Annotated in this window: 53 protein-coding genes and 3 pseudogenes (1 of these 56 cut by a window edge); 33 read left to right on the top strand and 23 right to left on the bottom strand. The window is 57.9% G+C overall.

What is annotated here, in order from left to right; genetic code table 11:
• Both ACWKV5_RS27810 and ACWKV5_RS27815 read left to right on the top strand, forming a co-directional pair.
• Positions 1–1104, top strand: a 1104-nt coding sequence (locus tag ACWKV5_RS27810) for a Gfo/Idh/MocA family protein (protein WP_483843856.1), incomplete at its 5' end; no start/stop codon positions are given.
• A gap of 67 nt (positions 1105–1171) precedes the next feature.
• Positions 1172–1657 (top strand): hypothetical protein, encoded by a 486-nt coding sequence (locus ACWKV5_RS27815; RefSeq protein WP_483843857.1) that lies wholly within the window; start codon positions 1172–1174, stop codon positions 1655–1657.
• A 13-nt stretch (positions 1658–1670) separates the two neighbouring features.
• Here the strand turns inward: ACWKV5_RS27815 and ACWKV5_RS27820 are convergent, their stop codons facing one another.
• Positions 1671–2798: a GGDEF domain-containing protein gene (locus ACWKV5_RS27820; RefSeq protein ID WP_483843858.1), complete on the bottom strand. Its 1128-nt coding sequence runs from the start codon at positions 2796–2798 to the stop codon at positions 1671–1673.
• 275 nt (positions 2799–3073) lie between these two features.
• Between ACWKV5_RS27820 and ACWKV5_RS27825 the strand changes: the two genes are divergently transcribed.
• Positions 3074–3850: an alpha/beta fold hydrolase gene (locus ACWKV5_RS27825; protein ID WP_483843859.1), complete on the top strand. Its 777-nt coding sequence runs from the start codon at positions 3074–3076 to the stop codon at positions 3848–3850.
• Between the two features lie 112 nt (positions 3851–3962).
• Here ACWKV5_RS27825 and ACWKV5_RS27830 read toward each other — a convergent pair whose 3' ends face one another.
• A complete protein-coding gene (locus ACWKV5_RS27830) occupies positions 3963–4532 on the bottom strand; it encodes a YceI family protein (RefSeq protein WP_483843860.1) in 570 nt (189 codons plus the stop codon).
• Between the two features lie 206 nt (positions 4533–4738).
• Here ACWKV5_RS27830 and ACWKV5_RS27835 point away from each other — a divergent pair, with 206 nt between their 5' ends.
• Positions 4739–5485 (top strand): SDR family oxidoreductase, encoded by a 747-nt coding sequence (locus tag ACWKV5_RS27835; RefSeq protein ID WP_483843861.1) that lies wholly within the window; start codon positions 4739–4741, stop codon positions 5483–5485.
• A 6-nt stretch (positions 5486–5491) separates the two neighbouring features.
• On the opposite strand, the gene ACWKV5_RS27840 is transcribed toward ACWKV5_RS27835, so the two are convergent.
• The 5 genes from ACWKV5_RS27840 to ACWKV5_RS27860 form a co-directional block, all read right to left on the bottom strand.
• On the bottom strand, positions 5492–6166 hold the full coding sequence (locus ACWKV5_RS27840) for a phosphoribosyltransferase (protein ID WP_483843862.1): 675 nt from the start codon (positions 6164–6166) through the stop codon (positions 5492–5494).
• Between the two features lie 94 nt (positions 6167–6260).
• Positions 6261–7619 (bottom strand): MATE family efflux transporter, encoded by a 1359-nt coding sequence (locus ACWKV5_RS27845; RefSeq protein ID WP_483843863.1) that lies wholly within the window; start codon positions 7617–7619, stop codon positions 6261–6263.
• 640 nt (positions 7620–8259) lie between these two features.
• Positions 8260–9009, bottom strand: coding sequence for a hypothetical protein (locus tag ACWKV5_RS27850; protein WP_483843864.1), 750 nt, complete (start codon positions 9007–9009; stop codon positions 8260–8262).
• The gene (locus tag ACWKV5_RS27855; protein WP_483843865.1) at positions 9002–9985 is read right to left on the bottom strand and encodes a HipA domain-containing protein; all 984 of its coding nucleotides are present in this window, start codon (positions 9983–9985) and stop codon (positions 9002–9004) included. The genes ACWKV5_RS27850 and ACWKV5_RS27855 overlap by 8 nt, the downstream gene beginning before the upstream one ends.
• Positions 9986–10479: 494 nt before the next feature.
• On the bottom strand, positions 10480–11139 hold the full coding sequence (locus ACWKV5_RS27860) for a MarC family protein (protein ID WP_483843866.1): 660 nt from the start codon (positions 11137–11139) through the stop codon (positions 10480–10482).
• 446 nt (positions 11140–11585) lie between these two features.
• On the opposite strand from ACWKV5_RS27860, the gene ACWKV5_RS27865 reads away from it, so the two are divergent.
• The 12 genes and pseudogenes from ACWKV5_RS27865 (at position 11586) to ACWKV5_RS27920 (ending at position 18085) form a co-directional block, all read left to right on the top strand.
• On the top strand, positions 11586–11858 hold the full coding sequence (locus ACWKV5_RS27865) for a hypothetical protein (protein ID WP_483843867.1): 273 nt from the start codon (positions 11586–11588) through the stop codon (positions 11856–11858).
• A 282-nt stretch (positions 11859–12140) separates the two neighbouring features.
• Positions 12141–12488: a metalloregulator ArsR/SmtB family transcription factor gene (locus ACWKV5_RS27870; protein ID WP_483843868.1), complete on the top strand. Its 348-nt coding sequence runs from the start codon at positions 12141–12143 to the stop codon at positions 12486–12488.
• 25 nt (positions 12489–12513) lie between these two features.
• Positions 12514–12984, top strand: a complete 471-nt coding sequence (locus ACWKV5_RS27875; RefSeq protein WP_483843869.1) for an arsenate reductase ArsC — start codon at positions 12514–12516, stop codon at positions 12982–12984.
• Between the two features lie 11 nt (positions 12985–12995).
• On the top strand, positions 12996–13691 hold the full coding sequence (gene arsH, locus ACWKV5_RS27880; protein WP_483843870.1) for an arsenical resistance protein ArsH: 696 nt from the start codon (positions 12996–12998) through the stop codon (positions 13689–13691).
• Between the two features lie 87 nt (positions 13692–13778).
• Complete coding sequence (locus tag ACWKV5_RS27885) at positions 13779–14183, top strand: antitoxin Xre-like helix-turn-helix domain-containing protein (protein WP_027924615.1); 405 nt, start codon at positions 13779–13781, stop codon at positions 14181–14183.
• Positions 14177–14869 carry an RES family NAD+ phosphorylase gene (locus ACWKV5_RS27890; RefSeq protein WP_483843871.1) on the top strand — a complete coding sequence of 231 codons (693 nt, stop codon included), beginning with the start codon at positions 14177–14179 and terminating at the stop codon, positions 14867–14869. The genes ACWKV5_RS27885 and ACWKV5_RS27890 overlap by 7 nt, the downstream gene beginning before the upstream one ends.
• Before the next feature lie 136 nt (positions 14870–15005).
• Positions 15006–15485 carry a phage infection protein gene (locus ACWKV5_RS27895; RefSeq protein WP_483843872.1) on the top strand — a complete coding sequence of 160 codons (480 nt, stop codon included), beginning with the start codon at positions 15006–15008 and terminating at the stop codon, positions 15483–15485.
• 205 nt (positions 15486–15690) lie between these two features.
• Complete coding sequence (locus ACWKV5_RS27900; RefSeq protein ID WP_483843873.1) at positions 15691–16023, top strand: SGNH/GDSL hydrolase family protein; 333 nt, start codon at positions 15691–15693, stop codon at positions 16021–16023.
• Between the two features lie 17 nt (positions 16024–16040).
• Positions 16041–16469: a nuclear transport factor 2 family protein gene (locus ACWKV5_RS27905; protein ID WP_483843874.1), complete on the top strand. Its 429-nt coding sequence runs from the start codon at positions 16041–16043 to the stop codon at positions 16467–16469.
• 162 nt (positions 16470–16631) lie between these two features.
• Positions 16632–16913: pseudogene (locus ACWKV5_RS27910) on the top strand (phage infection protein); the annotation flags it as partial.
• Between the two features lie 156 nt (positions 16914–17069).
• A complete protein-coding gene (locus ACWKV5_RS27915) occupies positions 17070–17642 on the top strand; it encodes a chorismate mutase (protein ID WP_483843875.1) in 573 nt (190 codons plus the stop codon).
• Positions 17643–17761: 119 nt separating this feature from the next.
• Positions 17762–18085 carry a hypothetical protein gene (locus ACWKV5_RS27920; RefSeq protein WP_483843876.1) on the top strand — a complete coding sequence of 108 codons (324 nt, stop codon included), beginning with the start codon at positions 17762–17764 and terminating at the stop codon, positions 18083–18085.
• A gap of 80 nt (positions 18086–18165) precedes the next feature.
• Here the strand turns inward: ACWKV5_RS27920 and ACWKV5_RS27925 are convergent, their stop codons facing one another.
• From ACWKV5_RS27925 to ACWKV5_RS27935, 3 genes are all read right to left on the bottom strand, one after another.
• Positions 18166–19302, bottom strand: coding sequence for a nickel/cobalt efflux protein RcnA (locus ACWKV5_RS27925; protein ID WP_483843877.1), 1137 nt, complete (start codon positions 19300–19302; stop codon positions 18166–18168).
• 8 nt (positions 19303–19310) lie between these two features.
• A complete protein-coding gene (locus tag ACWKV5_RS27930) occupies positions 19311–19586 on the bottom strand; it encodes a metal/formaldehyde-sensitive transcriptional repressor (RefSeq protein ID WP_483843878.1) in 276 nt (91 codons plus the stop codon).
• 101 nt (positions 19587–19687) lie between these two features.
• A complete protein-coding gene (locus ACWKV5_RS27935) occupies positions 19688–20614 on the bottom strand; it encodes a Gfo/Idh/MocA family protein (RefSeq protein ID WP_483843879.1) in 927 nt (308 codons plus the stop codon).
• Positions 20615–20861: 247 nt separating this feature from the next.
• Between ACWKV5_RS27935 and ACWKV5_RS27940 the strand changes: the two genes are divergently transcribed.
• A complete protein-coding gene (locus tag ACWKV5_RS27940) occupies positions 20862–21800 on the top strand; it encodes an AraC family transcriptional regulator (protein ID WP_483843880.1) in 939 nt (312 codons plus the stop codon).
• A 48-nt stretch (positions 21801–21848) separates the two neighbouring features.
• On the opposite strand, the gene ACWKV5_RS27945 is transcribed toward ACWKV5_RS27940, so the two are convergent.
• From ACWKV5_RS27945 to ACWKV5_RS27960, 4 genes are all read right to left on the bottom strand, one after another.
• Positions 21849–23768, bottom strand: a complete 1920-nt coding sequence (locus ACWKV5_RS27945; RefSeq protein ID WP_483843881.1) for a tyrosine-protein phosphatase — start codon at positions 23766–23768, stop codon at positions 21849–21851.
• A 137-nt stretch (positions 23769–23905) separates the two neighbouring features.
• Positions 23906–26491 (bottom strand): bifunctional diguanylate cyclase/phosphodiesterase, encoded by a 2586-nt coding sequence (locus ACWKV5_RS27950; RefSeq protein WP_483843882.1) that lies wholly within the window; start codon positions 26489–26491, stop codon positions 23906–23908.
• Between the two features lie 265 nt (positions 26492–26756).
• Positions 26757–27263 (bottom strand): hypothetical protein, encoded by a 507-nt coding sequence (locus ACWKV5_RS27955; RefSeq protein ID WP_483843908.1) that lies wholly within the window; start codon positions 27261–27263, stop codon positions 26757–26759.
• A 115-nt stretch (positions 27264–27378) separates the two neighbouring features.
• The gene (locus tag ACWKV5_RS27960) at positions 27379–27822 is read right to left on the bottom strand and encodes an anti-virulence regulator CigR family protein (RefSeq protein ID WP_483843883.1); all 444 of its coding nucleotides are present in this window, start codon (positions 27820–27822) and stop codon (positions 27379–27381) included.
• A gap of 153 nt (positions 27823–27975) precedes the next feature.
• Here ACWKV5_RS27960 and ACWKV5_RS27965 point away from each other — a divergent pair, with 153 nt between their 5' ends.
• Together ACWKV5_RS27965 and ACWKV5_RS27970 are read left to right on the top strand one after the other, a co-directional pair.
• Entirely contained in the window at positions 27976–28428 is a 453-nt protein-coding gene (locus ACWKV5_RS27965) for a hypothetical protein (protein ID WP_483843884.1), read from the top strand.
• A 65-nt stretch (positions 28429–28493) separates the two neighbouring features.
• Entirely contained in the window at positions 28494–28955 is a 462-nt protein-coding gene (locus tag ACWKV5_RS27970) for a GyrI-like domain-containing protein (protein ID WP_483843885.1), read from the top strand.
• A 143-nt stretch (positions 28956–29098) separates the two neighbouring features.
• Here the strand turns inward: ACWKV5_RS27970 and ACWKV5_RS27975 are convergent, their stop codons facing one another.
• Together ACWKV5_RS27975 and ACWKV5_RS27980 are read right to left on the bottom strand one after the other, a co-directional pair.
• Positions 29099–29491, bottom strand: a complete 393-nt coding sequence (locus ACWKV5_RS27975) for a GFA family protein (RefSeq protein ID WP_483843886.1) — start codon at positions 29489–29491, stop codon at positions 29099–29101.
• Between the two features lie 198 nt (positions 29492–29689).
• Positions 29690–30031, bottom strand: a complete 342-nt coding sequence (locus ACWKV5_RS27980; protein WP_483843887.1) for a hypothetical protein — start codon at positions 30029–30031, stop codon at positions 29690–29692.
• Positions 30032–30234: 203 nt separating this feature from the next.
• On the opposite strand from ACWKV5_RS27980, the gene ACWKV5_RS27985 reads away from it, so the two are divergent.
• From ACWKV5_RS27985 to ACWKV5_RS28010, 6 genes are all read left to right on the top strand, one after another.
• A complete protein-coding gene (locus tag ACWKV5_RS27985) occupies positions 30235–30471 on the top strand; it encodes a hypothetical protein (RefSeq protein WP_483843888.1) in 237 nt (78 codons plus the stop codon).
• Between the two features lie 153 nt (positions 30472–30624).
• Entirely contained in the window at positions 30625–34374 is a 3750-nt protein-coding gene (locus tag ACWKV5_RS27990) for a response regulator (RefSeq protein ID WP_483843889.1), read from the top strand.
• Positions 34375–34564: 190 nt separating this feature from the next.
• On the top strand, positions 34565–35689 hold the full coding sequence (locus ACWKV5_RS27995) for a response regulator (protein ID WP_483843890.1): 1125 nt from the start codon (positions 34565–34567) through the stop codon (positions 35687–35689).
• Positions 35690–35741: 52 nt separating this feature from the next.
• Positions 35742–37142 carry a GGDEF domain-containing protein gene (locus ACWKV5_RS28000; RefSeq protein ID WP_483843891.1) on the top strand — a complete coding sequence of 467 codons (1401 nt, stop codon included), beginning with the start codon at positions 35742–35744 and terminating at the stop codon, positions 37140–37142.
• A 131-nt stretch (positions 37143–37273) separates the two neighbouring features.
• Positions 37274–38143, top strand: a complete 870-nt coding sequence (locus ACWKV5_RS28005; protein ID WP_483843892.1) for a winged helix-turn-helix domain-containing protein — start codon at positions 37274–37276, stop codon at positions 38141–38143.
• Complete coding sequence (locus ACWKV5_RS28010) at positions 38136–38651, top strand: hypothetical protein (protein WP_483843893.1); 516 nt, start codon at positions 38136–38138, stop codon at positions 38649–38651. Before ACWKV5_RS28005 ends, ACWKV5_RS28010 begins: the two co-directional genes overlap by 8 nt.
• A gap of 17 nt (positions 38652–38668) precedes the next feature.
• Here ACWKV5_RS28010 and ACWKV5_RS28015 read toward each other — a convergent pair whose 3' ends face one another.
• Both ACWKV5_RS28015 and ACWKV5_RS28020 read right to left on the bottom strand, forming a co-directional pair.
• Positions 38669–39541 carry a DNA/RNA non-specific endonuclease gene (locus ACWKV5_RS28015; RefSeq protein WP_483843894.1) on the bottom strand — a complete coding sequence of 291 codons (873 nt, stop codon included), beginning with the start codon at positions 39539–39541 and terminating at the stop codon, positions 38669–38671.
• Between the two features lie 94 nt (positions 39542–39635).
• Positions 39636–40544, bottom strand: coding sequence for a LysR family transcriptional regulator (locus ACWKV5_RS28020; protein WP_483843895.1), 909 nt, complete (start codon positions 40542–40544; stop codon positions 39636–39638).
• A gap of 179 nt (positions 40545–40723) precedes the next feature.
• Here ACWKV5_RS28020 and ACWKV5_RS28025 point away from each other — a divergent pair, with 179 nt between their 5' ends.
• The 4 genes from ACWKV5_RS28025 (at position 40724) to umoC (ending at position 45965) form a co-directional block, all read left to right on the top strand.
• Positions 40724–42046 (top strand): MFS transporter, encoded by a 1323-nt coding sequence (locus ACWKV5_RS28025; RefSeq protein ID WP_483843909.1) that lies wholly within the window; start codon positions 40724–40726, stop codon positions 42044–42046.
• Positions 42043–43545, top strand: a complete 1503-nt coding sequence (locus ACWKV5_RS28030; protein WP_483843896.1) for a M81 family metallopeptidase — start codon at positions 42043–42045, stop codon at positions 43543–43545. Before ACWKV5_RS28025 ends, ACWKV5_RS28030 begins: the two co-directional genes overlap by 4 nt.
• Before the next feature lie 242 nt (positions 43546–43787).
• Complete coding sequence (locus tag ACWKV5_RS28035) at positions 43788–45470, top strand: peptidoglycan D,D-transpeptidase FtsI family protein (RefSeq protein ID WP_483843897.1); 1683 nt, start codon at positions 43788–43790, stop codon at positions 45468–45470.
• A 60-nt stretch (positions 45471–45530) separates the two neighbouring features.
• A complete protein-coding gene (gene umoC, locus ACWKV5_RS28040) occupies positions 45531–45965 on the top strand; it encodes a UmoC family flagellar biogenesis regulator (RefSeq protein WP_483843898.1) in 435 nt (144 codons plus the stop codon).
• A 45-nt stretch (positions 45966–46010) separates the two neighbouring features.
• Here umoC and ACWKV5_RS28045 read toward each other — a convergent pair whose 3' ends face one another.
• From ACWKV5_RS28045 to ACWKV5_RS28060, 4 genes are all read right to left on the bottom strand, one after another.
• Positions 46011–50402 (bottom strand): response regulator, encoded by a 4392-nt coding sequence (locus tag ACWKV5_RS28045; protein ID WP_483843899.1) that lies wholly within the window; start codon positions 50400–50402, stop codon positions 46011–46013.
• A 57-nt stretch (positions 50403–50459) separates the two neighbouring features.
• The gene (locus tag ACWKV5_RS28050) at positions 50460–51617 is read right to left on the bottom strand and encodes an HD-GYP domain-containing protein (RefSeq protein WP_483843900.1); all 1158 of its coding nucleotides are present in this window, start codon (positions 51615–51617) and stop codon (positions 50460–50462) included.
• A 166-nt stretch (positions 51618–51783) separates the two neighbouring features.
• Positions 51784–52047, bottom strand: coding sequence for a hypothetical protein (locus ACWKV5_RS28055; protein ID WP_483843901.1), 264 nt, complete (start codon positions 52045–52047; stop codon positions 51784–51786).
• 160 nt (positions 52048–52207) lie between these two features.
• On the bottom strand, positions 52208–53755 hold the full coding sequence (locus tag ACWKV5_RS28060; protein WP_483843910.1) for a phospholipase D family protein: 1548 nt from the start codon (positions 53753–53755) through the stop codon (positions 52208–52210).
• 161 nt (positions 53756–53916) lie between these two features.
• On the opposite strand from ACWKV5_RS28060, the gene ACWKV5_RS28065 reads away from it, so the two are divergent.
• Both ACWKV5_RS28065 and ACWKV5_RS28070 read left to right on the top strand, forming a co-directional pair.
• Positions 53917–54414 carry a hypothetical protein gene (locus ACWKV5_RS28065; RefSeq protein ID WP_483843902.1) on the top strand — a complete coding sequence of 166 codons (498 nt, stop codon included), beginning with the start codon at positions 53917–53919 and terminating at the stop codon, positions 54412–54414.
• Positions 54415–54492: 78 nt separating this feature from the next.
• Positions 54493–54795, top strand: coding sequence for a hypothetical protein (locus tag ACWKV5_RS28070; protein WP_483843903.1), 303 nt, complete (start codon positions 54493–54495; stop codon positions 54793–54795).
• Between the two features lie 49 nt (positions 54796–54844).
• Here the strand turns inward: ACWKV5_RS28070 and ACWKV5_RS28075 are convergent, their stop codons facing one another.
• Positions 54845–55189: a cupin domain-containing protein gene (locus ACWKV5_RS28075; protein ID WP_483843904.1), complete on the bottom strand. Its 345-nt coding sequence runs from the start codon at positions 55187–55189 to the stop codon at positions 54845–54847.
• Between the two features lie 246 nt (positions 55190–55435).
• Between ACWKV5_RS28075 and ACWKV5_RS28080 the strand changes: the two are divergent.
• Positions 55436–55717 (top strand): annotated as a pseudogene (locus ACWKV5_RS28080) (PAS domain-containing protein); the annotation flags it as partial.
• A gap of 309 nt (positions 55718–56026) precedes the next feature.
• Positions 56027–56890, top strand: a pseudogene (locus ACWKV5_RS28085) (methyl-accepting chemotaxis protein) (its annotated part continues 111 nt past the right edge of the window); the annotation flags it as partial.

Consider the following 56890-nt stretch of genomic DNA (forward strand, 5'->3'; position numbering starts at 1 on the left):
GACATTCCCATGACAACTGCACACTCCCCTATTCGCGTCGGCATCATCGGCGTTGGCAACTGGGCTCGCCACGGCCATCTGCGCGTGCTGAACCTGCTGCCGCAATATCACCTGCAAGCGGTGTACAGCGAACGCCGTGAACGCGCCGAAGCCGCGGCCAGCGAATACGCTATCAGCCAGGTCGCCGACTCGGTCGACGCGTTGGTCAACAACCCTGAAGTCGACCTGGTCGTGGTGCTCAACACCGCCCCGCAACACGAAAAAACCGTGCGTGCCGCCATCACCGCCGGCAAAGACGTCTACTGCGAATGGCCGCTGACCACCACCACCGCAGACTCCGAACAACTGCTGCACCTGGCCAAGGACGCCGGCGTGCGCCACATCGTCGGCCTGCAACGCCGCCACGCGCCGCATAACCGCTACCTGCAAGACCTGCTGCAACAAGGCTATGTCGGCAAGGTGCGCTCCGTGCGGATGCACGTCAGCATGAATTACTTCCAGGCCCTGCGCCCCAACGCCCTGCGCTGGACTGCCCCCGAGGAAAACTTCTCCAGCGTCATTGCCATCTACGCCGGACACTTCCTCGACATGCTCTTCACCGCCACCGGCTGGCCAGTAAGCGTCTCGGGTTTGATGGTCAACCAGTTCCCGAAAGTGACGATCAAGGAAACCGGCGAAGTGCTCGATAGCACCGCCCCCGACCAGCTCGTCCTCAGCGGCATGCTCGAAGACGGCGGTGTCATTTCGATCCACATCGAAGGCGGCAAACGCAACGGCTCAGGCGTGCAGATCGACATCACCGGCGACCAGGGCGACCTGAAAATCAGCAACCGCTCGGCATTCGGCGACGTGGGCGATGACTACGTGATCGAGGGTGCTCACGGCGACAATCTGCCGATGCAATCACTGCCGCTGCCTGCCAGCTATCAGCGCCTGCCCGAATCGACATTGCCTTCGGCGGTGCTTGAACTGGCAGAGCTGTATTACGTGTATGCGCAGGACGTGATCGACGGCAGCCATGGCGCGGCGACGTTTGACGATGCGGTGCGCTTGCATCGGTTGCTGGACGCGGCCCGGGACGGGCGCCGGACAGCCCTGAAATAATACGTGCCTAAAGTTGTCACGCCGCTCGCCGACTCCTTCTGTGAATTAATCAACGAAGGACCGTGAGATGTATTACCCCCGCGAAGCTGAAAAAGATCACCTGTTCAACCGGGTGATCCTGCTCACCGTGGCCTGCTGTGTGGTGCTGATCCTGGCCGGCATGGCCCGGCATGAAGGCATCCGCTATGCCGCCATCCAGTTGGGCCCTGTCGAGACTGTCGGCACAGTGACGCAACTCGACGACATCCGGATGAACCGCGACGGCAAAGTGATCCATTACCGCTACACCGATCGCGACGGCCAGGTGCACGACAACCAATACGTCGACGAACGTTATGCTACAAAAACCGCCTATGAAACCGGCGGCAGCATTCCCCTGATCTACTCCCGCTGGCTGCCGGCGCAAAGCAGCATCGCGCGCGAGCTGAACGGCAACCGCCCGGGGTTTTACATCATGATGGGGGGCGTATTGCTGACGTTGTTGTTCCTGGGGATCTCGGCCCGGACGCTGGGCCGGATTTATGCGATGAAAGAGGAAGACCGGTTTTATTAACTCGTCCCCACCGTTACTCCGAAACCGCCACTTGATTACGCCCACGCGCCTTGGCCCGATACAGCGCTTTGTCCGCATTGTTCATCAGACTTTGCAGATCAGGGTCGTGGATTTCCATTGCCGCGACACCAAGGCTGGCCGAAACGCGATAAACCGGACCGGTCATTAGCCCACCGATGGACTGGATCAGGTGCTCGGCAATATCGAGGGCGACCTCAATGGACGTGTCCGGCAGCAGGACGGCGAACTCCTCGCCGCCCAGCCGGCCATAAACGTCCGTTTCGCGAAAACAGGTACTGATGACGACACCCATCTGACGCAACACTTGATCACCGACCTGATGGCCGTAAGTGTCATTGATGTGCTTGAAGTGATCCATATCCAGCATGACCGCGCACAGCGGCAACCGATGGTACTGGCAGTTGTTGAACAACTGCTGCGCGTGTTCAAAAAAAGCCCGGCGGTTTTTCAGCCCCGTGAGCTCATCGGTTTGCGCAGCATGCGTGGCGATGCGGTGCGCCAGTTCCATTTCACGGGTCAGGCGAAACGCAGTCTCCAGGGCTTCGGACAGTTTGCGGGTTGCCCTGGCAACAAATGACGCGAACACCACGACGGCCAGGGCCATACCGACTTGCAAGGTCGAGTGCTGAAACAACAGCCACGTGGTACACGGCAACAACACCAGGCCAATCGACACCAGCGTCATGGACCGATAGGACGAGTAACACGACACCGCGCTGACCGACATGCCAACGGCAAACAGCATGACCAGCGCCTGGGCCAGCGGGTCATCTGCCGGCATGACGGCTAATGCGCCAGCGCCCCAAATACCGGCAGACAACACCAGCGTCACCCAATAGATCCGCTCCCAGCGTTGCGGCGTGCGCTCACTGTCCGGGCTGCGAAAATAGACCACAAACATCAGGATGCGCAGTAACGACGAGGCGCTCAGCAGGCCAATCCAGCCATACATGACGCTGTGATCCATGCGCTCCCAGCACAGCCCGCACAGCATCAGCGCGGCCAGGTAACTGCCGAACACAGCGGACACGGATTGGTTGAACAGCTGTCGCAATCGGTCACCGCGTACTTGGGCCGCGATGAACGTCTCCTGGTCGTACCGAAATCCTGGGCCATCCATGTGAACCGCCTGATCATGATGCTGCGACAAAAAAGCGATTGTGCCATCCGGCTAGCCAAGCAAACAAACGAATCGAACTGATGGGCGTTTGCAATAAACCATTGCGAAGTAATAGCACATGAACACAATCGTTTTGCGGTCGGCGTGCTCAATCTATGGAGCGCTTGGCGTGCCGAAGAGCTCTACGGGTCCATCACTGTCCGATCTTCACATTCATGCTCGGTGTTTTCCATAAACATCTCAATGCACTCAGTTGGAAGGAACCCTGTATGAACATGAATACTTTAGTCGCGGGACTGGCCCTCGCGGCGGCGCTTGCCACTCCGATTTCAGCCATGGCTGAAACCGCCAAACCAACCATTGTGCTGGTTCACGGCGCTTTCGCCGATTCAACCAGTTGGAACGGTGTGATCAAGATTCTGGAAAAGGATGGCTATACGGTGTTAGCGGCGGCGAACCCGCTGCGCAGCCTTAAAGGCGATGCGCAATCAGTGACCGACGTGCTCAAAGGTGTCGGCAGTCCGGTTGTACTGGTTGGGCACTCCTATGGCGGCCCGGTCATCAGCGAAGCCGCTTATGGCCAAGCCAACGTCAAAGCACTGGTGTACGTCGCGGCCTTCGCCCCGGAAAAAGGCGAAAGCGCCTTTGCACTGACCGGTAAATTCCCGGGCAGCACGCTGGGCCCTACCCTGGCAAAACCGGTCGACCTGGCTGACGGTGGCAAGGACTTTTACATCCAGCAAGACAAGTTCCACGACCAGTTCGCCGCTGACGTGCCCAACGCAGACGCGCGCCTGATGGCCGCGACGCAGCGCCCGGTGACTGAAGCGGCACTCAAGGAAGAGGCCACTGATCCGGCCTGGAAGACGATCCCGTCGTGGTGGGTGTATGGCGACAAAGACAAGAACATCCCGCCACAGGCGATGAAATTCATGGCTGAGCGGGCTAACGCCAAACAAACGGTGGTGGTCAAAGGCGCGTCTCACGTAGTGATGGTTTCTCACCCAAAAGCCGTTGCCGACCTGATCGAAACGGCGGCAAAGGCCCACTGACCTACGTTTGAACGCGTCACTGAGCATGAGGCTGACGCTCAGTCTCATCGCTCGTGTTCAACACTTTCCTGGCACTCATCTGAAATGGACACCCGTCAGGCAATCTCCGGGATTACTGCTGCGGCGCAACCATCTTGAACCGAATATTGATGTCATCGGACACCACGGTATCGGCATATTCACCTTCGCCGATCTTGAAATCGCTGCGTTTGAGCGTTAACTCGCCGTCGAAGATGCCGATGGTGTTCTCGGCTTTCAGCAGGACCGGAACCGCCACGTCACGGGTAACGCCCCTGAGCGTCAGTTTGCCGATGATCGTGTACTTGTTGTCGCCAAGCGCCTTCACATCGGTCGATTCAAAGGTCGCCACTGGATAGGCCGCCGAATCGAACCAGGCGGGCTTTTGCAGTTCCGTGTTGGCGTCACTGCTGCCGGCATCGATGCTGTCGAGCTGGATGGTGAGCGATGCATGGGCCGCTGCGGGGTTGGTCGTGTCGAAATCCAGCTTGGCCTCGAACACGCCAAACGTGCCGTACACCCGCGAGGTGAATTGGTTGTACGTGAAGGAGATCTTGCTCGCGGCTTGATTGACTTGTTTGTATTGCACCGCTTGCGCGCAGGGCAAGCAGCCAACAGTCAGCACGACGGCCAGAACAGCGAGCCGCGGGAATCGAACAGTCATGGGATTCTCCGGTGAGGGCTCCCGTTATGAAGCGAACTGCCCGCACACGTGGGCGGGCGATAGGAGGACTAAAGCAAACAACTCGCGTTTCTTCCACTGGCTGCCGGACTTTCGACCATCTGTCGGCCTTCCCGAGTCAGCGTCCGATATTGCCACCTTGGCGGGTGTTTAATAACCGCTGCACTCACCGCTTCGGGAGAAGGGTCATGAAAGTCGTCGTCATCGGAGGCACCGGACTGATCGGCAGCAAGGTCTGCAAAAACCTGCAGGAACTGGGCCATGAAGCCTTTGCGGCATCACCGAGTACCGGCGTCAATGTCATCAGCGGCGAAGGCCTCAAAGAGGCACTAAAAGGCGCCGACGTGGTGGTCGATGTGGCGAACTCACCTTCTTTCGAAGACCACGCCGCGTTGCACTTCTTTGAAACCGCCGGGCACAACCTGTTTGCGGCGGAGAAGCTCGACGGGGTCAAACACCATGTCGCCCTGTCCGTCGTTGGCACCGAGCGGATGCTCGACAGCGGTTATTTTCGGGCAAAAATGGCCCAGGAAGCACTGATCAAGAAGTCGGGCATCCCTTACACCATCCTGCGGGCTACGCAGTTCTTCGAGTTTATCCACGCCATCGCTCACTCCGGGCGTGAGGAAGGCGACACCCTTCACCTGACGTCCGCCGCGTTGCAACCGGTGGCCTCGGACGATGTCGCGGCGACGCTGACGGATATTGCGCTGAAAGCGCCGGTCAATCAGACCCTCGAAGTGGCCGGACCTGAGAACCGCCCTCTCGTCGAGTTCGCCAGCGATTACCTCACGCACACCCAGGACCCGCGCCAACCCATAGCGGACGACTCGGTTCCCTACTTTGGTGCGCCGATCAACGACCAGTCACTGACACCGGGCGCCAACCCGATTATTGGCGCGACGCGGTTCCAGGACTGGCTCAAGACCCACTAAGAAACCTCAATGAACGTCAGCCTCTTTCTGCCACGCCCGCTGTAACAGCCGGATGACCTCTGCATCCGACGTCTGGGAAAAATCCATGTACCAATGCCCGATCGACATCAGCCACTCCGGCATGATCGGGCACACCAGTTCATCGACTTCACTGCGCAACGCCTCGACCGTTTCGGGTGGCCCCACCGGCACTGCGACCACAATCCGGGATGGCCCGTGCACCCGCACCGCATGAATCGCCGCCAGCATCGAAGCGCCCGTCGCCAGCCCATCGTCGATCAGAATCACCACCTGATCCTTGAGCTGCACCTTCGCACGTGTTCCCCGGTAAACCTGCTCGCGCCGCAGCAACTCCCGCGTCTCCCGCGCCACCACCGTGTCGAACGCAGCCTTATCAATCGGGTGTGCCCTCAGCGCCTGTTGATTGAGAATCTGGATGCCGCCGCTGGCAATCGCGCCCATCGCGAACTCCTCGTGCGACGGCACGCCAAGCTTGCGCACCAGCATCAGGTCGAGACGAACATCCAGCGCCGTGGCCACTTCGTAAGCCACCGGCACGCCGCCTCGGGGCAAGGCTAGAACGATCACATCCGGGCGGTTGGCGTAAGCAAGCAACGGCGCCACCAGACGCCGCCCCGCCGCCGGCCGGTCCTGCAAAATCATGTGCGATGAGGGACTCATTAGAAAACCTCCTCAGGCGAGCACGCCTGCCGGTTTCATCACGCAGTCCCGAGGAATTGTCGGCCTGAGCGCGGCCGACAGCAAGCCGCTTGGCTCACACCAAGCGTTCGATCCGCTGATGCCGCCAGACAAACCGGTAATACGCCGTCTGCAACGCCAGCATCCCCAGATACGCCACCGGAAACGCCATCCACACGCCCTGCAAACCGAAGTGCCCATCCAGCACATACGCCACCGGCAACTGCACCAGCACCACGCAGAAAATCGACACCGCCATCGGCACCAACACCGTGCCGCTCGCGCGCATGATGCCGCCGACAATCGCCTGGAAGCCAAACACCAACAAGCTCCAGAGCATGATGTGCAACAGGTGCTCGGCCATCGCCCGCGTCGAGTCATCGGTGAGGAATAGCCCCAACAACCAGTGCGACAACAGATAACCCAGCACCACCAATCCACCGGTCAGGCACACGTTGATCAGCAGCCCCGTGCGCAAAATCGGCCCCATGCGCTCAAGGCGCCCTGCCCCGATTGCCTGAGCCCCGAGGATCGACGCGGTGATCGCAATCGACAGCGCCGGAAATTGCACGTAATTGACGATCTGCGTCACCGCCCCATACGCCGCCGTCGCCTGCGAACCGTGCTGGTTCACCAGCGCCAGAATCACCAGTTCCGACACCGACAACACCACCATCTGCAACCCGGTTGGCAACCCGATGCGCAACACCTTGCCGAGAATCTCCCGGTCCAGCTTCATCGCCGCAAACATCTCCCGATCCGGCGCCAGCGGATGCCCCTTGCGAATCAACCGCCACGCCAGCCACCCCATCGCCGACAAGTTACCCGCTAGCCCGGCATACGCCGCACTCTGAATCCCCATCATCGGCAACCCGAACCAACCCCGAATCAACGCCGGCGTCAGCGCCAAGCCGATACAGGTCGATACCACCAACGCAATCAGCGGCGACACCGTATCGCTGACCCCGCGCAGCAGCTGGGTGAACAGCACGTAGACCAGCAGCGACGGCATGATCCACATCATCACGTGGGCATAGGCCACCGCGTCGTCCAATACGTCGGCGGGTGTGCCCAAACCCTGCAAGGCCGGCCGCGCGAACACACTGCCGAGGGCGGCGGCAGTCAGGCCGATCATTGCGCCCAGCAGCAAGGTCGTACCGGCAATGGTTTTCACCAGATGCGGTTCACGCGCGCCCCACGCTTGGCCGATGAGCACACCCGCCCCCGCGCCGAGGCCGATGACCAGGGCGATGAAGAAGAAAACGATGGGGAACATGCCGGACACGGCGGCCAGGGCCTGGGTGCCGAGCATTTGGCCGATGTAGATGCTGTTGACCGTGCCAGACATGGACTGGAGGAAGTTCGACAGGACCATCGGGGCGAGGAAAAGCAGGTAGGTTTTCCAGAGGGGGATGGGGTGGGTGGGGGTTTGCATGCGTAGGTCTCAGGGTGCCAGTCGAGCTCGGATAGAGAAGTTTACGTCATTGGGAAATGTGTTCGCATCGTATAACGATGCGGTTATCAATTTATCACTCATTTAGAGGCCAACATCGCTTTTCGCGACTACTTTGATAGTGGCTAAGAGAGCGATGAAACAGAAAGATTTAACTATCGATAGAAGTGAGGGGACGCAAAATGACTGACAGAAGACCAATAAACAAGGATGTAAATGTTCCAAAACCAGGCGGCGGCGAGCAGTCTCGTTCAAGAAATGATGATGGTCAGATTCGAAAAAAGCGAGACGATGCGGGGAAACCAAAGGGGAAATAATCTAACGCTAGGCGGATCATCGTTCTTTTTACGAAGAATATTGATCTGTCCACCCTAACAATGGGAATGTTATCGTGATATTTAAAATCGAGATCAATACAGAAGGCACATGACAGCATACAAAACGAGGTTTAAACAGCCACAAATCGCACAGAACTATGGCAAGCCCTTTCACTCTCGATAGAGCCAAGCACCTCATATTTCAGGAGGGAAATTTTCAATTTCCAGCACGGCAAAACAGCCCAATGATAATGCACTTTGCAAGAGTAATCTTATGATAAATCAACATTATCATCAGCACACGGCTAATTATTTTCGGTAAGAAGCTTGTACTTTTCCGTTTGAAAAGGCTCAAACCCTTCTGGCCAAGGAGTAATAGATTCGCACAACAAGCGGTATTGCTCCGGAGCCGACGAGTTCACTTTAACAACCTCAATACGAGTTAACAGCTCTCCATCAATGGCTACGCCACACATCTGATTTAGCCTAAGCAAATCCTCATTAAGATAACGAGGATAATATCCAATGTTTCGCGCCCCTTCCGCTTTAACGATAGCTATAGCATTAGGGTCAGCCGGGTTATTAGCTTGGACAAAACAAGAAAGCTTCGTTCTGTTATCAAACGATAGAATCTCTACTTTCGCCTCAGCTGTTAAATATGCGACACCACTGACAAAAAACTTTAGTCTATACTCGCCACTAATGGTTTTTTCGGGAGTCTTTACGATCCTAAAATTATCAGTTTTTTTAGCGCCACCGGAAGCACTAAGAATTTCCAGCGGATCGTTGGTACCGGGTGTCATATCAAGCCAAGACATCATCGAATAATATTCTGGTCGCCTTTCCGGAATCAATCTATTCTGAAAAAAAGGAAACAATTCGCTGGAGGAATATTCTTTGTTTTTAAGTTCCATACGAGGAAACGCTACAAACCGCTTATTTAGAGCGCCATGCGTATACGCAAACTTAAACACACCAGCAGACACCTTTAATTTAGCGACCGGCTCCCACATTGTAGTTTCTGGATCCTGCCAGATAACAAACGCACTACTCATAATTTTTAATCTGCTGTCTTCTAAAAAATGGATCTAAGTTTCGCTCAAAGAAAGGCTCAAAGGCCAAGATATTCGACTTACTACAAGCAAGCATTTCAAAGGCAAACTTTTTAGAAACATCACTCATTATCCCTTCAGGCACAGAATCCAGAATAGCTCGCATCACCTCGGGAGTCAATAATTTCAGCTGTTCAAGCCAACCTAAGGAAGCACCAGGATTGAGGACACCAAAATACTCAAACGCCTTTAGAGTACGAAGCCGATTTCCCCTCAAATAAAAATAAGACTTAGCTCTTCTAACATAAGTTGCTACTTGTTGCCCTACATCTAAAGACACCAATCTCGCCTGTTTAGTTGCGTCTGATTCATTCCTCGCCAAGCTTGCCGCATGATCAAACGTCGGGGCTAGGTGAGATCGCCCCTTACCCGTGACTATCAGCCCCCAGTTTTCACTATGTCTATCTTGATTAGATATCAATGCATCAAGCATAAGGTATCCGGCAAAAAAATCAGCGGCGCTTTTTATTCCAGGCAAGCTATTAAAACCAGCAGGCTTACTACGTATAACTCGCCTAAGAACATTATATACATTCATAATATCCTGCCGTTCACTCCTGCCTCCACCCGCAACAGCTACGGGAGCGCTATAATTTTTCAGCACTTCATTTCCCGTAACAAGATACGCACCGCCCTTCGCAATAAAGTTTTTCGTAATTACTCCGCGAGAAACGCCATTATGAGCCAAGTCATATTCGGCGCAGGGTATGGATAGTAAAATTGCGATTTCACATGCAATTTTTTCCGACCAATCCTCTCCACCGCGGGACACAAGCTGATTGTTAGAATCATAAGTCTCTATGGACTTAAATAGATAATCCACACCATCCCCATCAGAATACCAGTACTTCGACTTAGTACCCAGCGGCTCAACCTGCTCACTTTGAAAGCCCGACACATCGTAAATCACATATTCCACTTTTTCACCATGTAAACCTGAGACAAACAATTATGAGCTTCAGCATGCAATCTAACCATAAAACCTACGCATCCGCCGCACCCTTCTGGAACTACATCAGCACCACGCCCCGAGCAACATAGTTGAAACACGAGACAACAAAAAAATCAAGGAGCTGCATGCATTTCATCAAGGTACAAATCAGCTCACCAACTCCATTTATTACAATACAACCAACGGAGGATTTTTCTTACAACTCAAAGACAATCTTCCGACGGCGACAAGCTAAAAACTGATCGACCACAAGATAAAATAGACGCGACCATTAGAGATCCACCTAATTGTTATTGTACAAATTCTTCATTGAGCCACCTTCTTTAAAAACATAGGGAAAGGACAAAGGAAACAGATGAATTTTTTTGCCAAAATAACTTCGTCACCGCTTATCCAGAGATACTTCACCAGCATATTGAGCAGTAATCCTACTGTTTAGGTCGAAGATCAACGATCTAACCCTACCCCACCCCGCCATGCAGCAACACCCCATACGATTGCAAAAACTCCACCGTGCCATGAAAGATCAAACCAACCCCCATGGCAGAGACAAAGAACCCGACAATTCGCGTGGCGGCATCGATACCTTGCGGGCCAATCGTCTTGAGGATGACTTGCGCGTAAGCCAGTGACAAATAGGTGGTGAACATCGTGGCGCAGATGGCCAGCGCCACGACGGCGAAAGACAGCACCGCATGACTGGCGTCCTTGATGGTGCTGGTCAGGCCGATCACGGTGGCAATCGCACCGGGGCCAAACATGATGGGCATGGCCAGGGGGATGAAAGACACGTCCTGATCGGTGTCGTGCCCAGTGGGAATCAGGCTGCTGTTGGGCGTGGGGGCGAACAGCTCGAAACCGATCCGCATCAGAATCACTCCACCGACCACTCGGATCATGCTCAATGGCACGTCGAACAGACGCAGCAGCAGGTTGCCGAAAATCAGGAAAAAGAACATCAGCAATAACGCAAAGAAACAGGCTCTGCGGGCTACCCGGCGGAGCTCGGCAGTGTCCTTGCCTTGCAACATGCCAAGGAACACGGGAATCGCCTCCAGTGGGTTGATGATGGCCAGTAACGTGGTAAACATGCCGACAAACAGCGTGACATAGGTGTTCATGGCGCACCTTCAAGGAGAGACCGCGTTACATCACCTTAGCGGATGTTGCGCAATGAGCCCGTTTGGAGCTCAATCTGGCGCTGCGGCACAGGTGACGCTGGCTCAGTAAAGGTCAGCCGTTTACTGACAAAGGATGCGGATCTGGTCCTACACTTATCTCGGAAACCCTCACCTTGCCCGTCGTTCCGATGAAGCTTATAGTCCGCCCCGTCGCCCATAATGGCGATTCAGGTTTGGCGACCTGATCACAGAGAATGCGAGGGCTATCCGCTTTATTGCAGGAGCTCACGCACCCGCAAAGCCGCCTTTAATGGCGGCTGTGCGCGGGAGACCTTCGGGTCTGCCGGTTTTCTCTGTGCCGGTTCGCCAACCTGCGCACAGCTGCCACCCAATCGTTTGGCGACGACTGAGTGACGGCATTGAGCCAATCAAACAGAGATCTTCAAATGAACAGATATATGCCCCTCACCGGAATCGACCTGATCCCGGCCTCCCTGCTCATCGACACCCACGCCCCGCTCGACGTCCTGCAAGCCATGGCTGACTACCGTATTCGCACCGTCACCCAAGTGCTGGAAAACATCGCCTTCCGCGCCGAGCTCGGTTGCGACACGGTGGTGCTGTCGGACTTTTCCAAACTGCTGGCCATTCCTTTGCGCGATGGCTGTGACTTGATGGACGTGATCGGTCGACGTTTGCGCGCACAGGTATCGGAGTAAAAAAACGGGCGCCTGAATGCTAATGCCGATCAGTTAAGACGCTGAATACCGCGATTTTTGTGGGAGTGAGCCTGCTCGCGATGGCGGACTGTCAGGCAATACAAGAGTTGACTGACCCGCCGTCATCGCGAGCAGGCTCGCTCCCACAGGTTTTTCGCTCCCTGACTGATTGGCATTAGGCCGTGATTTTTCAGGACATCAGCCCGCCCGTCAGCGTTGAGGCTTGCTCAATACATATGGATAACCGTATATTCGGATAACCATATGTATCGAGCCGTGTCCATGCTGACCCCTGCCGCCGTCTTCAAATGCCTTTCCGACGAGACCCGCGCGCGGGCCACGTTGCTCATCACCCGCGAGGGAGAGCTGTGCGTTTGCGAACTGGTCTGCGCTCTGGACGACAGTCAACCGAAAATCTCCCGCCATCTGGCGCAGCTCCGTGCGTGTGGGTTGCTGCTCGATCGGCGTCAGGGTCAGTGGGTCTATTACCGGCTCAATCCTGATTTGCCGGGTTGGGTGCGCACCGTTCTTGAGACCACGCTGGCGGCCAACACTGCCTGGCTTGAGCAAAACAGCGCTCGACTCGACGCGATGGGCGACCGCCCTCTCAACACCACTGCCTGCTGCTGATTCTGTTCATCACCCTGGAGCCCCCATGCGCGTCCTGTTTATGTGTACTGCCAATAGTTGCCGCAGCATCCTGTCCGAAGCGATGTTCAATCATCTTGCGCCGGACGGTTTCGAGGCTGTCAGCGCCGGCAGCTTTCCCAAAGGACGGGTGCTGCCGCGCAGCCTGACCACGCTGCAAGAAGCCGGGATTGCCATCGACGGGTTAAGCAGCAAAGGCAACGACGCCTTCGAGGTCAACCCGCCGGACATTGTGATCACCGTCTGTGACAAGGCTGCCGGCGAAGCGTGCCCGGTCTACTTCGGGCCGGCGTTGAAAGCCCATTGGGGACTGGAGGATCCCTCCGAGGTGAAGGGCGATGAGGCGGCCGTCTCCGCTGCCTTTCACTCGACACTGGCGTGCATCGAAACGCGCTGCCGGGCCTTCCTCGCCCTGCCCTTCGCCGAACTCGATCGCGACGCATTGAAGCGCGAACTCGACCGCATCAGCACCCTGTGACCGGAGCCCCCATGAGCCACCCTCTGCCTAATCTCGATGCGTCTTTGATTGAGCCCATCGCCAAAAATCACGACGGCCAGCACAAGCCACGAATCCTGTTGCTGTACGGATCGACCCGTCCACGGTCGTTCAGTCGGCTGCTGGTCGAAGAAGCCGCCCGCCTGCTTGAACACTTCGGTGCAGAAACGCGGGTCTTCAATCCTTCGGGCCTGCCGCTGCCGGACGATGCGCCGAACGATCACCCGAAAGTCCAGGAGCTGCTTGAGCTGATGCAGTGGTCTGAAGGACAGGTCTGGTGTTCCCCCGAGCGCCACGGTTCCATGTCAGCCGTGTTCAAGGCTCAGATTGACTGGGTGCCGCTGGTATTGGGCGCCGTTCGCCCGACCCAGGGGAAAACGCTCGCGGTGATGCAGGTCTGCGGTGGCTCCCAATCGTTCAACGTGGTCAACCAGTTGCGCGTGCTGGGGCGCTGGATGCGCATGTTCACGATCCCCAACCAGTCTTCCGTGCCGAAAGCCTTTCTGGAGTTTGATGAGGGGAATCGCATGAAACCCTCCGCGCTGTACGACCGGGTCGTCGATGTCATGGAAGAGCTGGTGAAGTTCACGTTGCTGTTGCGGGATCGCCCGGATCTGGTTGATCGTTATTCGGAGCGCAAGGAGTCCGCGCACGAGTTGAGTCAGCGGGTGAATCAACGGTCGATTTGAATTCTGGGTGCCACTGGTCGACGCGCTATTGCTCCACAGACTCAATCTATATAGTTTTGAGTCTACGGATCAAATGAGGTCTGACACATGGCAGTCCCCCTTCAGGAACCAGCATTCACCAAGAGCCAATGCGTCACGGGCTTGCGGGCAGCCGTGGGCATTCTCGAAAAATGGTCTGCTTCCAGCGAGCAGGCCTGTCGCATCCTGCGCATTTCCCGCAGCACCTACACCCGCGCCCGGCAGCAGGACCCCGAATGGGCGGTGGCGCTGGACGCGGACCAGATGCAGCGCATCAGTTTTGTCCTCAACATCCACGCGACGTTGCGCCTGGTTTTCGATAATCCGGAAAACGTCTACGGGTTTGTCTCGATGGCCAACGACAACGAATTTTTCAACGGGCGAACCCCGCTCGAGATCATGGCCCAGGGCGATATGATTTCGCTGTATGAAACCTTTCGGCGCATCGATGTGCTGCGGGGCGCGCAATGGTAAGGGTGAGTGAACTGGCGGAGTGTGCCGGTGAGCGGTTGAAAGCCTACCGACTGGTCAATTCGAAGTACCCGCCCATCGCGCTGTTTGATGACGTGGCGGACGCGGACGAATTTGATGTGCTGTACCAGATACAGGCACTGACCAATCCCCGGCTGCACAATGAAGTCGGTCGTCTTGAGTTGATTGCGCGGGATCAGATTCCGTTCGGCATTCCGGGCTGCTCTTATGCAATCGCGCCGTTTACCCACGTTAACCCGGCGGGTTCGCGGTTCAGCGATGGCAGCTTTGGGGTGTTGTACCTAGCGGACACCATGGAAACGGCGCTGGCTGAAGTGCGACATCACCAGAGTCTGTATTGGTCGAATGTCCGTAGCTTGAACTATGAGCGCTTTGTTTTTCGTGGGCTGTCATGCTCCTTCGTGGACGTGGCAATGAAAGATGCGACGTCCATTGCGCTGACTGACCCGGTCTACGCGCCCGACGACTACACGCATTCCCGCCAACTGGGCAGCTTGATCAAAAAAGCGCGATGCCCCGGTATTCGTTACCACTCGGTGCGCATGCCAAGCAGTTATTGCTGGGCTTTGATGACACCGCGACCGGTTGCATCGATTGTTCAGACGGCTCATTACGAGATGGTCTGGAACGGCCAGATCACCAGTGTCAGCAAGATCAGTGAAGCGTGAATGCGTCTAAAACGGGGGCCAGAGGCATCCATTGCTGGCATCGATAGTCACCATTGACCCAATGAAGTTCTCTTAAAAAATCCTCGGCGTAACATCCGCTCCATACCAACCAATAAACACCCCGGAGCACACCATCATGAAACGCCAAACCCTTCTCGCTATCGCTTTCTCGGTTTTCGCAGTTAATGCTTTTGCCGCTACCTCGGTTCAACCTGTGGTCGCTGAAGGCGGCTCGGATCGTCTGATTGAAAGCCGTGTGGCTGAAGGTGGTTCGGATCGTTTGATCGAGAATCGCGTTGCCGCTGATGGTTCTGACCATCTGATGGAAAACCGCGTAGCCGCTGACGGCTCTGACCATCTGATGGAAAACCGCGTAGCCGCTGATGGTTCGGATCATCTGATCGAAAACCGCGTAGCCGCTGATGGTTCTGACCATCTGATGGAAAACCGCGTAGCCGCTGATGGTTCGGATCATCTGATCGAAAACCGCGTAGCCGCTGATGGTTCTGACCATCTGATGGAAAACCGCGTAGCCGCTGATGGCTCCGATCGCCTGATGCAGAACCGCGTTGCCGAAGGTGGTTCCGACCGTTTGATCGAAAGCCGCGCTGCATAAATGCAGGGCTTTACCGCGGTACTCAATGAAAAGCCCGGCCTTATCCGCCGGGCTTTTTCGTGAACTGTTTTTAGTGCACTCGCCACGCGGGCGTTGTACATCTATCGCTGATAACCATTAGGTAAACTCGGGCTGGTAACATCGTTGACGCCGATAGACACCAGCGCCATTGGCGGCTGACGAGTGGGTCGCTCGACAACATCGATTGATTGGCCTGCTGCGCGAGAAGTACGCGGTAAAGCAGGTCGTGCTGTCCCCGCTTCCACCCATGCACCTGTTTCCCGCGCTGCCGCAACCGCTGCGTTGGTACCTGGGGCTCAGGGCCAGCGCGTTCAACACGGGCCTTGCCGAGCTGGCGGAACGTATTGATCACTGCACGTTGCTGACGACCCGGTTGGCCCCGGTGAACGGCTCGATGGCACGGGATGGCTTCCATCCGGGTCCTGCGATATACAGTCAGTGGGCGGACGATGTGGCGGCAGTCATCGACCAACGCTTTCGCAAAACAATGCCCTCGACATTGCACAACCCACAATAAAAATACAGGAGTAGAAAATGTCTGAACTGAACCTGCACCCCAACGCCGCGGCCTCCCTGAAGCAATGGCACGAGATGATTCGCACGGCGGACTTGAGCGCCCTGCCCGGTTTGCTGGACCCGCAAGCCGTGTTCCGCTCACCAATGGCCCACACGCCTTATCCGGGTGCGGCCGTGGTTTCGATGATTCTCAACACCGTTGTCAATGTGTTCGAGGACTTCGCCTACCACCGCGAGCTGGCGACCGCAGACGGCTTGAACGTGGTCCTGGAATTCAGCGCCCATGTCGGCGGGAAACAGTTGAAAGGCATCGACATGATCCGCTTCAACGAAGCCGGGAAAATCGTCGAGTTTGAGGTAATGGTCCGTCCGTTGAGCGGCTTGCAAGCCTTGGGCGAGCAAATGGGTCAGCGCCTTGGGGCTTATCTGGCGGCCAGTAAAGCCTGATTCTAAACGCCTGAAACTCACGTTCCGCGCGGTGATATCACCGCGCGCAATGATCCATTGCCGACATCGATAGTCACCATCAATTCAATGAAGTTCTCATAAAAAATCCCTGGCGTAACATCAGCTCCATACCAACCCATAAGCACCCCGGAGCACACCATCATGAAACGCCAAACCATCCTCGCTATCGCTTTCTCGGTTTTTGCAGTTAACGCTTTTGCCGCAACCTCTGCTCAACCTGTAGTTGCTGAAGGCGGCTCGGATCGCCTGATTGAAAGCCGTGTGGCTGAAGGTGGTTCTGATCGTTTGATCGAGAATCGTGTGGCCGCTGATGGTTCTGACCGTCTGATCGAGAACCGCGTCGCCGAAGGTGGCTCTGACCGTCTGAACGAAAAACGCGTCGCTGAAGGTGGCTCGGACCGTCTGATCGAAAGCCGCGCTGCATGAATGAATAGCCTTCACGCAACACTCAACAAAAAGCCCGGCCCTAACCGCCGGGTTTTTTCATGCACAAAATAAATCAGCCCCCACTTAAAGCCCCTGCCGCACCTGTGGTACATAAGACCTGATTGTGAATTCTGCGCTCAATGAGGTTTGCCCATGCTCCATTCGCCACGTCTGCCACAACTGCTGACCTGCGCCCTGTTCGGCTTATTCGCGTGCGGCGCCCAGGCCGGTACGCCCTCCCCGGCACCCGCCAGCTTGTTGCCGTTGCTGGTGACGATCAACGAGCGCTTGAACATTGCTGACCTGGTGGCGTTGACCAAATGGGACAGTGGCAAACCGATCCAGGATACGACCCGGGAAACCCAGGTCATCGACAACGCCAGGAAGATGGCGGCGAGCCGGAAACTGGATCCGGACGAAGTTGCCGATCTGACCGCCGCACAAATCGAAGCCAACAAGCTGGTGCAGTACGGCCTGCTGGCTCAATGGCGCGCAGCGTCCAAAGCGCCGGACACTCCACGGCCAGACCTCGTCAATCAAATCAGGCCACGGCTGGATGAACTGCAAAACCGCCTGCTGCAGCAATACGCCGACTTTGCGCCCTATCGCAATGATCCCAACTGCCAGGACTGGCTGGGGACCGAACGAGCGAGCCTGATCAAGGATCAACTGCATGGCCAGGCCCTGATCCGTGCTACTGGCGAATTGTGTATCACGGCGCAATGACCGGTTTGCAACCATTGACGGAGTCAATAGTCACCATCAATTCAATGAAGTTCTCTTAAAAAATCCGAGGCGTAACATCAGCTCCATACCAACCAATAAACACCCCGGAGCACACCACCATGAAACGCCAAACCCTCCTCGCTATCGCTTTCTCGGTCTTTGCAGTTAACGCTTTTGCCGCAACCTCTGCTCAACCTGTGGTCGCTGAAGGCGGCTCGGATCGTCTGATTGAAAGCCGTGTAGCTGAAGGTGGTTCGGATCGTTTGATCGAAAACCGTGTAGCCGCTGATGGTTCTGACCGTCTGATCGAAAACCGCGTAGCTGCTGATGGTTCTGACCATCTGATGGAAAACCGCGTAGCCGCTGATGGTTCCGACCATCTGATGCAGAACCGCGTTGCCGAAGGTGGTTCCGACCGTCTGATCGAAAGCCGCGCTGCATAAATGCAGGGCTTTACCGCAGTACTCAATGAAAAGCCCGGCCTTATCAGCCGGGCTTTTTTGCGCACGCCATTCAAAGCGACTTAAGCATTCAACCCGATCCAGCCATGAATGCCGACGTACAAGCCCACAGCGATAATCAACACCCCGGACAAATAAGGTGCCCGACGAGCCACCGCCCCCAGCCACGGCCAGCGGTTGCTGGCTTGCCGCGCACCGATGGCTGCGGCCGCGCCGACTGACACCAGCGTAATCGCCAAACCGATACTGAAACACAGGACGAGCATGCCGCCCAGGGCGATTTCCTTGACCTGAAGGCACAGCAGCAAAACAGTGATCGCCGCCGGACAAGGAATCAACCCTCCCGTCAAACCGAACACGATGATCTGGCCGGTGGTCACGTCACGGTTGGTGAAACGCTTGCGGATGTCATTGGCGTGGGCGCGCTCATGCGCATCCTGATAACCGTCAATCGACAACTCCAGGCCCTGCAGTTCCGCGTGCGAATGCCCGTGGTCATGCTCCGAGTATTCCAGGTCGTAGTCATGCGAGTGACCGGCATGCCCAAGACTCAGGCGAGCGCTGAATTCGTGGGGTTCGGGAATGTCGGCCGTCGACTGCAGAAAACCTTCCTGCTCGATAAACGTGAACGCCTGGGTGCTGCCATCCGGACGCGTAGTCACCACGCGGACATCCGCAGCCCCCCAGGCATGCCCGCTCAACGCTTTTAGGCGCCAGTGCGGCGGCATACCGGTTTCGAAAATCGACAGTTCGATGCGGCCATGACCGGTATCGATTCGCTGGGTTTCGTCGTGGTGAGCATGATCATGTTCGCCGTGGTGGTGGTCTTCACCTTGCTCGAACTTGAACATCTGTTCGCCACGCCAGGTGCGCCACAGCATCCAGAGCGCAATCAAGATAATCAGTGCCGCGGACGCGATCTGGAAATACGGCTCAGTGGTTTGCGCATCCAGCCCGTTGCCCAAGTACATGCCACCGATTGCGACCAGCCACACCACCGCCGTGTGCGACAGCGTTGCGGCCAGGCCCAGCAACACCGCTTGTTTGACCGAGCCACGAATGGCCACGATGAACGCCGCCATCATGGTTTTCGAATGCCCGGGCTCAAGCCCGTGCAAGGCCCCCAGCAGTATCGCGCTAGGGAAATAGAGCCACGCGTGGGCGCCGCCCTGTTGCAGCAGTTCTGCGAAATTTGGCATGACGGGGCCTATTTGGAATAGCGGCGGATGGCTTCGAGCAGTTCTTCAACACCCTTGGCCCGCTCCTCATCGCTCAACTCCGGGTTGGCAACGTGAGCGTGGGCGTGGGCCTCGATGATTTCATCCATCAAACCGTTGATTGCGCCGCGAGTGGCCGCGACGAGATGCAGGGTTTTGCCGCATTCAGCCTCTGATTCCAGTGCGCGTTCTATCGCCTGAACCTGCCCGGCGATGCGTCTTACCCGTTTTAACAGATCGTCTTTTTGCTCGTGAGTGTGCGACATACCATACCCCCCCTACCTATGCAGGCGCGCATGATCACCTGCCATGGGGAAATGCGCAATCCCCATGCGCAGGTCGTCATATCAGGTAGAAAGAATGGTCGTTAGTCGTAGAACGGCTCAACCGACACTCGACTGCCGACAAAAAAACTATCGGCCACCAATCGCAGCGGCTGGAGGTCGAGGTCACTGGCGTTATCGCCAATCAGCTGTTGGAAATGTCGATACACCGCCGCGTATTCACCCTCCTCCGATACAGCCTGGCGCACGCCGTCAATGCTCAACAGGGCGCCGCCGTTGTCCAGACGCAGGATGCCTTCGGCGCAGCGAATCTCGATGCTCCAGAGTTCGTCGTGACCGTGGTCGAAATCGAATTCCGCGCGGATATCGAGGTGGCGTGCATCAGACATTTTGATCGACGCGGCAATCGGCGATTGGCAGTTATCGGGGACGCGCAGTTCGGCAGACTCGACAAACAGCGGCAGCGCCAGCAGATGGGTGACGATCGACAAGGCATTGATGCCGGGATCGAACACGCCCAGGCCACCGGGCTGCCAGATCCAGGCCTGGCCGGGGTGCCACTTGCGCACGTCTTCCTTCCAGTCGATCTGAACGCTTTGCAAGGTGCGGGTGGCCAGCCAGTCACGAGCGGCCTCGATGCCAGGCGCGTAGCGTGAGTGCCAGGCGAACAAGCCGCTGACACCTTGCTCTGCGGCCTGACTCGCCAACGCCATGGCTTCACCCAACGTGGCGCACGGCGGTTTTTCGACCAGCACATGTTTGCCGGCGGCCAGCGCTTGTTGCACCAGTGCGAATCGACCTTGCGGCGGTGTGCAAAACGCAATCGCATCAACGTGCGGGCCATTGGCGAGCAGCTCGCTCAGGGACTGAAAATTCTCAACCCCGGCGCACGGCTGCCCTTGGGTGGCGACAGACATCAACTGGAACGCGGGGTTGGCGTTGATAGCGGGGACGTGTTGATCCTGGGCAATCTTGCCGTAGCCCACCAGGCCGAGACGAATCGGTTGCATCAATGACTCCTGTTTTTTTTGTCTTGTCATGGAACGCGAACCGGCAAGATTACGTTTGTCTAGCGTGGAAGTCATTGATGACATGCTGATGCCCACGCCGTCACAATCCTGTCACCCCCGCCTGCTAACGTCTTCGCGCTCCCCGCCTACCCCGTTCGCCCCTGTACCCAAGTTTCCCCGACCCAAGGTGCCACTCAAGGTGTACTCAGCCCCGACACGCCAGCAAATCATCCTCAGGTCCGATGGCATGCGTTGCGATGACTTCGGCGCGTTGTTCTCGACGATGTTCGGCAACCGCTATTCCGACACGCCACCCCCGCCGTCAAACATCATCATCGGCGGCGTCTACGGCCGGCATGAAGGCGTGAGTTTTCGCCGGATGCATTACCACGGAGACTTCACGGTCGTGTTTCCCGACCCCCATGACGAAATCACTTTTGTCATTCCTACTGCCGGCAAGATCGTCTTCAATCACGCGACCGAGTCGGTCGGCGTCACCCACGTTGGCCTGGCGATTGATAAAGCCGACATCCGCTCGATGCGTTTTCTGGACAATCATGCCCAGCACGGGATGTCGATCAGGCGCGCTCACCTCACCGAGCGACTGTCGACGCTGCTGGACAAGCCGATCATGGAAAAGCTGCACTTCCAGCCGACGGTCGATTTGAATGTCCCGGCGTTCCAGGGCATCAAGGCCTTGATCGATCTGGCGACCGGCACTGAATTCGATCAACTGATTAACAGCGGTACGCTGATGCCTTCGCGGCTTCGGGAAATGCTGATCGACACGGTGCTGGAGGCCTGGCCGCACAACTTCACCGAAGCCCTGCGGCAACCGGCTCCGCTGATCGCGCCACGGCATGTGAAGCTGGCAGTCGACTACATTCAGGAGCATCCCGAGCACATGGTCAGCGGCACGGACCTGGCGCGGCTGAGTAACGTCAGCCAGCGTGCGTTGCAGGAAGGTTTTCGACGGTTCGTGGGTCTTTCGATCGTTGACTATCAACGGCAAGTGCGTCTGGAACGCGCCTACGATGCGCTGGCGCAGGATGTCCCGACGTCTGTGACCGAGGTGGCCTTGCGATTCGGCTTCAGCAATGTCGGCAGGTTTTGCCAATATTTCAAGAATGCCTATGGCGTCAGTCCCGCTGACGTGAAATCCGGGTGCACACGAGCCCGGCGTTAGTGGCAAGGGAGCTTGATCCCTCACCACAAGTTTCCATGTGCCTCTGGGTCAGAACAGATAGCTGGCCTTGAGACCGCCGCTGAAACCATGGCTGTCCCCTCCACCGCTGGCACCGACTTCGGCCCCCAGGCTCAGTGGCCCAAGATTGGCCATGACATTCACCCCGCCGGTGAACTGATCCCTGTTGTCGAAGGCCGCACGCTGCTCGACGTCCAGACCCAGCAGGTGTCCTTCGCTATAGACGTCGTTATCGCCCAGCACATGCTCATAACCCACCTGAACACCCGGCACCAGTTGCCAGGCGCCCATGCCGACCGGGGCAAATGCCACATTGAGATTGGCCACTGCACTACGGCGGGTTTCCTCTGTGCTGTCGACGTCGAGGGCCAACTCGCTGCCTTCCTCCTTGAAGCCGGACACGTCCAGGTGACTGACGCGTAGGCCGAGGCTCGGTTCGAGGATCATGTTGCTCACTGGTACACGGTAGCCCACTGCAACCGTTGCACCGGAAAGCGTGCCATGGCTATCGCCCTTGGCCCTGCCCAGTCCGCCACCGAGGTCGCGTTTGCTTTCGTAGTCGAGCCAGCCAGCGTTGGCCTTGCCTTCGACAAACAGGCCACGTTCCAAACCGTCAAACGCATAGCGTGCGCCACCGGTGAAAAAGGTCCAGTCGGTATCCACTTCGCCGCCCGCCCCGCCGACATTGCCATTGCTGTAGCCAAAACCTGCATGGGCGCTGAGTTGTTCGGAGAAGCGCTGGGTCAGGCCGATCATCAAGCCTTGGCTGTGTTCGTTGCTGCTGGCAGCCTGGGACGACCCATCAGTGCCCAGATAACCTGCGAGCGCAGTGCTCCACAAACGATATTGGCCGATCTTCAGATCCGTGCCACTGGCGAAGGGGGCGGCGGCCTGCTCGACCATCGCCCCTTGGCGCAGCAAGTAGCTGGCCGCATCGGCATGCACCTGGCCACCGACGGTGGACTCGACGCCGCCAAGGCTGCGGGCATCGATCGCCGATTGCAGGTAATAGTTGTAAGCGCTGTAAGTGCCGGACAGGTTGCTGTTCTGCAACTGTTGCAGCAGCCCGGCACCCGCCGCGGCGTTGCCGACGAGACCGGCCTGGCCCGGCAGGCTGTTGTAGAAAACCATCTTGCCGCGCAGCACGTAAATGGTTTCCTGGGACAGCCCGAGGCCTTGCTTGAGGTAGTTGTCCATGCTGCCGTACTGCGCGGCCACCTGATCCAGACCGGCTTGCAGGAAACTCGCTTCCACACCGAGCAGCGGCGCGTAGATCGCCGCCATGCTCGGCGGCATGGCCGCCAGCGTCGCCTTCACCCGCGCGGCGGTGTAATCGTTGGTCGCCAGGTAGTTGCTCATGATGGTGGCGCTGTCGACCCCGGCAATGCTCTGCAACACAGCGGCGGTCCAGCCCGTCCGGTCCTTGCCGGCCGTGCAATGGAACAGCTGCGCGCCATCGACACTGGCCAGCTCATTGAACAGCGTGCTGAGTTGACCGCGCATCCCCGCGTCACTGACAAACGCCCGGTTGGTCTGCTGCATCATGGCGACGGCATCGGCGGCACTTCTGAACGAGACCGTGGTGATGTTGGCACCGGACGTGGCGCTGCCAATAATGTCGATATTCGTATAGGTCGCCCCGGTCAGCAGGGTATCGGGCGTCGCCGCGATTTCACTCGGCGTGCGCAGGTCGTAAACGGCCTTGATACCGAGGCCGTTCAAGGTCGCCAGATCCGCCGCCGACGGGGTCAGCGCGTTGGAGCGATAGAACACACCACCGCGCATCGTGCCGTCGTTGGCCGTGGAATACGCGGTAGTAATGCCGGCGATATCGCGGAAGTTGTCGATGCTGCGCAAGCGCGGAGTGTCGAGGTTTGTGATCTCGGCAGCCTGGGCAGCGGCGATGGACAGGCTCAAAACGGACAGCGAACACAGAAGACGTGGAAACACGGTACAGCCTCATTCATACGCATTGGGCTGACCACTATCTGTAAGGAAGTAATACCGAATATGACAGATTGGTACCGGATGAAAATCAGTGCGCGATTGGTCCGGATCGCGCGTTTTTGGTCTGTATTTCCCGACTGTTAAACATTGCTGACGCTTCCCGCACTGCCTCTGACGCCGACCAACGCGTTAAACGCATTCACATCAAGCGGCCGGCTCAGGAAATAACCCTGGCCTTCATCGCATGCCACCGCTTTGAGCAAGCTCAGCTGTTCGGCACTTTCAATGCCCTCAGCCGTCACGGTGAGCGCCAACGCGCGCCCCAAGCCGACGATCGCCTGGATAATGGCCCGGTCATCCTCGCTTTCATCCAGCCTGTTCAAGAAGCTGCGGTCTATTTTCAGGCCGTCGAAAGGAAACGCGCGCAGGTAACTCAACGATGAATATCCAGTTCCAAAGTCGTCCATGGAGATCCGCACGCCGAGGCGTTTGAGTGTGCGCATTATCTCAAGTGCGCCCGCAGCATCTTCGAGCATCACGCTTTCGGTAATTTCCAGCTCGACCCGGGCAGGGTCGATTCCGGTGTCGTGCAGGGTTTTCTGAATGCGCTCGACCAGATTGCCGCGCTTGAATTCAGTCGATGACAGGTTGACGGAGACGAACAGATTCGACGGCCACTGCGCGGCGCAACGGCACGCGGTCAGGATCACCCAGTTGCTCAGGGAAAGGATCAGCCCGGACTCCTCGGCGATCGGGATAAACGTGTCGGGAGGGATTAAACCGCGCTCGGGATGTTGCCACCGGACCAGGGCTTCGGCACCGACCATCTGACCGTCCGAGATGCGATAGCGTGGCTGGAAATGCAGGCGCAGTTCACCGTGTTTGATGGCGAAACGCAGGTCGTTTTCCAGACGCCGGCGCTCAATGATTTTGGCGTTCATGTCGCCGGCATAAAAGCGCCAGGTGTTACGCCCGCCCGTCTTGGCCTCGTACAACGCAATGTCCGCATAGCGCAGCAACTCGGTCGCTTCGCACGCGTCATTGGGCGCCATCGCGATGCCAATACTGGCGCTGACAAACACTTCCTGCTGATCAATCTCTATCGGTCGTTCAACGGACTCGATCAAGCGATGACACAGGGTCTCGACTTCTTCCTGGGAACTCACGTCACTGAGGATCAGTACAAACTCATCCCCGCCGACCCGGGCGACAAGGTCGCCGTGGCGCACGCAGTCAGCCAGACGGCTCGACACCTCATTGAGCACGCGGTCACCGGCGGCATGGCCGAGCAAGTCATTGACCGGTTTAAAGCGATCAAGGTCCAGACAAAGCATGACCAGCGGTTGTTCCACCGTCGGCAATGCCTTGAGTTTCCCGTCGAGGAACTCTTGAAGACGGGTCCTGTTGGGTAGCCCGGTGAGGGCATCATGCTGGGAAAGGAACTCGATGCGCCGACGGGCTTCGACTTCATCCGTCACATCCGTTGCGGTGCCCCGGAACCCTGCGCCCGTCATGTCCCGGGCGGAGATACGCGTGATGCGCTCCCGCCCCTTGGCATCGACATACCGACACTGGATGCTGATGTCCGGACGACGGTTCGGAATACTCAACCACTGGGTCAGCAAACCTAATTCGGTGCTCAACAGGTCATTGATCGGCGCACCGAGCCAGGCGTCCCGGGAGAGCCCGGTGACGTTTTCAAATCGATCGGACAAATAGGTGAAACGCCCGCTATCGCCTACTTCCCATACCCAATCCGAGATGGCTTCAACGACATCGCGAAAGCGCGCTTCGCTGATACCGAGGGCATCCTGACTGTCCTGAAGCGAGGTGTAGCTGGCGTCCAGCGCAACCGCACTGGCGGTGGTGCGCCGCAAAATAACCCAGGTCATGAGGCACACCAACAACGCGGCAATGCCGATCAAAGGCAGCCCCACTGCCAGTAACCGCAGACTTGGGCTAGACGGACTCCAGGACAGATTGCCGGCAGCACCGTTCTCGCCCAGCGGCAAGAAAGACCTTGCGTCACTATCATCAGCCGTGGCGACATGAAGGTCTTCGACCCCGAAATCATTACCTAATAGCTGAAGTTTGGCGCTGTCGAGAATGTCGACGAAAATCAACACCGACGGCAGCCGGGCGTCAGACACCACGGTTGGGTCGGTTCCCGGTGTAATGGCGGCTGCCGCGACCAGGGCGGGTTCGCCTCCAATATTGATAAACGCGGTTGTCGGTGTTTCTGATTCCGCGCCTGCACGGGCCTTTTCGAGAAGCGGCGCAATGGCATTCCCCAGCCACTCTGAAGCGTCAACGGGTTTCAGCTCACCCTTGATCACGGAGTAAACCGTGCGATTGACGTCGTTGACGACAAACAGTCCCTGAAATCCAAAATCGCTGTAAAGCGTTGGCCCGGCGTTTTGCCGTACATAAGCCCACTCCGGGTCTACTTGAGCGTGCAAGTGCTTGTAGGCATCCCCCCAAAATGCATAGTCCTTGACGACTGAGCGCAGCGATTTTTCCAGCGATTGCACAGCCTTCTTTGTGTAAAACGCACTTTCGACTTCCTCTGTCCGGTCTAAATCGTTTGCCAGATAAACCAGTGAAAAGCTGGCCAGTAAAAACACACCGGCCAATAGACCGACAAACTTGAACAGTGAAGTCCGTGCCAGCGACACGCTCGAACGATGAGAGAGGGAGTGGACGATAGAGGCGAGGCTATTCGGCATAATTTCCCGCTGGTCGTTGATGCAAGAGGGTTGTACACCACGTTATCGGCTGTATCAGCGAACTAATGAACAACCTGATTTTGCGCGTGGCCGTTCACACTGCTCTCGCAGAGGGTAGACGAGGAATCTGTCCGCTACTCGGGACAAGACAGAAATTTATGCCGGATATGGGAGGTCAGCGATAAAGCTGTGGGGTATTAATGGTTGCCGAATGCGGCGCCTGAAGATCGGATTCAAACAGGCGCCCAGTTCGAAGTGCGGCTGATCAATGCGTCTTGGGCGATACCGACGTCCCGACTTTGCTCAACCCTTTCGTGTTGTGATCTCCTGGGGTCGAAGTCGCAACCGCCCGGGCTTTGGCTACGCCGCGAGTGTCTTTGGAGTGAGCGATGCCCGAAGTCGTTGAGCCATGACCGCGATCACCATTGCGATCACTGCCATAGTGGTTTCCGCTTTCACCATGATCGCGAACAGCTTTGCCGGCATGGTCACTGCTGAGCCCGTTGCCGTGCCCGTTACTGCTAATGCCGCCGGCGTGATCTGATCCGCTGTGGCCGCCGGCTGTACCGCCACCATGTCCACCGCCAACACCACCGCCACCTCCGTGACCTCCACCATTACCGCCGCCGCCACCACCACCACCACCACCACCACCACCGTCCTTCGCATAAGCGGAGTTCATGATGGACAGATCAGTAGGCAGTAATGGGGCGGCTGCAAGCATCAAGGCGCATGACATTACAGCAACGAGACTCTTGTTTTTTAAAAGCATGATTGCTTCCATAGGGTTGATATCACGTGTTTTAAGACGCGTCAGACCCCAGTCGGTTCAAGTCCCGCGATAGACGGAATGCCTTTACTGCGCTATTGAAAACAAGACTCAAACACTAATCAAAAGCACCGTTGAGCACTTCGTAAATTAGCCCGGTTGCGAGTGCTACCAATATCAAGTCGGTACCCGCTTGTTGCCATTCATATCCCTCGTAATGAGGCAGCCTGCCGACTAACCGACCGTCCAGTTTTTTGGCAATACCAGGTGGTAACGGTTTGCCTCGCGCAAGGTTCTTTTGAATACCTGGTGGCAATGCAGGCCCTGGATTCCAGTAGCCCGGATACCCGCCAATAATTCCCAGGACACTGCCGCGATCAATGCTTGGGCCGTTGTCCCAATCGCTGCCCTTGCCTTGGTTTCCATGAGCCTGGTTGTTGTGCGGGTTTCCCTTGCCGTTACCCTGCCCCTTTCCATTGCCAGGGTCGGCCAATGCCGTTGTTGAGCCGACGATCAACGCAAGGCACGTAACGGCTGAAATCATTAAACGAGATCTGAACATGGGTCGTTCCTTCTTAGTGGCAGGACGCTGTACTGAAATTTAGTTCTCCAATCCAACGAGTGTGCACAATTTCGTGCGGAGAACATCAGAAATGCCATTAATGAGCTATACCGGCTAATCACCCCCGCAGTTCTTCGACACAGGAGTTTGGCCATGAAGTTCAGACACTCACTGGCAGCGCTACTGGTCAGCGCCACCCTTTTCGGCTGCGCCACATCATCAAGCAAAAGCGTGACCGTTCCGTTAGTTGCCACGCGACAGAATGCCGGCCAGATCGGCGATGTAACGCTGACCAGTTTTGACAATAAAACCGGGCTCAGTTTCTTCATCAGCGGTGCTCCAAGCGGCATTGTCCTGCCCTTGCGCCTCTACACCTTCATCTATAAAGGCAGTTGCGAGAAACCCGGGGCCGTCGCCTATGCCATGAATGATCAGGTCAACACCGAACGCCAGCCCATACGCGGCTGGACGTTATCCAGAACCGCGCCTGTTGCGATGTCGGTGCTGCTGGCGGGCGGGTATTCCATCGTCCTGCGAACAACTGCAACGGATGGCAACGTCGATATTTTCTGTGGGGATATCAAGCAAGGCAGCACGGCGAAGTAGCCATCCCTTAATTGGCGTCAGGGTGTGCTTTAATCCGGGTTCTTCAACAAAGTGAGAGTCCCGGAATGGAACCCAACATCGCACACCTGTCCAGTTTCCACGTAGCGGGTCTGACCGTACGTACGAACAACCGCGATGAGTCCACGCAGGACAACGCAAAAATCCCCGATGTGTGGGGTCGCTTTTTTTCCGACAGTGTCGCCGAGAAGATCCCGCAACGAGTGCCCGACGCGCCGATTGTCGGCGTGTATTCGGCCTACGAATCTGACGCGAGCGGTGCTTACGATGTGACGGCGGGGGTCTGCGTCAATACGCCGAACCGCGACTTCGATAACATCGAGATTCAGGCAGGCAAGTACATGGTCTTCGAGGCCCGCGGCCCCATGCCGGCGACCGTTATCCAGGCCTGGGGGACCATCTGGGCCTACTTTGAAGCGCATCCACTGGTGCAACGCAGTTACGCCACGGATTTTGAATCGTATGGCGGCCCAGACGAAGTTCAGATTCATATCGGCATCGTGTCGTAAGCGTTCCGACAGGCTTTTTCATTTCGACAACACGTTTTTCACGAAACGCTTACAGAACGTAGCGCAGATTGAAATCACAAATGGATTTGACCCCAAACAGAGAGCCCGCCGAAGCGGGCTTTTTGTTGTGTATCGCCTCAACCCTACTCCTCCGCGCGCCCCGTGCCTTCCCGATCGTGTTCATAGTGTCTGCTGAGCGGGAACGCCGGCAACCAGGACTCGCGACGCACGGTCCAGCTTTCGTAAGTGGGCTTCAGTTGGTCAGGGGCATCCAGCGACCCCAGGTTCACTTCGACTTCATCGCCCGAGCGGGCGAAAACCGACGAACCGCAGCGAGGACAGAAAAACCGACCGGCGTAATCGCCTGTCTGGCCCTCGATCGTCACCGCCTCCTGAGGGAATATCGCCGAGGCATGGAAAAGTGCCCCATGGTGTTTGCGGCAATCGAGACAGTGGCAAAGACCAACCCGGTAAGGACGGCCCGAGGCCACAATCCTGACGTTGCCGCACAGGCAGCCACCCGTGAATTGATCCATGCTGCACCTCCTCTGAAATCACACATTCGCAAGGTGATAAGAAGATAGCAGCACGGGGGTGAACGCCATTCTTTCACTCACCTGGTTATTCAATTTCAGACAAAAAAAAGCCCCGCCACCGAAATGCGGTGCGGGGCAAGAAAATTGGTTGGTTGCGGCCAACCAAAGGAGCTCTGTAAAAAACGCTTTCAATCCGGGTCAGATGCAATCCTGTGCGGCGCGTTCAAAACTTGATGGCAGGAAGCTCGACGCCAGCAAATGGCGTTCATAGATGAACACTTTGCCGCCGTCCCCGGCCTTGTAGGCTTCCAGCACGTTGTCCGTCGAGACTTTGCTCGGCACCACGATCCGGTAGCTGCGCGAGGTCTGCGAGACGGTCGGGCTCAACGCACTGCCCTGCAATTTCGGGACGACGCAGTCAGCGTATTGGGCCGGGGTCTTGCGGGTCTGCAAAGTCAGGGTCGGGTCGTTCGGCGCGGACGCACAACCGGCGAGTAACACTGAGGCAATTGCCGTGGCAGATACGAATAAAGGACGCATCGGTCTCTTCCTGAAAACAAAAGGTTCGGTTCATCACGCAATTTTTTTGAGCCGCGTGTTCGATGGAGGCGATTTTCCGACTATTGTCGACAAAGAAGAACTTGTGTTTGGTAATGGTCACTATTACCTCTAGCGATAGTTGCGCGCCACGCAGATGGATGCACACTCAATTACCACCAGCAAAGATTGATGAGGATCACGCCTTGAGAACTTTTGACCTGATCCGCGACGCGGTTTTACCCGACTTCCGTGAGCGGGTGGCCGATTACCTGGTCCAATACGAAACCGTGCTGATGGGCGAAATCCCGCCCGAGCCGGAGCTCGCGCGGGCCACGGCCAATCAGTTGCGCGGTTATTTACGCGGGTTGAACACCATGCGGGTGCTGGGCATGGCGGATTGGGAGGAACTGGATCGGCGGGTGGTGAATACGTGGCTTTAGCACTGCCAGCCCGGCGTTTCACACCTTTTCAGCGTTTTTCATCAAACCGATACGAATGAATCAGCTGTTTTCACAGCGCCACTGAAGGCGTGACGGTTTACTGCACACCCAAGCTTGCGGCGCATGTCCGGGGCTGTTGTCGCAGGAGACCCCATGAGCCTGGAACGTCTGAGCAAACTCATCTCGATAGGATTTGGCATGGCGCTGGTGGCCTGCCTGACGACTGTGGCTCTGGATGAGTACTTCGGCAAACAGGCCGAGCAAGCCACTGATCGACGCCACCAGACGATCACCGGCGTTGCCAGAATGGCGACCCTCAACCGCGAACTGACGCAACTGGCGAGGCTGTATGTCGGCACCGGCGATGAGCTGTTTCTCACCCAATACAACCAAAAGTGGCAAAACGGCCGGACATTCCACGACGCGGCGATGGATTTTCGGGCGATTGGACTGACTGACTCAGAGGACCGATTACTGGCCAAGGTCGAGGACATGGATCTCAAGCAGACGGGCATGGAGCGCGCGGCCATGGAGGAGAGTTTCCACAGAGGGGGCGTGTCACTGCTTGCCACGACTTCCTACATCAACTCCGAGTGGAATTTTGCCGTCGCGCTTAATCAGCTGAGACTCTCGATCACCGAACGTTTTAATAGCGACTTCGAGGCGGCCCGGCACAATGCCGAGCTCGCTAGCCATATCAATGTCCTGATGCAACTGATCTCGTTGGGCGCAGGATTGGCCTTTCTGGTCATCCTGCGCCGCCAGTTGGTGATGCCGTTGTTGCGTCTTTCCGAGCGCATGCGCCGCCTGCATGCCGGCGAAGCCCTCGGGGAACCACCGCACCGCCAGGGGCTTGCTGAAGTCGTGACCCTGGCCGAGGCATTCGATGCGTATGTCGAGGTCAATGAAGAACTGCGCCGCCAGCATTGGGTCAAGGGGCACCTCGGCGAGCTGGTGCAAGCCTTGCAGTTATGTGCCAGTCGGGAGGCTTTTGCCGAAACGTTGCAGCAAAAGCTGGGCGAATACCTGGGTTGCAAGGCCGTGTTGCTATTCGACGCCGTGCCCTTCACGCCCCGTACTGGCCAGGTGCATTTCAGTTTGCCACTGCTGCAAGAAGGGCAACAGTTGGCCAGCCTGGAGCTCGATTTCGCTCATCGCCCGGATCCCGCCCAGCTGACGTTACTCGACAACTTGCCCAACCGGCTCGGCACCTTGCTCAGTTTGCTGCAGCAGCGAACTCACAATCTGCAGTTGTTGCTGCAGGCTCATCGGCAGACCCGGCAACTGGAAATACAGGCGTTAGAACTGCAACAGCGCCAACAGTCCCTGGAAGCCACTGAAAGCTGGTATCGCGGCATTGTCGAGTTTGCCCCCAAAGCGCTACTGGTGTTCGACGAGCACGGCGTGATCCTCGCCAATCAGGAAAGCGAAGCGACCTTTGGTTATGCCCCCGGCAGCTTGCTGGGCCAGAGTTACCGCACGCTGGTGCCCGACAACCAACTCGAGGCGATTGATCACTTGCTTGAGCGGGTGCGTATCAACAACGTGCTCGACACCGTCGAGCTGGTTGCCCGTCGTGCCGATGGTGGCGAGTTTCCTGCCGAGATGCGCCTGTGCCTGTTGCCCGCGCGCGAAGATCGCGGGCAATGCCTGTGCGTGGCGTTTCGCGATCTCAGCCAGCGCAAAACTGAAGAACGTAGCCTGCGTGAAGCTCACGAACTGCAGCAGGCCATTGTGAGCTCGGCGCCGTATGGCATTGCACTGGTACAGGGCGGGTTGATCACGCAGGCCAATTCACGGCTGGATGAACTCCTGGGATACGTGCCGGGCGAGCAGCTGCAGTGCTCCCCGCTGATCTGGCTGGATCAGGTCATGTCGGCGCACACACTGATGACGCTGGAAACGCAGGTCCGCGAGGCGCTGGAACGCGGCGACATTTATCAGCAGCAAATTCAACTTCGTCGCAAGGACGCCCAATGCTTCTGGGCCAGCGTCAGTGCCCGCGCCATCGCGTCCGGAAACCAGTCGCGCGGTTCGATATGGATCATCGAAGACATTTCCGCACAACAAGCAGCCGCCGACGAGATGCTGCAGGCGCGGCAACTGGCCGAGGAAAGTGCACGCATCAAAGCCGAATTCCTCGCCAACATGAGCCACGAGATTCGCACGCCGATGAACGCCATCATCGGCATGACGCACCTGACGTTGAAGACAGAACTGAACGAACGTCAGCGCGACTACCTGCACAAGGTCCAACGTTCCAGCCGGCATTTGCTGGGGGTCATTGACGACATTCTGGATTTTTCCAAGATCGAGGCCGGCAAGCTTCAGCTGGAGGTCCGCGACTTCAGCCTGGTCCAGTTGCTGGAGGAAGCGCTCGATCAGGTGCGCCCGCGCATTGCCGAGAAAGGCCTGGATATGCGCTTGAACATCGGTGCCGACGTGCCCGAATGCTTGCGTGGCGATTCGCTTCGACTGCGGCAAATACTGCTCAACTACCTCAGTAATGCGGTGAAATTCACCGAACGTGGGCAGATCCGGGTTGAGGTGAGCCTGCGTCAGGCTGGCGCGGATGACGCTTTGTTTTATTTCAGCGTGACCGACAGCGGCATCGGGCTCTCGTCCGAGCAGCAAAAACACATGTTCCAGAGCTTCCAGCAGGCTGACGCCTCCACCACACGCCGCTTTGGTGGTACGGGCCTAGGGCTGGCAATTGCCAAACAACTGGCCGGGTTGATGAGTGGCCAGGTCGGCGTCCAGAGCGTGTTGGGCGAAGGCAGCAACTTCTGGTTTGAGGTTCGCCTGCAGTTGTCCCGCAGCACTGTCATTGATGGCCCGACCGCACGGAAGCCTTTCAGCGATTGGAGTGCGCCCGAAGGGACCCGTGTCTTGCTGGTTGAAGACAACGAACTGAACCAGCAGGTGGCCGCCGAATTGCTGCAGGCGGTGGGGTGTGGGGTTGATATCGCGACGGATGGCCGTCAGGCGCTGAACCGGTTGTCGGACGTTCGCTATGACCTGGTGTTCATGGACATGCAGATGCCGGTGCTCGATGGACTGGCGGCCACCCGTCTGCTGCGCCAACGGCCGGGGCTGGGCACACTGCCGGTGATCGCAATGACGGCCAACGCCAGCCAGCGTGATCATGACGCCTGTCTGGCCGCTGGCATGAATGACTTTGTCAGCAAGCCCTTCGAGCCGCAGACGCTCTACGCCCTACTCCGACGCTGGCTGATGAAAACGCCGGCCCAGCCACAACGCGCTGTCACACCGCAGTCCGGGGTGAGCGACGCCGATGCGGGTTTGAAACTCGATGACGTAGATACGGTGGCCGGACTCCGACGGGTACTCGGCCGGCACAACCTGTATGTGGATCTGTTGCACCGCTACCTGGACCACCAGAGCCCGTTGCTGGATCAGTTGAGTGCAGCGCTGGCGGCGGGCGAGCTGGTCAAAGCCGAGTTGTTGGCCCATAGCTGCAAAGGCGCCTCCGCGACCATCGGCGCCGACGCCGTCGCACAAGCGGCCAATGCATTGGAGTTGGCACTGCGCGCAAAGCGCCCGATCGATGAGTTGCGCATCGGTTTGCAGACGTTGTCCGTCCCCTTGAAGGCATTGCTGGGGCAACTGCAGCAGAAGTTGCCATGCGCAGTCGAGGCTGCGCCGACAGCGGTCGACGTTGTCGAGTTGCAGCGGATCTGCCAAGACCTCGACGCCCTGCTGGGGGATTTTGATGCGCAGGCAGTGCCCTACTTTTCCGCCCATGCCAGCGTGTTGCGCGGCGTGTTTGCCTATCGCTTTGCGTCACTGGAAGGCGCGATCAAACAATTCGATTTCGGCCGGGCCCAGGCCTGCCTGAGAGAGGCCCTACGGGCTGTGCAACCGCCGGCTAACACGGGCTGATCAGAAGTTTTCAGCGTTTTTCAGCGCCCGGCGGCTTCAGTTCAGGCCATTTCAGAGCAGCGGTGTGGGCGGCATGCGTTACTGCAGTCACTTGGCAGAAGCGACGGACCGTGCATTCCCGTCGCGCTTTCGGGATTGCGCCCGACTGCTTGACCGACCCAGCCGGTGACCCCGTCACGAGGACGTCCATTTGAACAGCTCAACCCCTAGACCCACCGTGCTGGTAGTCGACGACATGCCGGCCAATCTGCAGCTGATCAGTGAGCTGTTGTTTGAGCTCTATCACGTGCGCGTGGCGACCAGCGGTGCCCAGGCGTTGCAGATCATCGATCGGGCGATTCCCGATCTGATTCTGCTGGATGTGATGATGCCCGACCTCGATGGCTATGAGGTCTGCCGTCGTCTCAAGGCTGATCCGAAGACACGTGATGTGCCGGTCCTGTTTTTAAGCGCGCGGAATCAGGACGAAGATGAGTGCCTGGGGTTCGAGCTTGGCGCGACCGACTACCTGTTCAAGCCGATCAACCCGCCCACACTGCTGGCGCGGGTGCAGACGCAGTTGCGCCTCAAGGCCACAGCCGACCTGTTGCGTTCGCAGAATACTTACCTCGATCAGGAAGTCCTGGCGCGAACCCGTGAACTGCAAGCCACCCATGACGTGACCATCCTGGCCCTGGCGTCGCTGGCCGAGACCCGCGACAACGAGACCGGCAACCACCTGCGACGCACGCAGCATTATGTCCGGTTGCTGGCGGAGAAATTGCGCGATCACCCGCGATTCAGCGCGCATCTGGATGATCAGAGCATTGAGCTGATGTTCAAGTCGGCGCCCCTGCATGATATCGGCAAGGTCGGTATTGCCGACCATATTCTGCTCAAGCCGGGACGCTTTGAGCCCGCCGAATTCGAAATCATGAAGACCCACGCGCAGCTCGGTTATCAAGCGCTGGTGCATGCCGAGGACATGTTGGGGGCGCAAGTGCCCTTTCTGCGCATCGCCAAGGAAATTGCGCTGTGCCACCACGAAAAATGGGATGGCAGCGGTTACCCCAATGGCCTGGCCGGCGAGGCCATTCCGGTCAGCGCCCGGTTGATGGCGGTCGCCGATGTCTACGACGCGGTCATCAGCCGACGGGTGTACAAGTCGCAAATGTGCCACGAGACAGCGGCAACGATCATCCGCGACGGTGCCGGCCGGCATTTCGATCCGGATGTGGCGGCCGCCTTCATCGCCCTCGAAAAAGAGTTTGAACAGATCGCCGAACGCTATGCCGACCCCGTTGCCGAGGAGTCCCTCGAGGCAAGGGTCGGTTGACGGCTTCCAAGGCGATACAAACGGTGCCGTTTGGCACATTGGAGTAAAGATCATGAGCTGGGTCGTCAGGCACGCGCAGGCTATCAAGCGCATTTGCTGGATAACGGTGGCCGTTTTGTCGTTCCTTATCGTGGTTGCCGTGGTCGATCGCTATCAGCGCCAATACCTCATGCTGCTGGAAAGTCAGCAAGCACTGCTCGCGCAACGCAGCGCCTGGGGTTATTCCAGTCTGTTGAACAGTCTGCAAACCCATAAATTGCAGCAGTCGATGCTGATGGCCAATCCGCCGCCAAAAGGCTGCCTGTCAGACGAGTTCATTGCCGGGCAGCAGCGCTCGACGGCGACCCAGTCGGCGGATGTCGAAGGGCTTTCGCAGTACACATTGCGGGTGCCGATTCACCAGTTGGCGCCGATGCCCAAGCCACAGGCGCCCCGCATCCGCCTCAAGGACGGCGGCATCCACATGACCAGCCGCCAACAGTTGGGCTATACCTGCGACGGGCGTTACGCGGTGATCCAGGAAACGCAAACCCGCTTGGAGCCGCAGCCGCTGCTGCCGCCCCAGGCGATGGGCTCAGCGATTGCCAAGGGACTTGTCGTGCATGTCGCCCTGTCGCAGGGTCAGGGGCCAACCTTGTATTTCGACATCCACTTCACCGCCGGCAAGGCAACGTACCTGCCGGCCACGGAGGCGGCCTGGTCGATTTCGTTGCCTGCTCAGGCGCAAGGCGAAGAGCGTTTCTTTCGCTACTTTGCAAACCTGCACCACGGGCTGCAAATGCGGATCTACAGTGATCCGCTGGCTCCGGATTTTATGTCGCAGTTCCTGAGCCTGAACGGCCTCGGATTGTTTTTGACCATTGCAGTACTGGCCTGTTTGCTGCTGATCTGCACGCTGGTGGCGTATCTGATGGACGCCAGCGTGGAGCAACATCGGGCGGCCACCCGCGACTTTCTCACCGGCCTTTACAACCGCCGTGCGGCGATGACACGGGCTGAAATGGAGTTGGCGCGCGCCACGCGCAAACCGGGTTCGGTCTGCGTATTGATGCTGGACATCGACCACTTCAAGCAGATCAATGACACCCACGGCCATGACGGCGGAGATCAGGTGTTGAAGTTTCTCGCTCAGTTGCTGAGCCGGACAGTGCGGCAACAGGATCTGGTGGCCCGTATCGGCGGAGAGGAGTTCCTCATCATGCTGCCGGACACCGATCTGCCGGGCGCACAGCAGATGGCCAATCGTTTGCTGCACGCGTTGCGCACCTCGACGATCGAGTATGCCGGTAAGCAATTTGGCGTCACCTGCAGCCTGGGTGTCAGCGCCTGGAGCGGCCCCGGCGAAAGCGTTCAAAACCTGCTGATCCGTGCGGATCGGCTGCTGTATCACGCCAAGCAGCAAGGGCGCGACCGCTTTGCCAGTGAGACCCTGCCCGGTTCTGCGCTGGCCTGAATTCGGTCCTGAGGCGGTGATTTCGGTATCTGTTTCGCGCAGAGGTTGGCCAAAGCAAGGAATGGCCGCTTAACTCTAGAGGTCGACGACGCATATCCGACTTGCCGTCCTGCCACGCACGGAAGCTCGCCATGGGCCAATTGCTGATTGATGAACACTTGGTGTTCGACGAGAACAACTTCCTGTTGTTTCGCGTCGACGCCGATGAAGAGCCGTTGCGCATCGGTGCAATCGCCAGCCGCTGCCTGGCCATGTTGCTCCGGTCGGATGGCGCGGTGGTGCGCAAGCGCGAGTTGATGGCCGGGGCATGGGGGCAATATGGCCTGGAGGTGACCGACAACAGCCTGGCCCAAGTGGTCCGGCAATTGCGTCTGGCCCTGGAGAAGCTGCAGCCCGACCGCGAATTCATCCAGACTTTGCCACGCATTGGTTACAAGCTCGCCGATGGCGTGAGGGTCGAGGAGTTGTCAGCCGTAGCGAAAACGGCGCCTGCCCAGAGCGAGGTGGTGGCTGGCGATGAAGTGCCCGTCCCTGCTGCGCCTCCTGAATCGACTATGGCCGATGCAGAGGATGAACCGGACAAACCGCCATTGCCTGCATCAGCCAGACCCGATTCACGGCCGCTGTCCGTGCTCCCGATCACATCACAAAAGCGTTGGGGCCTGTGGCTCGCACTGCCGCTTTGGGGCGTGCTTGCATTTCTGTCGGGAAAAACCTGGCTGGCACCCTCTCCCGAGGCGGCACCACCTGCATTCGCCGCGCCCGTCACCGTCGATGACGTGCGCGTGCATCTGTCGGCTCAGGACGTACAACCTCCGGCAACATCACATCTGCAACTGATGGTGCAGGACAGTCGAAAACTCGCGGGGTTATTAGGCCTCTCGGCGCAAAACATCCACCTGTACCTGTTGCCGTCGCGTCAAGGGGCGGATCAGATTCTCTGCGATGGCGAGCTGGAAACGGCCAGCAGTCGCTGCATTGGCGTCCAACAACATGACTAGACGCACCGCAAACACAATTTGGTGCCTGGCCTTCGTCCTCGTCGGTCTGTCGGGTGTGGCGCTTGGGCGCCTGACCGGCGAACACAAGGCCAATCCGGACCTTTGGTGCACGGGAGAAAGCGCGCATCAAGTGCCGTCCCGTCCTGCGTGGTTGACGACGCGCTTCAGGCTGGATTTGCGGCCGTCCGGCCTCAGCCACATGCGCATGGTGGCCCGACTGATCGATGCCGACTCGGGAGCTGAAATCGGCGCTCTGCGCCGCAACAGTGCCTTTGGGGTGCAACAACAGGACCAGCGCCTGCGGATCACTGTGGAGCGCTCCGCCAAGGGCGAAGCGGAGAGTCCGATTCCTGAACTGTCGGGCGCGCTGGGGATGTTTATTTTTCGCTCGGACAACAGCGTCAGTTACTGGATGCGTTCAGTGACCGAAACGCGCTACCTGTTCGATGACGGCAGTGACATGTTCATTTTGTGCAGTCAGCGTCCATCATCGAACAGCAAGGGTTAACGGTCTAACGCAAGCGATCAAGTGCGCCCGACGGAACCTGTGACCGGCAAGTTACCGAGCAATTTCAGCCCCGTGGTTTTCACGAACGTCTCGTAGTCCATCGGTCTTTCGATACGGGTTTCTGCGTTGGGCAGAACGTACGCCCAGGCGCGCTTCGACGAGGCGTCATAAACCAGCTTGAACAGGCGCGTCGGCACCCAGACCTTGTTGTCGCCAATGGTGCTGTGGCCCGAGTCAAAGATCGGACCGGTAAAGACAAAGACGTTGCCATCGGCGCGCTTGGCAAACTTCCTGACATCCGACTCGACCTTGCTCCAGATCTTGCGGTTGTTGGTCGGGTCTTGCGGCACCATGTTTGACAGCGCAAAGGATTGGGCCATGGCATTGGGGTTCGGCGCATCGGCGGCCGGGGATTGATGACCACGGTCCACGGCCGGGTGTTGGCTGCGGTAGTCACTCAACTCTGCCCGCCCACCCTTGGGGATGCGTGGGTCGGGGTAGAACTGGTTGGTGCGTTCCTCCCCTTTGGCGTCCTGCAGCTGGGCGGCATTCAGTCGCTCAACCACCACCAATGGCGTCTTGCTGGTTTGCGAGTACAGCACCGCGAAGTTGTCGGAACACAACGCCAATGGGTTCATGGTGGCAGGCACCGTGGCGATGTTGATCGGCCGGGCGGCCGGAAACAGGTCGGCGCAGCCGTCGAACGAGGCCTGTTTCTGTTTGTTTGAATAGAGGTCCAGCGCCGCGCCCTGGCTGATCGAACCCGAGCGGGACACTTGCTCCTGATGCTGGGCGGGCGGCTTGAGGAGATCCAGCAGGCTGCGGGCTTGCGCCCCGGTCGAGAGCAAAACAAGGGCCGACAGCCCAACTGCAATTTTGCGTAGGTACATGGTTTAGATCTTCGATTTGTATTGAGGGATAGCTGAGGGGTCGTGCGGGGGTTATTGACCACCATAAGTCCCTTTAGTGCGAGCGGCTGGACCGTCAATTGAGCGCGCGTCCTGATTCGCCTGCAAATATCTGCATGCGGATCTTGATCCGCTTTAATACTTCTTCTGCGGCGTTCGACAATGGACGTCCTTGTTTCACCAACAGTCGGGCATTAACGTTCTGACACACAGGGTGATCAATTTCCAATGCCACCAACTCACCGGACTCGAATTCGTCGAGCGCCGACAAGCTAGCGGTCAAGGTGGCACCCTTTCCGCGCAGGACATATCGCCTAAGTACAGCCAACGAGTTCGTCACCAAGGTGGGTTTTACTTCAATATTCTCGGAATGCACCAACAGCTCGAACACATGACCCAATCCGAATTCGGGTGGCATGACGGCCAGGGGATAGCTGAGCAATTGCCTGACACTGACGGGATGTTTGAATTGCGCCAGAGGATGGCCGGCACTGACAAGCAGCTTTACGGGTTGATGCGAAGACGCTTTGTACTCGATGTCAGCATGGGCCAAAGGGTTGTAGGCGAGCCCTATGTGCGCCCTGCTTTCGGCCACTTCCGTCAGCACATCTTTATTGGGTAAAACGTCCATGGACACGTTCAACCCGGGGTATTCGCCACAAAAATCAGCCAGGACTTCGTCCATCAACCGATCGATGAATCCCTCGCTGCAAACGATCCGCACCTCACCTCTCTGCAACCCCTGCAGCTCTCCCAGGCGCTCCTCCAGCTGTTCTTGCTGGGATTGGCAGCCTCTCCAGAATTCCAGCAAGTATTTCGCCGACTCAGTGGGTTCTACGCCTCGGGCTTGTCGATTGAACAACTGCACCCCGACCTCGTCTTCGAGCAGCTTTACCTGTCGGGTGATAACAGACGGTGCAGTGTTGAGACTTTCTGCTGCGGCCCTGATTGAACCGTGGGACAACACGGCAAAGAAGTAACGCATTCGGCGCTGGTTTATCTCTCTCATGGTCGAGTAAACATCCCTGGCTCCGTTGCTCAAAAAGCAACACTATGGATCAAAAGATGCCATTGCAACAAACCCCTTTGTTACCCACCATGACGCGGTCGTCCTAATCCAGACAGTCAATAAGTTCTCGGAGGTCGGAATTGAACCGGTTGAAAATGAATAAAAACAAGATCGAATCAACAGCGGCACTTTATCGAAAAATAAGTTGGCGCCTTCTGCCCTTCCTGCTGATCTGCTACATCTTTGCCTACCTGGATCGCGTCAACATTGGCTTCGCTAAACTGCAGATGCAAAGCGATCTGGGCTTCTCGGACGCGGTCTACGGCCTGGGAGCGGGCATTTTCTTCCTCGGTTATGCATTGTTCGAAATTCCCAGCAATTTGCTGCTCCCCAAAATCGGCGCGAGGAAGACATTCAGCCGCATTCTGATCCTTTGGGGGTTGACCTCCGCCTGCATGTTTTTCGTCAAAAGCGAAACGCAGTTTTACGTCTTGCGCTTCTTGCTAGGCGTGTTTGAAGCCGGTTTCGCGCCGGGCATGATCTTCTATCTCACCTATTGGTATGGACAAGATCGCATGGCACGCGTCATGGCCACGGTCATGCTCGCGGCGCCACTTGCCGGCATTTTTGGTGGTCCTCTGTCCGCATGGATCATGAGTTCATTTCACACCACAGCGTCCCTGTCTGGCTGGCAATGGATGTTCCTGATCGAAGGCGTGCCTTGCGTGCTGCTGGGCGTCATGGCGTTGTGGTTCCTGCCTGATCGTCCAGCAGATGCGAAGTGGCTGACGCGCGAAGAAAAACAACGGATTACGCAGTCGCTTGCGCCTGCGCAAGCCCACCATCATTCATTCCGGCAAGTGGCGAAAGATCCCCAGGTTTACCTGATGGCGGCGGCCTATTTCTGCCTCATTTGCGGCATCTACACCCTGGGGTTCTGGCTCCCCACGATCATTCGCGAAACCGGCGTCACCGACATGCTGCAGATCGGCTGGTATTGCGCGATACCCTACATTTTTACCGCTATCGCCATGCAGGTCTTCAGTCGTCGCTCTGACCGACTCAACGAGCGTCGCTGGCACACCGCAATCCCTGCATTGATCGCTGCTGTGTGTCTGGCCACCTCAACCCTTTTCAGCGGACAACTGATCATTTCCATGATCTGTCTGACCGTTGCCACTTCAACGGTCTGGGTTGCCTATACGATCTTCTGGACCCTCCCCTCCCAACACCTCAAGGGCGACTCGGCAGCCGGGGGGATCGCACTGATCAACACCATCGGCTTGATGGGCGGCTTCTTCAGCCCGACGATCATGGGCTACGCCAATACGGTAACCGGCAACACACAAGCAGGATTGCTCGTCATGGCTGCCCTGCTGTTGCTGGGTTCGATATTGCTGGCGGCCAACCACCTGCCTGTTCGCAAGCTGAACCCCATCCCGGCACATACAACGACAACGAAGGAACAGGTCTTATGAAAGGTCGAATCCTGATCGCTGGTTTCCAGCACGAAACCAATACGTTCGCGCCCTCCAAAGCCCACTACAGCAACTTCGAGCGCGGCGAAGGCTTTCCACAAATGGCACGTGGGGTGGACGTTCTGGCCATGCGGGACATTAACCTCCCCATTGGCGGTTTTATCCTTGAAGCAGAAAAACTGGCCTACGAACTCATACCCGTCATTTGGGCAGGCGCGAGTCCGTCGGCACATGTCACGGAGGATGCATTCGAACGCATCAGTGAAGAAATCCTGGTCGCGGCACGTCGCGAGCGGTTCGATGCCGTGTACCTGGACCTGCACGGTGCCATGGTTGCGGAACATGTCGACGATGGTGAAGGGACGTTATTGAAGCGGCTCAGAGACGCCGTCGGCCCGCACGTACCCATCATCGCGTCCCTTGACCTGCACGCCAACGTGACGGAGCTGATGTTTACCAACAGCGATGCGTTGGTGGCCTTCCGAACCTACCCTCATGTCGATATGGCTGCCACTGGCGCCAAAGCGGCTGGGCTCCTCTCCTGGCTGCTCGACAACAGGCGCGAATTGAAGCGGGTCTCGAAGCGGTTGCCTTTTCTGATTCCGATCAATTCGATGTGCACCCTGCTTGAACCTGCCCTCGGCTTGTATGAGCAGTTGGAGGTGCTGGAGAACGGTGAGGTCCTCTCTTTGTCGTTCGCGCCAGGTTTTCCAGCGGCGGACTTCCCGGAGTGCGGTCCTGTGGTGTGGGGATATGGGCGTGACGAGGCAGCGATTGAGCTCGCCGTTCAACAGCTGTATCAAAAAATAGTCGATGAGGAATCGCGTTGGAAAATCGAGTTTCTGTCGCCGGACGATGCGGTCATCGAGGCGATGCGTTTATCGGCATCTGCCGATCGCCCCGTGGTCATCGCAGACACCCAGGATAATCCCGGCGCAGGTGGGGATTCCAATACGATGGGCATGCTGCGCGCGTTACTGAAACAGGGTGCAACGCAAGCGGCGATAGGGCTGATCTTCGATCCGGCCGCTGCGCAAATGGCCCATCGTGCAGGTGTTGGCGCCTCTGTAGTCATGGAGCTGGGAGGGCAATCGATGACGCCCGGCGACGCACCATTGGCCGGACGCTTTGAAGTCATCTCCCTCTCCGACGGATGTTGCCAGTTCGACGGCCCGATGATGAACGGCATGCGGGTGGATGTAGGGCCTTCAGCATGCCTGAAAATCGAGGGTGTGTTGGTCGGTGTGAGTTCCGGAAAAACCCAGATGCTCGATAGAAACCTGTACCGGATGGTGGGCATTGAACCAGAAAGAATGAAAATCCTGGTCAACAAAAGCTCTGTCCACTTCCGCGCCGACTTTCAAGCGATGGCGCACGCCGTGCTCGTCGCGAAGGCTCCGGGACCGATGATTGCGGACCCGGCTGATTTACCCTGGAAAAACCTCGCGCCAGGCCTTCGTACCAGTCCCTTGGGTAAATCTTTCGACAAACAAGTTTGATTGGCTGACATCTTTGGCGCCTGCCGAACACCCTTCGTGGCGGCGTCGTTGCTCAAAAAGCAACGGAGCCGCCCGCAAGTTACTGTTGCAACAAGCCTTCTTGTTCCCCACCATGACGCGACTCTCTTAATCCCCCATTAGTTAACGCTTGATGCACGATGTAATTTCTGAGTATCACAAAAAAATAGCCATAAGTTAGTCAGGTATGCATGCCGCTGCACATATAGAACCAGGAAAGTTGCATGAGCCTACTCACTGAAAACCCAAGATTCGCCATCGTTCTAGCTATTTTTGGCGCCCTCGCACTAGTACTGGCCGCAAGAATTGTTCATCTGTCGATTTTTTCTCATGAATTCTTGAATAATGAAGGGCGTAAACGTTCAACACGAATGATTGAAACAGTAGCCGTGCGCGGCACTATTTTTGATCGTTTCAATAAGCCACTGGCGGTCTCCACCCCCGTCAGCACCTTGTGGGTGAATCCCAGGCAGTTTGCGCCGACTGATCAGCAGGTAAGCCTGATGAGTGAGCATCTTGCCGTGGAGGCTGCACGAATCAGACAATTGACATTGAACACTCAGGGCAAATCGTTCGCTTACTTAGTCAGAAGAATTGATCCGGCGATCGCAAACAAAGTAGTAAAACTATCTATTCCCGGCGTATATGAACGTCAGGAGTATAAGCGATTCTATCCGCAAATTTCGATGATGGCACAGACTCTGGGCTTCACCAACATCGACCAGAAAGGCATTGAAGGCATCGAGTTAATGTATGACCGCGAATTATCAGGGACGCCTGGTCTGCAAGAGCTTACTTTAAATCGGCTCAAACACATCACCCGTGAGATTGTCGTGCGCAAGCCTGTCATTCCTGGAGACGACTTACATTTAACAATTGATTCGGTCCTGCAACACCACGTTGAAAAAGCACTCTGGAAAGCGCTTAAAGATAATGCAGCCCAATCAGTAAGCGCCATTCTCATACATGCCAAGACCGGAGAGATACTGGCACTCTCCACCGTCCCTTCATTCAATCCAAATGCGCGTAAAGGTTTTCGCCCGGAGGTCATTCGAAATCGTGTATTTACCGATGTGTACGAACCGGGCTCAGTGATAAAGCCCTTGAGCATGGCCGCCGTCTTGACGGCAGGTATCGTCGACAAAAATGCCATGATCCAGATATCACCCGGCTTCCTCAGGATTAATGGCCATACGATTCGTGACGTGGGAAGGGACACTCAGTTGGATCTGGCAGGGATCCTTCGTCGCTCTTCAAATGTCGGAATGAGCAAGGTCGCGATATCAACTGGTGGTGCAGTCATTTCACAAATGCTGCTGGATGTGGGATTCGGGAGTGACACCTCGGTGCTCTTTCCAGGGGAAAGTGTCGGGTCCGTTCCAACCAGGAGAATATGGCCGGATATCGCCACAGCAAGCCTTTCATACGGATACAGCCTGTCGGTCAATCTGGCTCAGTTAGTTCAGGCCTATACCGTTTTTGCAAACGATGGGAACCTGGTTCCGTTATCGATCATCAAAGGTCAGCCTCAGACGCCGCGCAACGTCATGAGCGCGGAAGTCGCCAACAGCATTCTGGATATGCTGGTACACGCAGTGGATGGACCTGGCGCAGGCGGAAAGCGCGCAGCCATCGAGGGTTATGCAATCGCGGGCAAAAGCGGGACCTCACGCAAGGCCTCCAGCGGCGGCTATCAAAACAATGCATACCGGGCGATGTTCGTCGGTATCGCACCGGCCAATGCACCGGAGTTCATCATGGCTGTTCTAGTGGACGAGCCTACGGCCAAGGGTTACTTCGGTGGAGCGATTGCAGCACCGATTTTCAAGGAGGTACTCGAAGCCGTCCTTCGCATCAGAAATGTACCGAGTGATCAAAGCCACTACCTGCCGGCAATACAGGGTTGATGTGCAGGAAAACAGTGCGTATCCACCTTTCAGATAAATGCTTACCAAAGGATAGATAACATGAAGAAAAACATTTCGATGATCATTGCCGCGACGTCACTTGCCATCGGTACAGCGTTTGCTCAAGTACCTGCAAAAACTGAAGTGACCAACGACGCTCCCGTTGGAGCATTGAACGAATGCTACGACACCCTCGGTGATCAACCGCGGACCGCCTTGCAGTCTTGTCTTGAGCGCAAGACCAGTGAGGCCTCGGCACAAATGCATATCGCCTACAAAAAACTGGAAGCCGAGACAAAGGAAATCGATTCGAGTTCGACGCCCAAAGCACTCGCCTCGCTGCTCGCTTCTCAGCAGGCTTTCGAGGCGTTCAAGGCTGCGCAGTGCCAGTGGGCGGGAGACGCCGCGATGGGAGGCTCGGGCGCTGGAGATTTTGTAAGTGCTTGCAACGTCGATTTGATCCGTTGGAGAACAAAACAACTTTCCGTTGAATAGTCTGCCCCAGGCGACTGGCAACACCGACCTTCGTACGCCACAGGATCAGGGCAGGTTTTCAAGTAACTCCAGCGCCTGATCGAAATCGAAGCACTCGGCTTGCTGGACCACCCGATGCAACTGCTCGGTCATCCGCGAACCGGACGTCAGCGCCTGGAGCTTGTGCAAGGCTGTCAGCGCCTGGGTGTCACTCTCGGCCAGCAGATAACGGACGTGGGCCAATTGCGCATGCCATTCGCTGTCGAGTGGCACCGTGGTTTCTTCCGCCAACGGCGGTTCTGTGAGCACCGAGAGCCCTTCCAGCACGGGTGTCAGGCAGCGTTCGACCTCGGCCAGTCGATCCGACACGTCCTGTTCCACGCCTGCGCTCAGACACACCTGTTCCAGTTGGCCGGCGGCATTGGCCACGCCAACGGCACCGATGTTGCCCGCCGTGCCCCGCAAGGTATGCGCCAGCCTGACCGTTACCGAAGAATCGCCCTGCCCTCGGGCAGCCTGAAACTCGGCGCAAAAAGCCTGTTGGCCGGCGTGAAACTTGCGCAGCAGGCGCAGGTAGAGTTCGACCTTGCCCATGCACGTGCCGAGGCCCGCGTTCAAATCAATGCCAGGAAGACTGGCTGGCAGGCCCGCCGTCAACGGGGTGCCCGGTGAAACGTCGGCCGACGGCGCGCCACGGCCAGGTCCTGGGTGTATCCACTTGGCCAATGTGGCGAACATGTCCTCGACGTTCAACGGTTTGGAAATGTGATCGTTCATCCCGCAATCAAGCGCCCGCTCACGGTCCCCCGCCATCGCGTCGGCCGTCATCGCGATCACCGGCAAATTCGCCCAACGTGGCTGCTCGCGTATCTTGCGGGTCGCGGTATAGCCATCCATTACCGGCATCTGGCAGTCCATCAACACACCATCGAAGTCGTCATCACGCGCCAGCTGTTCGAGCGCCTCTGCGCCGTGAATGGCCAGACGCAGCTCGATCCCGGCACTCTCCAGCAGTTCACACGCCAGTTCACGGTTCAGCTCATTGTCCTCGACCAGCAGCAGGCGCGCGCCACGCAGGCTGGCCATGGCGCTGGCGCTCTGGCCGAGGCGCTCGCTGGCCCGGCTATCGGTCTGAGGACGGTTGCCCAGTACGCTGCCCAACGCCTCAAGTAACGTCGACGGCGTCACCGGTTTGGTCAGCACCACCGGCAATTGAATGCCGTGCCGGATGGCCTCTTCTCGGGCCTCCTCGCGACCGAACGCGGTGACCATGATCACCGACGGCGTTTGCGCCAGTTTGGCCGCGTGCATCTGCCGCACCGTCGCCACGCCGTCCATGCCTGGCATGCGCCAATCCATCAGCACCAGGTCATAGGGCAGCGCCTTGGCTTCGGCCTCCACCAGCAAATCCAGTGCGGCCCGACCACTGTGCGCAACGTCCACTTCCACGCCAAAACTGCGCGTCATGTCAGACAAAATCTCACGTGCGCTGGCGTTGTCGTCGACCACCAACACACGTTTACCCACCAGTTCGTCGGCGGTCATCATGCGCCGCAACGAGCCGTCGCGCTGCACGCCCAGGCTCACCTCGAAATGAAACGTGGAGCCTTGGCCCGGCTCGCTCTCCAGCCAAATGTTCCCGCCCATCAACTCCACCAGATGCCGGGAGATGGCCAGCCCCAACCCGGTGCCACCGTATTTACGGGTCGTGGAGCTATCGGCCTGACTGAACGGCTGGAACAGGCGCGAGCATTGCTCGGCGCTCATGCCTATTCCGCTGTCACGCACCCAGAAATGCAGTTGCACCTGCTCTCCTGCCGCGCCCCGCTGCTCTACCCCGAGTACGATCTCGCCCTGCTCGGTGAACTTCGTCGCGTTGTTGCCCAGGTTGACCAGCACCTGCCCCAGGCGTAACGGATCGCCGATCAACGCGGTCGGTAGTTCGGGCGCGATGTTGAAGAGCAGTTCCAGCCCTTTGTCCTCAGCTTTCAGGCCAATCATGTTGGCAAAACCGTCGAGCACGTTTTCAAGGTGGAAGGGAATGTGCTCGAGGTGCATTTTGCCGGCCTCGATTCTGGAGAAATCGAGAATGTCGTTGATGATCACCAACAGGTATTCCGCCGAGCGATGGACCTTTTCAATGTAATTGCGCTGGCGCGAGTCGAGCTCGGTGCGCAAGGCCAGGTGGCTCATGCCAATGATGGCATTCATCGGCGTACGGATCTCGTGGCTCATCGTCGCCAGAAAGTTGCTCTTGGCCCGGGTCGCCTCTTCTGCGGCCTCGCGTGCGCGCTGCACCTCGGCCTCGGCGATCTTGCGGTCGGTGATATCGAAGTACCAGTTGGCCCCCATGCCCCGCTCCCCCAGCGTCAGCGTGATGGCCGACACCAGTACGTCAAAGTGTTCGCCCCCGGCACGCTGCAGCCGGGCCTCGAAGTTCAGCACCGCGCCTTGCGACGCCGCCTCGAGAAAGCGCTGGTGTGCCTGCGGATCGACCCAGAACAGCGCAGGGTCCGCCCCCCCGAGTTCATCGAGGCGGGTCCCGAACAGACTGTCGAACTGCGGATTACAGTAAGTCGGACGGCCATCGACATCTCTGATCACCATGGCCACCGGGCTGTTGTCGAGTACGGCGCGCAACTGTGCCTCGCTGGCCTTCAGCGCCGCCTGCAACTGACGGCGCTCACTGACGTCGCGCACCGAAGCGCACACGCAGATTCCGCCTCCTTCCAGACTCGGTAAATGCGACAGACTGATTTCTGCCGAGAAGAAGCTGCCGTCCTTGCGCACGCCTTGCAGGTCGTCCAGGTTGGCCCCCATCTGGCGAGTGTCGCCGTGGGCGGTGAATCCCTGGCGCAGCGCCACGTGACGCCCGCGACTGGCCACCGGCACCAGGCGTTCGATGGCCTCGCCGATCAACTCACCGGCGTTGTAGCCGAACAGCTGATCCAGTTGACGGTTGGTTCGCAGGATATGCCCGTCGGCATCCACCACCAGCATGCCGTCCGGCGCCGCTTCGATAATTCCGCGATACCAGGCCTCGGTCGCGCGCAACGCCACTTGTTGGGATTCGAGCGCCTGCGCCTGTTCCTCCAGTTGCAACGCTTGTTCCGCCACTTCACTGGCCTGGCGACGGGTTTCTGCCAACAGGGTCTTGACCGCCTGATTACGCTCCAGAATCGCCATGTTCGCCGCCAGACGCGGGATGGCTTCCTGCAACAGCTGCATCTCGCGCTCGTCCAGCGGCACCAGTCCGGCCAGCTCGAGTACGCCCAGCAGCCGCTCGCCACGCATGATGGGTTGCAACAGCAAGCAACTGGCCGGGGTTTCGCCAAGCGGCGAGTGCAAACGCCAGTAATGTTCGGGCAGCGCCTGAAGCTGACGTGGCTGGCGATCCACCGCGCACTGACCCAACAGGCCATCGCCGAACAGGACTTCCTCCTCCGGCGGCCGTTCGGAATCGGTGGCATAGCGCCCCATCAGCAGCAGCTTGCCGGCCTCCTCGTGTGCGCTGTAAAGCACCCCTTGGCAGATGCCCTGCGGGCTGGCCATGTGTTGCAGGAATACCTGCGCCAGCTCGGCCGGCGTTTCTGCCTGCTGCAAATCGACCTGCAATTGAGCGGTATGCGCCTTGATCCAGCGCTGACGCTCCAGTTGTCGGGACTGCGTCTGCAGCGTGGCAATGGCCCGCGCCAGATCGCCCGTTTCGTTGTTCAGGTCGGTATGGGGAATCGGCTTATCGAGCTCCCCGGCAGCCAACTGATCCACCGCCACCCGCACCCGGTTGAGCGGATTGCGGATCGACTGGCTGACCAGCCAGGACAACAGCAGCGCCAGCGACAAGCCACCGAACAACAGCACGTAGGTCAGCTTGGTACTGCGCTCGGCATAATCGGCAATGTCCTTGGCCGTGTCGCGAATCGTGTCGCCCTTGATCTGCGCAACCGTGTTCAACAGTGCGTCGGCCTGCTGGTCAAGTTGCTGGAATTCATTGCTATTGAGCAGCAACAACGCCTGCGCCTGCCGGCCCTGATCGATCATGACAAAGGCCTGTTCTCTATCACGCTGCAACTGTTGCAGCAGCACGTCCAGCTCCGCCAGGCGCGCCAGGTTTTCCGGGCGTCTGAGGGTCACTTTGGCTTGGGCCAGTGCCTGTTGCAGACGATTCTGGGTGTCGCGCATGCGCTGCAGGGATTCGACACGGATCTGCGCGCTGTCGGTGCCCACCGCTCGCTGCAAGGCTTGCAGCATATGAGGCAGTTGCACCCGTGCCTCATACAAGTGCTCCATGCCGACCAATTCTTGAAGATAGAGGTTCTGCATGTCGTGCTTGAGCGACTGCTGGGTACGCAGGCTTTGCACACCGAGTACCAACACCAACAGCAGCAGCGCGGCGAACCCCAGGATCAGTTTGTGCAGCAGCGCAAGACGCTCAAGCAGGGTGCGCAATCCAGCCATGACCTAACCTCGTGAACCTGATGAAAATACTGGCAAAGCACAAGTGCAGTCGCGGATTCACGGGGTCTGGCCGATGCGTTCCAGCGCTGCTCGCTGGACGGCCATGTCCTGATCGGTATCGGCGAAACGCTCGGCAATGGCCTGGAACTGTTCAACGCAAACCAGGAAGGCATCGCAGATGTCCGGGTCGAAGTGCGTGCCTCGCCCCTGCCGGATAATCTCGACAGCCTGCGCGTGGGGCATCCCCGATTTATAGACACGACGGCTGATCAGCGCGTCATAGACGTCGGCCACCGCCATCATCCGGGCGCTGATCGGGATGTCGTCGCCAGCCAGCCCCTGCGGATAGCCGCTGCCATCCCATTTTTCCTGATGACTGTAGGCAATCTCCTTGGCCAGACTGAGGAAGTCGGCGCGAATACCCAGCGCATCCTCGGCATGCTGGATCGCGTCACGTCCCAGCGTGGTATGGGTCTTCATGATCTCGAACTCTTCCTCGGTGAAGCGTCCCGGCTTGAGGAGGATATGGTCGGGAATGCCGATTTTGCCGATGTCGTGCAGGGGCGCCGACTTGAACAGCAACAGGATGGTCTCGTCGCTGAGAAAGTGACTGAAACGCGGATGATCACGCAGATGGTCTGCCAGCACCTTGACGTAATGCTGGGTCCGCCGGATGTGGTTGCCCGTTTCGTTATCGCGCGTCTCCGCCAGTGACGCCATGGCCTGGATGGCCACATCCTGGATCGCAATCACCTCGCGCGTCCGGCGCTGCACTTCCTGCTCAAGGTAGTCGTTGTGATCGCGCAGAAAGTCGGCCGCTGCCTTGATCTTGAGCTGGGTATCCACCCGCGCCAAAACCAGCGCCGGCCGGATTGGTTTGGTGATGTAGTCGACGGCCCCCAGTTCCAGGCCATGGATCTCGTCCTCGGTCCCGGCCATGGCCGTCAGGAAAATGATCGGAATGTCGCGGATGCGCGGGTCGCGCTTGATCTGGTCCGCCACTTCGTGGCCGGACAGCCCGGGCATCATTACATCCAGCAGGATCAGGTCCGGGAGTGTGTCGCCCTGCAGAATTCGCAACGCTTTCTCACCGCTATGGGCGGCCTTGACCCGGTAGCGATCCTTGAGCAAATCTGTCATCAGCATCAGGTTATCGGGTGTGTCATCGACCACCAGGATGGTAGGCGGACTGTAGCGACGCTGTTCGACACTCATGGCGGGCGGCTCCCTTTGCCAGGCATTGACATCCCGAGGCGACATTTACGCCCCGGCGCAAGGAAGCTTAGCTGCAGTTCTGCGGGGCTGCCGTCCGGCGTCAAACGCCAAACTAACGCCGGGGCAGTCGTTACCGGATGAACGGAAACAGGATTTCCGTCAGCGGTCAGTATTTGATATCACGCGCCGTATCGCGGGTGTCCTGCTTGGTGTCGCGCTTGTCCTGACGGCAATCGTTGCGACTCTTTTCATCACCCTCCTTGCACGCTTCCTTGGTTTCCCGGGCAGCATCTCGCCCTTCCTGCTTGGTATCGCGCGACTCCTGTCGCTGGTCAGCCTGGTCCGTCGCATGGACCAGCGTCGGCACCCAGTAGCCGCCAACGGCAATGACCAGTGTGGTCAGGACAGACAAAGAATACTTGCGATTCATGATCCACCTCCTTCCTGAGTTTCCATCACTTCGCACCACTGTCATCACCGCACACGGTGGAGTGGCGCAGTTGTACAACGCACACAGAACGCCCCCCCGGAATGTGAACGTTAACGATAGGACGACATTGGCGGCCCTACAAGGATGTTGCGCCCTCGATCTAGAGCATTTTCTCCAGGCCAATCTTGTCGCTGAGCCAGGCCTTGAAGCTGCGCCAACGACCGCCCGGCTCCGTTCGCAACGTATGCAGGCGGCCGTCGTCTTCAGTGAGCCAGACGACTTCGCCGTTTTCCAGGCGAGCCTGGTAGCTCACGGCGGGCGCCATGCCTTCAAGTGCTAGCTCGCGCATGTAGCCGGCCAGCTCAGGGCTGTCGACCAGCACCCCGACTTCGGTATTCCACAACACCGAGCGTGGATCGAAATTGAAGGAGCCGATGAACACCTTCTGCTTGTCCAGAATCATGGCCTTGGTGTGCAGGCTGGAGTCCGAGCCACCGCTGAAGCCACGGGAAGAACCTCCGCTGGGGTCGTCCGGCTGGAGCCGCAGTTCATAGAGCTTCACGCCATGCTCGAGCAGGGTCTTGCGGTAAGGCGCGTAACCGCCATGCACCGCCGGCACGTCGGTGGCTTCCAGCGAGTTGGTCAGCAAGCGCACATCAACACCGGCATCGGCACGCCCGAGTAGGTAGCGCATGCCCGCCTTTTGCGGGACGAAATAGGCGGATATCAGGATCAGCTCTTTATGAACGGTATCGAGCTCAGGTCGCAGTTGTGTGGTCATCAGTAACGCACGGTCCGGTTCGTCGTCGGCCAGGACCTTGCTCGGTGCGTCCCACATCGCCTTGCTGTGCGCCCAGATCAGCTGCTTGCGCCAGGTCTCGAGCTGCGGCTGAGTCCGGTAGGTCATGAGGTGATCGTACAAAGCCCGGTTCTCGATGCGGGTGTTCTGCAGCGATTGCTCGAGGCGTTGCCGGCTCTTGAGCAAGTCTTCGGCGGTTGGCTTGTTGAGCACCAGGTCACTGATCGGCTGGCTCAGGGCGCTGTTCCAGTACTGATCGAAGCTGCGGCCCAACTGCGCGGCGACCGGGCCGACGCACAGCAGGTCCATGTCGGTGAAGTTGCGATCGGCCTTGGCATCGAAATATTCATCGCCCAGATTGCGTCCGCCGACGATGGCCGCGCTGTTGTCGGCTAGCCACAGTTTGTTGTGCATGCGCCGGTGCTGTTGGGACAGGTTCAGCAGACGGCCCATGGTTCGGGTGACCATCGTGCTGCGCCCCAGATGCAGGGGGTTGAAGACGCGGATATAGATGTTGGGGTGCGCGGCCAGGGTTGCGATGACTTCCTCCTGGCCGTCGCTGGCAGTGTCATCGAGCAAAATGCGCACCCGTACGCCGCGATCGGCGGCCAGCAATAATTCGCGCACCAGTGCCCGGGTGCTGAGACCGTTGTGCACGATGTAGTACTGCAGATCGACGCTTTTCTGCGCATTGCGAATCAGCTCGGCGCGCGCCCGGAACGCTTCGCTGCTGTTAGGCAGCAAGCGAAAACCCGAGCGCCCCTCGTGCGGGGCGGCCTGGGTCTGGAGGGAGCGCCCGAACGCCGATTCGCTGGCAGGAATTGCCTCGCTGAATTCGTGGGGCAAGCGCGTGGGAGTGCAGCCGACGACCAGCAGTGCGAGAAACAGTGCGGCGAAGAACCAGGGCATGGACAAAGGGCTCGTCCTCAACCTCGACGGGGGGAGTGCTGACCTTGGGAGCCAGTCAGAACTTGCCGGTTGCAGGCAATCTGCACACCTTGCTCCAGTAAAGCCCGGTTCAGGCAGCCTGTCGAAATTTACTGCCAGCGCATGCCGCATTGCGGCAAGGGTTGACCGCGCAGTCGCTGAAAACTCCCCTCGCAACCTGCAAACAGGCGACTGAAAGCGGCGGCACGCTAATTGCCCTGGCCCTTCTACCTACAACAATCAGGGATTTACTCATCATGTTGATCAGTGCAAAGAACCCTCCAACTGCACCGCTTTCAAGGCGCACCGACGACAAGCCAGTAAAAGACGCCACCACTTTAAGTGGTGAACCCGAAGCCCCCAAAATGCAGATGCAAACCGTAAAAGTGTCTGAGCGGACACTGGCGGTCATGGCCGAACAGCACCTCAAAGATGTGAGCGGCGCCAACAAGATCGCCGACAACGTTGATGAAGCGTTCGCGAAAACCCGCGTGGCACTGCAAGCGGCAAATCCCTCAAGCGTTGATAGCACTGCCGTGGCCGATCTCAAGGAGCACATGAGCAAATCGCCGGTGCAACGGTTGCGCCCTGACATTCTGGAAGAACTGGGACTCACGGACGATGAGCTGAAACGGGCATAAGGCAACAGCAAGGGTGCTGCACCGTCTAATCTGAGTAGAACAAGACTCTAAACTCGCCTCTTGCTCAGGGGACATGCGATGACCGAAAAAACAGCGCGCCACTGCTGGTCATGGGTCCTGCTCTCCCTGCTCGCCATCAGCCTGGCGCTGACAACAGGATGTTCAAGAAAAGTGCACAGGGATCCCTATGCGCTCTCAAGCTTTGGCTCAAATTGCTATGCAAAAGCACTACCCTCTTCCGGCGAGGGTGGGCTGGCCTGGGGCGACACCCTGAACATGGCGCGCAAGAAATCCATGGACAATTGCATACGCTATGCCGGCCGCTCCGGTGGCACGCCGAAGACCTGCCAGGTGGTGGTGGCGGAGTGCAAAAATCAATAGCGGCCCAAGACCTCAATTCTGCAACGTTTTGAGGATGGCGGAGCAGAGCTTAGTCCTGTCGCACAATGTCGACCGAGATCTCCACCGCTGTCATCGTTCCTCTGTTCTCGAGCCAATGCGTGGTGTTTCTGTCTTCGGGCCAGCCCACTCCCGGCCCATAGTCCGTGGCCACTCCATTGCGATGATCGGTGATCGTTCCTTGCAGGATGTAGACGGTGCCGGGTCGGTCTATATGGTTATGAATCGGCCCGAAAACGCCTCCAGGCTCGATGGTCACTTTGCGCATTCTGAGTTGGCGCCCTGCCATGCCCTCGATCTCAGGACCCAAATCAATCGTTGCCAGTAACTGCACCGCAACGCCTTTTGTCTCGGGTGCTGGCTGCTCGTTGTTCATCACGAATTCCTCTCTGTACTGACCGGGCCTGACTGGCAGTAAACACCCTTGAAGCGTGCCCGCACTCGGGGGGCGACGAAGGATCGATCAGCGGTTCAGGCGTGTCATGAAATGAAAAGAAGGTGTCGTCGAATGAATGGTCGGTCACACATGAATACGCGTAAAACACGTCATTGACCGTAGTGGCGCTACGCCTCTTTCGTACCTCCAAAAACATAATAATAATCCGAAGAAGGATCGCGTTTTATGCGTGTGAATTTGCCCGTAACCGAGCAAGAAAGAGTCTTCCCTGCCGAACAACGGTTGATCTCCATTACCGACCTTGATAGCCGAATCACTTACTGCAATGAAGCGTTTGTTGCCATCAGCGGTTTCACCAACGACGAATTGATCGGCCAGCCGCATAACCTGATTCGACACCCTGATATGCCACCCGGGGTGTTCATTCATATGTGGCACACCATCAAGCAAGGCAAACCCTGGATGGGGATTGTGAAAAACCGCGCGAAAAATGGTGATTTCTATTGGGTCAGTACCTACGTCACCCCCATCTACGAAAACGGGCGCATGAGTGGTTACGAGTCGGTTCGCTCGGTGCCCACCCGCGATCAGGTCCGTCGGTCCTCGGAACTCTATGCCAGGATGCGGGCCGGCAAGCCGATCGTTTCACTGAGCGCGAAGATTTTCCGGCCAATACAACACGGCTGGCCATTATTGATGGCTGGCGTGGTTTCTATGCTGGGTGACCAGTGGCTACCAAAATCGGCCGCCCAGGGTGTACTGGTGGCGAGCCTGATAGTTGCCTGGTACCTGATCGAGTCCCGACATCGCAAAGCCATCGAACGCACCTTGGCCGAGCACCCGAAAGCCTTTTCCGATCCATTGGTCGCGCTCACCTTTAGCGACAACCACGGCCCCCAGGGTCGACTGGACATGGCCATGCTGAGCGAGGAAGCACGTTTGCAAACAGCCTTGACCCGACTGGTCGATGCCGGGATCAATGTAAAAGCCAAAGCCGCCCAGTCCTCCGAACTCTCGGGTGCGCAAGCGCAGTCGCTGGATCGCCAGCGCAGTGAAACGGATCAGTCCGCCGCGGCCATTTCGCAGATGGCGGCAACGAACCAGGAAGTCACGCAAAACGTCATGAACACGGCGAATGCCGCGTCCGAAGCCGACCAGTTGACTCGGGAAGGCAGTGAACTGGCCGGGCAAAGCCTGAGCGCCATGCAGGCCATGAACGACGCCGTCAACGAAATCGGCCAGGCGGTCAATGCATTGGCGATCGAGACACAAGCCATCGGCAGTGTCGTGGATGTCATCACCTCCATCGCCGAACAGACCAACCTGCTGGCGCTCAATGCGGCGATCGAGGCGGCCCGGGCAGGTGAACAAGGGCGAGGCTTTGCCGTGGTGGCCGATGAGGTGCGCTCCCTGGCACAACGCACCCGCACCTCGACTGAACAGATTCACGGCATCATCGCGTCACTGAACATCGGCGCCGATCGCGCCGTATCAACTGCCAGCCGGGGTGAACAGATTTCCCGCGACAGCATGCAGCGTGTCGAAGCGGTGCAGTCGGCGCTGGTCGGCATCAGTGAAGCCGTCAGCCGAATCACCGGCATGAGCCAACAGATGGCGTCGGCCTCGGAAGAACAAAGCCACGTGACGGAAGACATCAATCAACAGATCACGCGGATCGCT

The organism is Pseudomonas oplopanacis, from assembly GCF_057128725.1.

Excerpts from the sequence above, each read along its gene's own strand:
- ACWKV5_RS28075 (WP_483843904.1), bottom strand. The coding sequence starts at position 55,189 with ATGAACAACGAGCAGCCAGCACCCGAGACAAAAGGCGTTGCGGTGCAG.
- ACWKV5_RS27815 (WP_483843857.1), top strand. The coding sequence starts at position 1,172 with ATGTATTACCCCCGCGAAGCTGAAAAAGATCACCTGTTCAACCGGGTG.
- ACWKV5_RS27905 (WP_483843874.1), top strand. The coding sequence starts at position 16,041 with ATGTCTGAACTGAACCTGCACCCCAACGCCGCGGCCTCCCTGAAGCAA.
- ACWKV5_RS28010 (WP_483843893.1), top strand. The coding sequence starts at position 38,136 with ATGACTAGACGCACCGCAAACACAATTTGGTGCCTGGCCTTCGTCCTC.
- ACWKV5_RS27940 (WP_483843880.1), top strand. The coding sequence starts at position 20,862 with ATGCGTTGCGATGACTTCGGCGCGTTGTTCTCGACGATGTTCGGCAAC.
- ACWKV5_RS28015 (WP_483843894.1), bottom strand. The coding sequence starts at position 39,541 with ATGTACCTACGCAAAATTGCAGTTGGGCTGTCGGCCCTTGTTTTGCTC.
- ACWKV5_RS27830 (WP_483843860.1), bottom strand. The coding sequence starts at position 4,532 with ATGACTGTTCGATTCCCGCGGCTCGCTGTTCTGGCCGTCGTGCTGACT.
- ACWKV5_RS27890 (WP_483843871.1), top strand. The coding sequence starts at position 14,177 with ATGGTAAGGGTGAGTGAACTGGCGGAGTGTGCCGGTGAGCGGTTGAAA.
- ACWKV5_RS27825 (WP_483843859.1), top strand. The coding sequence starts at position 3,074 with ATGAATACTTTAGTCGCGGGACTGGCCCTCGCGGCGGCGCTTGCCACT.
- ACWKV5_RS28030 (WP_483843896.1), top strand. The coding sequence starts at position 42,043 with ATGAAAGGTCGAATCCTGATCGCTGGTTTCCAGCACGAAACCAATACG.
- ACWKV5_RS27835 (WP_483843861.1), top strand. The coding sequence starts at position 4,739 with ATGAAAGTCGTCGTCATCGGAGGCACCGGACTGATCGGCAGCAAGGTC.
- ACWKV5_RS28000 (WP_483843891.1), top strand. The coding sequence starts at position 35,742 with ATGAGCTGGGTCGTCAGGCACGCGCAGGCTATCAAGCGCATTTGCTGG.
- ACWKV5_RS27975 (WP_483843886.1), bottom strand. The coding sequence starts at position 29,491 with ATGGATCAATTCACGGGTGGCTGCCTGTGCGGCAACGTCAGGATTGTG.
- ACWKV5_RS28050 (WP_483843900.1), bottom strand. The coding sequence starts at position 51,617 with ATGAGTGTCGAACAGCGTCGCTACAGTCCGCCTACCATCCTGGTGGTC.
- ACWKV5_RS27845 (WP_483843863.1), bottom strand. The coding sequence starts at position 7,619 with ATGCAAACCCCCACCCACCCCATCCCCCTCTGGAAAACCTACCTGCTT.
- ACWKV5_RS28045 (WP_483843899.1), bottom strand. The coding sequence starts at position 50,402 with ATGGCTGGATTGCGCACCCTGCTTGAGCGTCTTGCGCTGCTGCACAAA.
- ACWKV5_RS27960 (WP_483843883.1), bottom strand. The coding sequence starts at position 27,822 with ATGTTCAGATCTCGTTTAATGATTTCAGCCGTTACGTGCCTTGCGTTG.
- ACWKV5_RS27930 (WP_483843878.1), bottom strand. The coding sequence starts at position 19,586 with ATGTCGCACACTCACGAGCAAAAAGACGATCTGTTAAAACGGGTAAGA.
- ACWKV5_RS27820 (WP_483843858.1), bottom strand. The coding sequence starts at position 2,798 with ATGGATGGCCCAGGATTTCGGTACGACCAGGAGACGTTCATCGCGGCC.
- ACWKV5_RS27925 (WP_483843877.1), bottom strand. The coding sequence starts at position 19,302 with ATGCCAAATTTCGCAGAACTGCTGCAACAGGGCGGCGCCCACGCGTGG.
- ACWKV5_RS27870 (WP_483843868.1), top strand. The coding sequence starts at position 12,141 with ATGCTGACCCCTGCCGCCGTCTTCAAATGCCTTTCCGACGAGACCCGC.
- ACWKV5_RS27990 (WP_483843889.1), top strand. The coding sequence starts at position 30,625 with ATGAGCCTGGAACGTCTGAGCAAACTCATCTCGATAGGATTTGGCATG.
- ACWKV5_RS27875 (WP_483843869.1), top strand. The coding sequence starts at position 12,514 with ATGCGCGTCCTGTTTATGTGTACTGCCAATAGTTGCCGCAGCATCCTG.
- ACWKV5_RS27865 (WP_483843867.1), top strand. The coding sequence starts at position 11,586 with ATGAACAGATATATGCCCCTCACCGGAATCGACCTGATCCCGGCCTCC.
- ACWKV5_RS28055 (WP_483843901.1), bottom strand. The coding sequence starts at position 52,047 with ATGAATCGCAAGTATTCTTTGTCTGTCCTGACCACACTGGTCATTGCC.
- ACWKV5_RS27850 (WP_483843864.1), bottom strand. The coding sequence starts at position 9,009 with ATGAGTAGTGCGTTTGTTATCTGGCAGGATCCAGAAACTACAATGTGG.
- ACWKV5_RS27980 (WP_483843887.1), bottom strand. The coding sequence starts at position 30,031 with ATGCGTCCTTTATTCGTATCTGCCACGGCAATTGCCTCAGTGTTACTC.
- ACWKV5_RS27955 (WP_483843908.1), bottom strand. The coding sequence starts at position 27,263 with ATGCTTTTAAAAAACAAGAGTCTCGTTGCTGTAATGTCATGCGCCTTG.
- ACWKV5_RS27970 (WP_483843885.1), top strand. The coding sequence starts at position 28,494 with ATGGAACCCAACATCGCACACCTGTCCAGTTTCCACGTAGCGGGTCTG.
- ACWKV5_RS27885 (WP_027924615.1), top strand. The coding sequence starts at position 13,779 with ATGGCAGTCCCCCTTCAGGAACCAGCATTCACCAAGAGCCAATGCGTC.
- ACWKV5_RS27840 (WP_483843862.1), bottom strand. The coding sequence starts at position 6,166 with ATGAGTCCCTCATCGCACATGATTTTGCAGGACCGGCCGGCGGCGGGG.
- ACWKV5_RS27950 (WP_483843882.1), bottom strand. The coding sequence starts at position 26,491 with ATGCCGAATAGCCTCGCCTCTATCGTCCACTCCCTCTCTCATCGTTCG.
- ACWKV5_RS27895 (WP_483843872.1), top strand. The coding sequence starts at position 15,006 with ATGAAACGCCAAACCCTTCTCGCTATCGCTTTCTCGGTTTTCGCAGTT.
- ACWKV5_RS28070 (WP_483843903.1), top strand. The coding sequence starts at position 54,493 with ATGACCGAAAAAACAGCGCGCCACTGCTGGTCATGGGTCCTGCTCTCC.
- ACWKV5_RS27915 (WP_483843875.1), top strand. The coding sequence starts at position 17,070 with ATGCTCCATTCGCCACGTCTGCCACAACTGCTGACCTGCGCCCTGTTC.
- ACWKV5_RS28005 (WP_483843892.1), top strand. The coding sequence starts at position 37,274 with ATGGGCCAATTGCTGATTGATGAACACTTGGTGTTCGACGAGAACAAC.
- ACWKV5_RS27920 (WP_483843876.1), top strand. The coding sequence starts at position 17,762 with ATGAAACGCCAAACCCTCCTCGCTATCGCTTTCTCGGTCTTTGCAGTT.
- ACWKV5_RS27965 (WP_483843884.1), top strand. The coding sequence starts at position 27,976 with ATGAAGTTCAGACACTCACTGGCAGCGCTACTGGTCAGCGCCACCCTT.
- ACWKV5_RS28035 (WP_483843897.1), top strand. The coding sequence starts at position 43,788 with ATGAGCCTACTCACTGAAAACCCAAGATTCGCCATCGTTCTAGCTATT.
- ACWKV5_RS28060 (WP_483843910.1), bottom strand. The coding sequence starts at position 53,755 with ATGCCCTGGTTCTTCGCCGCACTGTTTCTCGCACTGCTGGTCGTCGGC.
- arsH (WP_483843870.1), top strand. The coding sequence starts at position 12,996 with ATGAGCCACCCTCTGCCTAATCTCGATGCGTCTTTGATTGAGCCCATC.
- ACWKV5_RS27935 (WP_483843879.1), bottom strand. The coding sequence starts at position 20,614 with ATGCAACCGATTCGTCTCGGCCTGGTGGGCTACGGCAAGATTGCCCAG.
- ACWKV5_RS28025 (WP_483843909.1), top strand. The coding sequence starts at position 40,724 with ATGAATAAAAACAAGATCGAATCAACAGCGGCACTTTATCGAAAAATA.
- umoC (WP_483843898.1), top strand. The coding sequence starts at position 45,531 with ATGAAGAAAAACATTTCGATGATCATTGCCGCGACGTCACTTGCCATC.
- ACWKV5_RS28020 (WP_483843895.1), bottom strand. The coding sequence starts at position 40,544 with ATGCGTTACTTCTTTGCCGTGTTGTCCCACGGTTCAATCAGGGCCGCA.
- ACWKV5_RS27860 (WP_483843866.1), bottom strand. The coding sequence starts at position 11,139 with ATGAACACCTATGTCACGCTGTTTGTCGGCATGTTTACCACGTTACTG.